General features: G+C 59.0%; 52 protein-coding genes and 1 pseudogene (1 of these 53 running past the window's edge). 26 read left to right on the top strand and 27 right to left on the bottom strand.

Annotated features, from left to right (window positions below):
* Positions 1–1,842 carry the 5' portion of a GGDEF domain-containing phosphodiesterase gene (locus M5B96_RS21720; RefSeq protein WP_248799072.1) on the bottom strand. 1,026 nt of this gene lie to the left of the window's left edge, so only the first 1,842 of its 2,868 coding nucleotides appear in the window; the start codon lies at positions 1,840–1,842; its stop codon lies off the left edge, out of view.
* Between the two features lie 282 nt (positions 1,843–2,124).
* On the opposite strand from M5B96_RS21720, the gene uvrD reads away from it, so the two are divergent.
* From uvrD to M5B96_RS21700, 4 genes are all read left to right on the top strand, one after another.
* Positions 2,125–4,308, top strand: coding sequence for a DNA helicase II (gene uvrD / locus M5B96_RS21715; protein ID WP_248799071.1), 2,184 nt, complete (start codon positions 2,125–2,127; stop codon positions 4,306–4,308).
* A gap of 103 nt (positions 4,309–4,411) precedes the next feature.
* Positions 4,412–4,852 (top strand): EamA family transporter, encoded by a 441-nt coding sequence (locus M5B96_RS21710; protein WP_248799070.1) that lies wholly within the window; start codon positions 4,412–4,414, stop codon positions 4,850–4,852.
* Positions 4,853–5,043: 191 nt separating this feature from the next.
* Positions 5,044–5,913 carry a Tim44 domain-containing protein gene (locus tag M5B96_RS21705; RefSeq protein WP_248799069.1) on the top strand — a complete coding sequence of 290 codons (870 nt, stop codon included), beginning with the start codon at positions 5,044–5,046 and terminating at the stop codon, positions 5,911–5,913.
* 136 nt (positions 5,914–6,049) lie between these two features.
* The gene (locus tag M5B96_RS21700; protein WP_017129371.1) at positions 6,050–6,457 is read left to right on the top strand and encodes an SMI1/KNR4 family protein; all 408 of its coding nucleotides are present in this window, start codon (positions 6,050–6,052) and stop codon (positions 6,455–6,457) included.
* Between the two features lie 129 nt (positions 6,458–6,586).
* On the opposite strand, the gene M5B96_RS21695 is transcribed toward M5B96_RS21700, so the two are convergent.
* Positions 6,587–8,350, bottom strand: coding sequence for a cation:proton antiporter (locus M5B96_RS21695; RefSeq protein WP_248799068.1), 1,764 nt, complete (start codon positions 8,348–8,350; stop codon positions 6,587–6,589).
* Between the two features lie 278 nt (positions 8,351–8,628).
* On the opposite strand from M5B96_RS21695, the gene M5B96_RS21690 reads away from it, so the two are divergent.
* Positions 8,629–9,114, top strand: a complete 486-nt coding sequence (locus M5B96_RS21690) for an acyl-CoA thioesterase (RefSeq protein ID WP_248799067.1) — start codon at positions 8,629–8,631, stop codon at positions 9,112–9,114.
* 98 nt (positions 9,115–9,212) lie between these two features.
* On the opposite strand, the gene pdxY is transcribed toward M5B96_RS21690, so the two are convergent.
* Entirely contained in the window at positions 9,213–10,085 is an 873-nt protein-coding gene (pdxY, locus tag M5B96_RS21685) for a pyridoxal kinase PdxY (RefSeq protein WP_248799066.1), read from the bottom strand.
* 114 nt (positions 10,086–10,199) lie between these two features.
* Here pdxY and M5B96_RS21680 point away from each other — a divergent pair, with 114 nt between their 5' ends.
* Positions 10,200–10,604, top strand: a complete 405-nt coding sequence (locus M5B96_RS21680; RefSeq protein ID WP_248799065.1) for a DUF3301 domain-containing protein — start codon at positions 10,200–10,202, stop codon at positions 10,602–10,604.
* 176 nt (positions 10,605–10,780) lie between these two features.
* Here M5B96_RS21680 and M5B96_RS21675 read toward each other — a convergent pair whose 3' ends face one another.
* Complete coding sequence (locus M5B96_RS21675) at positions 10,781–11,767, bottom strand: CobW family GTP-binding protein (RefSeq protein ID WP_248799182.1); 987 nt, start codon at positions 11,765–11,767, stop codon at positions 10,781–10,783.
* A gap of 34 nt (positions 11,768–11,801) precedes the next feature.
* Between M5B96_RS21675 and M5B96_RS21670 the strand changes: the two genes are divergently transcribed.
* Positions 11,802–12,152 (top strand): NADH:ubiquinone oxidoreductase, encoded by a 351-nt coding sequence (locus M5B96_RS21670; protein ID WP_248799181.1) that lies wholly within the window; start codon positions 11,802–11,804, stop codon positions 12,150–12,152.
* Positions 12,153–12,201: 49 nt separating this feature from the next.
* On the opposite strand, the gene M5B96_RS21665 is transcribed toward M5B96_RS21670, so the two are convergent.
* Both M5B96_RS21665 and zigA read right to left on the bottom strand, forming a co-directional pair.
* Positions 12,202–12,852, bottom strand: coding sequence for a DUF1826 domain-containing protein (locus tag M5B96_RS21665; protein WP_248799064.1), 651 nt, complete (start codon positions 12,850–12,852; stop codon positions 12,202–12,204).
* Positions 12,852–14,060 carry a zinc metallochaperone GTPase ZigA gene (zigA, locus tag M5B96_RS21660; protein ID WP_248799063.1) on the bottom strand — a complete coding sequence of 403 codons (1,209 nt, stop codon included), beginning with the start codon at positions 14,058–14,060 and terminating at the stop codon, positions 12,852–12,854. The genes M5B96_RS21665 and zigA overlap by 1 nt, the downstream gene beginning before the upstream one ends.
* Positions 14,061–14,261: 201 nt before the next feature.
* Between zigA and M5B96_RS21655 the strand changes: the two genes are divergently transcribed.
* A complete protein-coding gene (locus M5B96_RS21655; RefSeq protein WP_248799180.1) occupies positions 14,262–14,642 on the top strand; it encodes a glutamine synthetase in 381 nt (126 codons plus the stop codon).
* 92 nt (positions 14,643–14,734) lie between these two features.
* Here the strand turns inward: M5B96_RS21655 and M5B96_RS21650 are convergent, their stop codons facing one another.
* On the bottom strand, positions 14,735–15,976 hold the full coding sequence (locus M5B96_RS21650; RefSeq protein WP_248799062.1) for an N-acetylmuramoyl-L-alanine amidase: 1,242 nt from the start codon (positions 15,974–15,976) through the stop codon (positions 14,735–14,737).
* A gap of 127 nt (positions 15,977–16,103) precedes the next feature.
* Here M5B96_RS21650 and folE2 point away from each other — a divergent pair, with 127 nt between their 5' ends.
* From folE2 to M5B96_RS21615, 7 genes are read left to right on the top strand one after another with little or no spacing between them, the layout of a single operon-like run.
* Positions 16,104–17,000: a GTP cyclohydrolase FolE2 gene (gene folE2, locus M5B96_RS21645; RefSeq protein WP_248799061.1), complete on the top strand. Its 897-nt coding sequence runs from the start codon at positions 16,104–16,106 to the stop codon at positions 16,998–17,000.
* Positions 16,997–17,665 carry a metal ABC transporter ATP-binding protein gene (locus tag M5B96_RS21640; RefSeq protein WP_248799060.1) on the top strand — a complete coding sequence of 223 codons (669 nt, stop codon included), beginning with the start codon at positions 16,997–16,999 and terminating at the stop codon, positions 17,663–17,665. The genes folE2 and M5B96_RS21640 overlap by 4 nt, the downstream gene beginning before the upstream one ends.
* Positions 17,665–18,531, top strand: a complete 867-nt coding sequence (locus M5B96_RS21635) for a metal ABC transporter permease (protein ID WP_412548639.1) — start codon at positions 17,665–17,667, stop codon at positions 18,529–18,531. Before M5B96_RS21640 ends, M5B96_RS21635 begins: the two co-directional genes overlap by 1 nt.
* An 11-nt stretch (positions 18,532–18,542) precedes the next feature.
* Positions 18,543–19,430, top strand: a complete 888-nt coding sequence (locus M5B96_RS21630) for a metal ABC transporter substrate-binding protein (RefSeq protein WP_248799059.1) — start codon at positions 18,543–18,545, stop codon at positions 19,428–19,430.
* On the top strand, positions 19,427–19,861 hold the full coding sequence (gene hisI, locus M5B96_RS21625; protein ID WP_248799058.1) for a phosphoribosyl-AMP cyclohydrolase: 435 nt from the start codon (positions 19,427–19,429) through the stop codon (positions 19,859–19,861). The genes M5B96_RS21630 and hisI overlap by 4 nt, the downstream gene beginning before the upstream one ends.
* Complete coding sequence (locus M5B96_RS21620) at positions 19,858–20,418, top strand: carbonate dehydratase (RefSeq protein WP_248799057.1); 561 nt, start codon at positions 19,858–19,860, stop codon at positions 20,416–20,418. The genes hisI and M5B96_RS21620 overlap by 4 nt, the downstream gene beginning before the upstream one ends.
* Positions 20,419–20,420: 2 nt before the next feature.
* Positions 20,421–21,758 carry a dihydroorotase gene (locus M5B96_RS21615; RefSeq protein WP_248799056.1) on the top strand — a complete coding sequence of 446 codons (1,338 nt, stop codon included), beginning with the start codon at positions 20,421–20,423 and terminating at the stop codon, positions 21,756–21,758.
* A gap of 32 nt (positions 21,759–21,790) precedes the next feature.
* Here the strand turns inward: M5B96_RS21615 and M5B96_RS21610 are convergent, their stop codons facing one another.
* A complete protein-coding gene (locus M5B96_RS21610; protein WP_248799055.1) occupies positions 21,791–22,306 on the bottom strand; it encodes a DUF3617 domain-containing protein in 516 nt (171 codons plus the stop codon).
* 130 nt (positions 22,307–22,436) lie between these two features.
* On the opposite strand from M5B96_RS21610, the gene cls reads away from it, so the two are divergent.
* Entirely contained in the window at positions 22,437–23,876 is a 1,440-nt protein-coding gene (gene cls, locus M5B96_RS21605) for a cardiolipin synthase (RefSeq protein ID WP_248799054.1), read from the top strand.
* A 50-nt stretch (positions 23,877–23,926) separates the two neighbouring features.
* Here the strand turns inward: cls and cfaB are convergent, their stop codons facing one another.
* From cfaB to M5B96_RS21585, 4 genes are all read right to left on the bottom strand, one after another.
* Entirely contained in the window at positions 23,927–25,111 is a 1,185-nt protein-coding gene (cfaB, locus tag M5B96_RS21600) for a C17 cyclopropane fatty acid synthase CfaB (protein WP_248799053.1), read from the bottom strand.
* 128 nt (positions 25,112–25,239) lie between these two features.
* Positions 25,240–26,031 carry a DNA-binding domain-containing protein gene (locus tag M5B96_RS21595; RefSeq protein WP_248799052.1) on the bottom strand — a complete coding sequence of 264 codons (792 nt, stop codon included), beginning with the start codon at positions 26,029–26,031 and terminating at the stop codon, positions 25,240–25,242.
* A complete protein-coding gene (locus M5B96_RS21590) occupies positions 26,022–26,867 on the bottom strand; it encodes a DUF692 domain-containing protein (RefSeq protein ID WP_248799051.1) in 846 nt (281 codons plus the stop codon). The genes M5B96_RS21595 and M5B96_RS21590 overlap by 10 nt, the downstream gene beginning before the upstream one ends.
* 70 nt (positions 26,868–26,937) lie before the next feature.
* Positions 26,938–27,189: a hypothetical protein gene (locus M5B96_RS21585; RefSeq protein WP_177142990.1), complete on the bottom strand. Its 252-nt coding sequence runs from the start codon at positions 27,187–27,189 to the stop codon at positions 26,938–26,940.
* A 689-nt stretch (positions 27,190–27,878) separates the two neighbouring features.
* On the opposite strand from M5B96_RS21585, the gene M5B96_RS21580 reads away from it, so the two are divergent.
* Positions 27,879–28,217 (top strand): hypothetical protein, encoded by a 339-nt coding sequence (locus M5B96_RS21580; RefSeq protein ID WP_248799050.1) that lies wholly within the window; start codon positions 27,879–27,881, stop codon positions 28,215–28,217.
* A 128-nt stretch (positions 28,218–28,345) separates the two neighbouring features.
* Positions 28,346–29,746 carry a dihydrolipoyl dehydrogenase gene (gene lpdA, locus M5B96_RS21575; RefSeq protein WP_248799049.1) on the top strand — a complete coding sequence of 467 codons (1,401 nt, stop codon included), beginning with the start codon at positions 28,346–28,348 and terminating at the stop codon, positions 29,744–29,746.
* Between the two features lies 1 nt (position 29,747).
* On the opposite strand, the gene M5B96_RS21570 is transcribed toward lpdA, so the two are convergent.
* Positions 29,748–30,221, bottom strand: coding sequence for an Lrp/AsnC family transcriptional regulator (locus M5B96_RS21570; RefSeq protein ID WP_248799178.1), 474 nt, complete (start codon positions 30,219–30,221; stop codon positions 29,748–29,750).
* Positions 30,222–30,364: 143 nt separating this feature from the next.
* Between M5B96_RS21570 and M5B96_RS21565 the strand changes: the two genes are divergently transcribed.
* Both M5B96_RS21565 and M5B96_RS21560 read left to right on the top strand, forming a co-directional pair.
* Complete coding sequence (locus M5B96_RS21565) at positions 30,365–30,988, top strand: LysE family translocator (RefSeq protein WP_248799048.1); 624 nt, start codon at positions 30,365–30,367, stop codon at positions 30,986–30,988.
* Positions 30,989–31,082: 94 nt separating this feature from the next.
* Positions 31,083–32,585, top strand: coding sequence for an aldehyde dehydrogenase family protein (locus tag M5B96_RS21560; RefSeq protein WP_248799047.1), 1,503 nt, complete (start codon positions 31,083–31,085; stop codon positions 32,583–32,585).
* A gap of 6 nt (positions 32,586–32,591) precedes the next feature.
* On the opposite strand, the gene M5B96_RS21555 is transcribed toward M5B96_RS21560, so the two are convergent.
* From M5B96_RS21555 to M5B96_RS21510, 10 genes and pseudogenes are all read right to left on the bottom strand, one after another.
* On the bottom strand, positions 32,592–34,646 hold the full coding sequence (locus M5B96_RS21555; protein WP_248799046.1) for a pyridoxamine 5'-phosphate oxidase family protein: 2,055 nt from the start codon (positions 34,644–34,646) through the stop codon (positions 32,592–32,594).
* A gap of 56 nt (positions 34,647–34,702) precedes the next feature.
* Positions 34,703–35,332, bottom strand: coding sequence for a glutathione S-transferase family protein (locus M5B96_RS21550; RefSeq protein WP_248799045.1), 630 nt, complete (start codon positions 35,330–35,332; stop codon positions 34,703–34,705).
* Between the two features lie 129 nt (positions 35,333–35,461).
* Entirely contained in the window at positions 35,462–36,364 is a 903-nt protein-coding gene (locus tag M5B96_RS21545; RefSeq protein WP_248799044.1) for a LysR family transcriptional regulator, read from the bottom strand.
* A gap of 36 nt (positions 36,365–36,400) precedes the next feature.
* The gene (locus tag M5B96_RS21540) at positions 36,401–37,216 is read right to left on the bottom strand and encodes an alpha/beta fold hydrolase (protein WP_248799043.1); all 816 of its coding nucleotides are present in this window, start codon (positions 37,214–37,216) and stop codon (positions 36,401–36,403) included.
* Positions 37,217–37,669: 453 nt separating this feature from the next.
* Positions 37,670–38,575, bottom strand: a complete 906-nt coding sequence (locus M5B96_RS21535; RefSeq protein ID WP_248799041.1) for a C13 family peptidase — start codon at positions 38,573–38,575, stop codon at positions 37,670–37,672.
* Between the two features lie 320 nt (positions 38,576–38,895).
* The gene (locus M5B96_RS21530; RefSeq protein ID WP_248799040.1) at positions 38,896–39,825 is read right to left on the bottom strand and encodes a hypothetical protein; all 930 of its coding nucleotides are present in this window, start codon (positions 39,823–39,825) and stop codon (positions 38,896–38,898) included.
* Positions 39,826–41,676: 1,851 nt separating this feature from the next.
* On the bottom strand, positions 41,677–45,588 hold the full coding sequence (locus M5B96_RS21525) for a hypothetical protein (RefSeq protein WP_248799039.1): 3,912 nt from the start codon (positions 45,586–45,588) through the stop codon (positions 41,677–41,679).
* 116 nt (positions 45,589–45,704) lie between these two features.
* Positions 45,705–45,935 (bottom strand): annotated as a pseudogene (locus M5B96_RS21520) (SIR2 family NAD-dependent protein deacylase); the annotation flags it as partial.
* A 118-nt stretch (positions 45,936–46,053) separates the two neighbouring features.
* The gene (locus M5B96_RS21515; protein ID WP_248799038.1) at positions 46,054–47,193 is read right to left on the bottom strand and encodes a hypothetical protein; all 1,140 of its coding nucleotides are present in this window, start codon (positions 47,191–47,193) and stop codon (positions 46,054–46,056) included.
* A 384-nt stretch (positions 47,194–47,577) separates the two neighbouring features.
* Positions 47,578–48,093 carry a hypothetical protein gene (locus M5B96_RS21510; protein ID WP_248799037.1) on the bottom strand — a complete coding sequence of 172 codons (516 nt, stop codon included), beginning with the start codon at positions 48,091–48,093 and terminating at the stop codon, positions 47,578–47,580.
* Between the two features lie 264 nt (positions 48,094–48,357).
* On the opposite strand from M5B96_RS21510, the gene M5B96_RS21505 reads away from it, so the two are divergent.
* Genes M5B96_RS21505 through M5B96_RS21495 form a run of 3 tightly spaced genes read left to right on the top strand, consistent with a single transcriptional unit; the run spans position 48,358 to position 52,206 of the window.
* Complete coding sequence (locus M5B96_RS21505) at positions 48,358–49,263, top strand: hypothetical protein (protein WP_248799036.1); 906 nt, start codon at positions 48,358–48,360, stop codon at positions 49,261–49,263.
* A gap of 5 nt (positions 49,264–49,268) precedes the next feature.
* Entirely contained in the window at positions 49,269–51,278 is a 2,010-nt protein-coding gene (locus M5B96_RS21500; RefSeq protein WP_248799035.1) for a hypothetical protein, read from the top strand.
* A 7-nt stretch (positions 51,279–51,285) separates the two neighbouring features.
* Positions 51,286–52,206, top strand: coding sequence for a hypothetical protein (locus M5B96_RS21495; protein ID WP_248799034.1), 921 nt, complete (start codon positions 51,286–51,288; stop codon positions 52,204–52,206).
* 36 nt (positions 52,207–52,242) lie between these two features.
* Here M5B96_RS21495 and M5B96_RS21490 read toward each other — a convergent pair whose 3' ends face one another.
* Positions 52,243–53,232: an SIR2 family protein gene (locus tag M5B96_RS21490; RefSeq protein WP_248799033.1), complete on the bottom strand. Its 990-nt coding sequence runs from the start codon at positions 53,230–53,232 to the stop codon at positions 52,243–52,245.
* Between the two features lie 80 nt (positions 53,233–53,312).
* Positions 53,313–54,533 carry a hypothetical protein gene (locus M5B96_RS21485; RefSeq protein ID WP_248799032.1) on the bottom strand — a complete coding sequence of 407 codons (1,221 nt, stop codon included), beginning with the start codon at positions 54,531–54,533 and terminating at the stop codon, positions 53,313–53,315.
* Between the two features lie 66 nt (positions 54,534–54,599).
* Here M5B96_RS21485 and M5B96_RS21480 point away from each other — a divergent pair, with 66 nt between their 5' ends.
* The 3 genes from M5B96_RS21480 to M5B96_RS21470 all read left to right on the top strand — a co-directional run bounded on the left by M5B96_RS21480 (position 54,600) and on the right by M5B96_RS21470 (position 56,677).
* A complete protein-coding gene (locus M5B96_RS21480; protein WP_248799031.1) occupies positions 54,600–54,965 on the top strand; it encodes a helix-turn-helix transcriptional regulator in 366 nt (121 codons plus the stop codon).
* A 25-nt stretch (positions 54,966–54,990) separates the two neighbouring features.
* The gene (locus tag M5B96_RS21475) at positions 54,991–55,278 is read left to right on the top strand and encodes a hypothetical protein (protein ID WP_248799030.1); all 288 of its coding nucleotides are present in this window, start codon (positions 54,991–54,993) and stop codon (positions 55,276–55,278) included.
* Between the two features lie 1,093 nt (positions 55,279–56,371).
* The gene (locus M5B96_RS21470; RefSeq protein ID WP_248799029.1) at positions 56,372–56,677 is read left to right on the top strand and encodes a hypothetical protein; all 306 of its coding nucleotides are present in this window, start codon (positions 56,372–56,374) and stop codon (positions 56,675–56,677) included.
* A 178-nt stretch (positions 56,678–56,855) separates the two neighbouring features.
* Here the strand turns inward: M5B96_RS21470 and M5B96_RS21465 are convergent, their stop codons facing one another.
* Positions 56,856–57,140 carry a helix-turn-helix domain-containing protein gene (locus M5B96_RS21465; RefSeq protein ID WP_248799028.1) on the bottom strand — a complete coding sequence of 95 codons (285 nt, stop codon included), beginning with the start codon at positions 57,138–57,140 and terminating at the stop codon, positions 56,856–56,858.
* A gap of 22 nt (positions 57,141–57,162) precedes the next feature.
* Positions 57,163–57,470: hypothetical protein (locus tag M5B96_RS21460; protein ID WP_248799027.1), on the bottom strand; the 308-nt coding region annotated here is incomplete at its 5' end.

Raw genomic sequence — 57,470 nt, 5'->3', positions numbered from 1 at the left:
CAACACGGCGAACTCGTCCCCGGACAAACGGGCGATGGTGTTGGCTTCCGGCAAGGCGTTGACCAGGCGCCGGGCCATCTGCTGCAACAACTGGTCGGCGATTTCATGGCCAAGGCTGTCGTTGAGCAATTTGAAGCGGTCCAGGTTGATGTGCAGCAACGCCAGGCTGCGGCCGCCCTGGCGAGCCTGCTGATGGGCCTCATACAGGCGTTCGCGGAACAACGAACGGTTCGCCAGCCCGGTCAGTTCGTCATAGTGGGTCAGGTAGCGCATGCGCTCTTCGGATTCACGCCGGGCCGACAGATCGGCGAAGAAGCCCACGATATGACTGACATTGCCCCGCGTATCGCGCACCACATTCAGTTGCAGCCATTGCGGGTACAACTCGCCACTCTTGCGCGCCTCGACCAGTTCGCCCTGCCAGCTGCCGTGCTGCTCCAGCGCCTGGTGGATGGTTGCATAGTGGCGCCGGGCATCGCGGCTGCACGGCAGGTCGACCACATTGCGCCCGAGCATGTCCTCGGGCAGGTAACCGGTCACCCGGCTGAAAGCCTGGTTGATCGCCAGCAGGATGTAATTCGGGTCGAAAATCACGATGCCTTCGCTGGCCGCCTCGAACACCGTCGCGGCCAATTGGCGCTGGGCTTCCTGCTCCTTGTGCGCGCTGATATCACGCCGGGTGCCGACCATGCGCAACACGCGCCCGCCGGCGGTACGCTCGACCGCCCGCCCACGGTCCTCGATCCAGACCCAGTGGCCATCGCCATGCCGGACCCGGTACTCGATCAGATAATCCTCGGTACGCCCCTTCAGATGCTCCACCAGCGCGTGCTTGAGCACCGGCACATCGGCGGGGTGCAGGCGCGGCTTGAGATGGCCGAGTATCGAGGTCACGTATTCCGGGTCGAGGCCGAACAGCTCCTTGATCTGGGTGTGATGCACCTCGTCGGTCTGCAGGTTCCAGTCCCACAGCCCGAGTTCGCTGGCTTGCAACGCCAGGGCCAGGCGCGTTTCGCTTTTGCTCAGGGCCTGGTTCGCTGCGTCCAGCTCCAGGCTGCGCTGGGCAACCCGGCTTTCCAGGCCGACCTGGGCCTCGCGCAGTTCCTGTTCGGCGCGGCGGCGCTGCTCGATTTCCCGCGCCAGCTCATGGTTGAGTTGTTCACTACGGGTTTGCGTCTGTTGCAGGCTCTCGATCAGTGCCTGGTTCTGGAAGCGTCGTAACAGGCCGCGCCGGATCAGGCGATTGACCTGCAGGGCAACCACGCTCAGCGACACCAGCAGGATCAGCCCGAGCCAGCCCCAGCCTTGCTGTTGTTCACCGCCGCCCCAGAACAGATAGCCGATGGCCGGCAACAGGCAGGGCAAGGTAAAGGTCAGGAACGCCGGGATGCTCACGGCGTAGGCCACACTGGCGGACAGCGTGGCGGCACCGATCAGGCCGAAGACCCAGGCCTGTTCGAGGAAACTGTCGGTGGGCACCAGGGCGATGCCGGCGCAGGCCAGGGTCAGACCACTGACCGCCGAACCCAGCAGGAACATGCGCCGCCAGATCGGCTGGGCCTGACGACTGGGCATCGCCGAGTCGAACGCCGCCACCTGGATCACACGCAAGGCCACCAGTGCCATCAACCACACCACCCAGACGCTGACCAGCAGATAGCGCTGCGGGCTCCAGAGCAACCAGGCGCAGACCAGACCGTTCAACAACATGAATAACGTCGGCAGCAACGAACCCTGGTACAGCAGGCGCGTACGCTCGACCGCCAGCTCAGTGGCGAATTGTTTGCGGATAACCCGCCCAGCCTCCAACGAGGGGCTCAGCGCGTCAAAGCTCTGGGTCATGGGCAGTATTCTTATAATGGTTAAGCCATAAACGTGGCAGGAGCATACACAAGCATCCGGCCGGACCAAACTGCCCTGGGTCATAAAATGTAATGAATTGATCGGTGACGAGCCCCCCTGCCTAGGGCCAGAGCAAGGTACGACGCCGCCTGTAGCCGATGACTGACCGGTCGTCACAGCCGATCTTTTTATCTGCCGATGCCCACGCTCCTACAAGGGCCTGCGGCGCGCCGCTCAGCATTAGGGTTTGCCCGTCCAGGCCCGGCCCCCTAGAATGCGTCGATGCGCGATGATCTCTCCTTTTTGCTGAACTCCCTCAACGACGCCCAACGCCAGGCCGTAGCCGCTCCCGTTGGTCGTCAGTTGGTCCTGGCCGGTGCCGGCTCGGGTAAGACCCGGGTGCTGGTGCACCGTATCGCCTGGTTGATCCAGGTCGAAAACGCCTCGTCCCATTCGATCCTGTCGGTGACCTTCACCAACAAGGCCGCTGCCGAGATGCGCCATCGCATCGAGCAGTTGCTGGGCATCAGCCCGGCCGGCATGTGGGTCGGCACCTTCCACGGCCTGGCGCACCGCCTGTTGCGGGCACACTGGCAGGAAGCCGGCCTGAGCCAGACCTTCCAGATCCTCGACAGCGACGACCAGCAACGACTGGTCAAGCGGGTGATCCGCGACCTCGGCCTCGACGAACAGCGCTGGCCGGCACGCCAGGCCCAGTGGTTCATCAACGGCCAGAAGGACGAGGGCCTGCGCCCGCAGCATATCCAGGCCAGCGGCGACCTGTTCCTGGCGACCATGCGCAGCATCTATGAAGCCTACGAAGCCGCCTGCGCGCGCGCCGGGGTCATCGACTTCTCCGAGCTGCTGCTGCGCGCCCTGGACCTGTGGCGCGACCACCCGGGCCTGCTGGCGCACTACCAGAAGCGCTTCCGGCACATCCTGGTGGACGAATTCCAGGACACCAACGCCGTGCAGTACGCCTGGTTGCGCCTGCTGGCCAAGGGCGGCGACAGCCTGATGGTGGTCGGCGACGACGACCAGTCGATCTACGGCTGGCGCGGTGCAAAAATCGAGAACATCCACCAGTATTCCGCAGACTTCGCCGACGCCGTGACCATCCGCCTGGAGCAGAACTACCGCTCCACCGCCGGCATCCTCAAGGCCGCCAACGCCCTGATCGCCCACAATACCGGGCGTCTGGGCAAGGAATTGTGGACCGACGGCGGCGACGGCGAGGCAATCAACCTCTACGCCGCGTTCAACGAACACGACGAAGCGCGCTACGTGGTGGAAACCATCGAAAGCGCGCTGAAAACCGGCCTGGCCCGCAGCGATATCGCCATCCTCTACCGCTCCAACGCCCAGTCCCGGGTGCTGGAAGAGGCCTTGCTGCGCGAACGCATCCCGTACCGCATCTACGGTGGCCAGCGCTTCTTCGAACGGGCTGAAATCAAGAACGCCATGGCTTACCTGCGCCTGCTCGAAGGCCGTGGCAACGACGCGGCGCTGGAACGGGTGATCAACGTCCCGGCCCGTGGGATCGGCGAAAAAACCGTCGAGGCTATCCGCGAACACGCCCGCCACAGTGAGCTGTCGATGTGGGAGGCGCTGCGCCAACTGGTCGCCAACAAGGGCCTGACCGGACGCGCCGCCGGTGCGCTGGGGGGGTTTATCGAGCTGATCGAGGACCTGGCGGCGAAAACCCGGGAAATGCCACTGCACCTGATGACCCAGGTGGTTATCGAGCAGTCCGGGCTGATTGCCTACCACGAAGCGGAAAAAGGCGAGAAGGGCCAGGCCCGGGTGGAAAACCTTGAGGAACTGGTCAGCGCCGCGCGCAACTTCGAGGCCGCCGAAGAAGACGCCGAGCTCACGCCGCTGGCTGCCTTCCTCGGCCATGCGTCGCTGGAGGCCGGCGACACCCAGGCCGACGAGCATGAAGACAGCATTCAGTTGATGACCCTGCACAGCGCCAAGGGCCTGGAATTCCCCTACGTGTTCCTGGTGGGCATGGAAGAAGGCCTGTTCCCCCACAAGATGAGCCTGGAAGAACCCGGTCGCCTTGAGGAGGAACGCCGGCTGGCCTACGTCGGCATCACCCGGGCGATGCAGAACCTGGTGCTGACCTACGCCGAGACCCGCCGCTTGTACGGCAGCGAGACCTACAACAAGGTCTCGCGCTTCGTCCGCGAAGTGCCGAAGGGGCTGATCCAGGAAGTGCGCCTGTCCAACAGTGTCAGCCGACCGTTCGGCGGCGCCCAGGCACAAGTCAGCAGCAGCCTGTTCGGCGGCAGCGACATTCCGGACACCGGCTTCAGCCTCGGCCAGACCGTACGCCACAGCATCTTCGGCGACGGCGTGATCCTCAACTTCGAAGGCGCCGGCGCCCAGGCCCGGGTCCAGGTGAACTTCAGTGAAGGCAGCAAGTGGCTGATGCTCGGCTACGCCAAGCTGGAAGCGGTCTGATCGCGATGTTCATGCGTTTCCACGCCTGGCGTGGAAACGCCGTCCGCCAGCCTCGACACCACGCCATGTACTCCTAATCATTCAATCGAGGTCGCGACATACCATGGGCTCGAGCTTTTTTTCCTCGTGGACATTCTGGGCCCTGCTCTCGGCGACTTTCGCCGCCCTGACGGCGATCTTCGCCAAGATCGGCATCGACAACGTCAACTCGGACTTCGCCACCCTGCTGCGCACCATCGTGGTATTGGTCAGCCTGGCCTTGATTTTGTACGCAACGGGCCAATATCAGTCTTTGAGTACGATTTCCGCCAAGAGCTATCTGTTCCTGCTGTTGTCGGGCCTGGCTACCGGCGCGTCGTGGTTGTGCTACTTCCGCGCGCTGAAGGTCGGCCCGGCTTCGCTGGTGGCCCCGGTGGACAAACTCAGCGTGGTGTTCGTCGCCGTGATCAGCGTGCTGCTGCTGGGCGAGAAGCTCGACCTGCGCCAATGGGGCGGCATCGGCCTGATTACCGCCGGCGTAGTCATGCTGGCTCTCCGACGCTAATCAGGAACATTTCACTCAGCGTTTATCGACTCGTCTTACGAAACAAACGGTATCGGCGCATTGGCCTTTCATGAAACCTTCAGGTGGGGCATGGGAAGATCAGGCAAAAGCCGGAAACACTCTCGCGCTAGCCAGTAACATTTCACCTGTGCAGTATGGCGCGCGTGCACTCCACAAACGGGAATACCCTTATGCAACGTTTTCTCAGTATCGTCCTGGCGCTCTGCATCGGTCTGACGATGAGCCTCGACGCGAACGCCAAGCGCTTCGGCGGCGGCAAGAGCATGGGCTCTGCCCCGAGCCATCAAACCAGCCAGATGGCGCCTTCCGCCGGTGTCGGCGGTGCCGCCGCGACTGCCGGTGCCGCCGGTGCCGCGGGCGCTGCCGCCAAAGCCGGCGGTGCTTCGCGCTGGTTGGGCCCGCTGGCCGGCATCGCCGCCGGTGGCCTGCTCGCGTCCATGTTCATGGGCGGCGGCTTCCAGGGCATGCAGTTCTTCGACATCCTGATCATGGCGGTCATCGCTTTCGTGATCTTCCGCTTCATTGCCGCCCGTCGACGCAAGCAGCAGGAGCACATGGCCCCGGCCGGCGCGCCGTTCCAGCGTGAAGCATTCGAGCAACCGGCACAGCCGCAGAACGCGATCTTCGGTGGTTCCGCCCCCGTCGCCCCACGCCGCGTGATCAACGCACCGGCCTGGTTCAACGAGGAGCGCTTCCTGGAAGCCGCCCGCAGCCACTTCCAGGCGCTGCAGCAGCACTGGGATGCCAACGAGATGGACAAGATCGCCGAGTTCGTCACCCCGCAGATGCTGCAGTTCCTGAAACAGGAACGGGCGAACGAAGGCGACGGCTTCCAGTCCACCTACATCGAGAACCTGCACGTGCAGTTGGACGGCCTGGACGATCGCGCCGACAAGACCATCGCCACCCTGACCTTCAGCGGTGTGTCGAAAAACTCGCGTTTCGACCAGGGCGAAGCTTTCAGCGAAAGCTGGAACATGGAGCGCCCACAAGGCGACAACCAGCCTTGGCTGGTGGCCGGTATTCGCCAGAACGGCTGATCCACGGCTCGCTCTGAAAAAAGCTACAAAAACCCCGGACCTGTCCGGGGTTTTGCATTTCACAATTGTACTTTTTGCAAGCTACTGTATAAGACCCGTGATACGAACCGCGCCATAAAGCAAGAGGATTGAGGCCGTGGAAGAAGTCATTGAACAATTGCGTGAAGCCAACGAACCCGTGCCGGTGCCTTTGGAGTTGCCCGACGAGGATCAGTTGGTCGAAGTCGAAGAGGAGTTGTTCATCAACATCCCCTTCGTTTTCAAGGAATTCCTGCTGACCGTCAGTGATGTGGTGTATGGCAGCCTGGAGCCGGTGACAGTGACGGATCCGCAGTCGCACACCTACCTGCCCGATGTCGCCGCCAATGCCTGGGATTCCGGGGTGCCACGGGACCTGATCCCGATCTGCCAGGACGGTGACAACTACTACTGCGTCGAGGAAGACGGCACCGTGGTGCTGTGGTCCGGCGAAGAAGAGCTGATCACCGAGGAGTCCTGGGAGTCGGTATGGCACTGGGCGCGGGATGTCTGGCTGGAAAGCTGATCCGCCCATGTAGGAGCCGGCTTGCCGGCGATGGCAATCTCACAGGCGCCAAAGATCCATGGCCGTTTGGCCGCCTGTGGCGGATCGCGAGCAAGCCTGCTCCTACAGCGGCAAATCGGTGCCCGGGCCTCAGTGCCCCGCCGAATCGCCCTTCTGCTCCAGGGTCTCCAGCAAGGCGACCTGCATCCGCGTATGCACGCGCACAAACCATCGCCACAACAGCGCCGCTACCGCCGCCGCTACCACTGCGATCAGCACCAGTAGCTCGCTGGTCGGCAGAATGCTCGCCGACAGCGCCGACAGCAGCAGGAAAATCACCAGCAGCGACAGCAGCGGAATCACCTCCGCGATCACCCGCCGGACCCGCTGGGTGTGCCGCCCCGCCACCTCGGCCTTGACCCCCATCTCCGCCAGCAGCATCGACAGCGCCTTGAGCTTGCGGTACGCCGCGATCAGAAAAGGCAACGACAGCAACAGCGCCCCGCCCCAGATCAGACCTTTGTGCCAGCTCGGCTCATTGATCCAGTCGGCCAGATAATCGGCAATCGGCGCCGCGAAGAAGCCCCCGGCAAGGAAGATCGCCATCACCAGCGCCAGGTTGACCCCCACCTGCAACAGAATCCGCCGGATCATCGCCGCCAGCAGCGCGCCTTCGCCCTGGGGCTGGATGCTGCGTAGCCATTCGCCGTAGAGGCCGAACACCCGCGCCAGGCGCCGTGGCATCACCGCCGCCAGCTTCAGCGATAGAGGATCCGCCGCGCGGATCAGATAGGGCGTCAGCAGCGTGGTGATCACCGAGACCGCCACCGCCACCGGATAGAGGAAGTCACTGGTGACCTGCAGGGTCATCCCCAGTGCCGCGATAATGAAAGAGAACTCGCCGATCTGCGACAACCCCATCCCCACCCGCAATGACGTCCGCCCATCATTACCGGCAATAAACGCCCCCAGCCCGCAGGAGAGCATCTTGCCCAGCACCACCGCGACGCTGATCACGGCAATCGGCCAGGCGTAATCGAGGAGGATCGCCGGGTCGATCATCAAGCCGATGGCGACGAAGAAGATTGCGCTGAACAGGTCGCGAATCGGCTCGATCAGGCGCTCGATCTTCAGCAACTGACGGGACTCGGCCATGATCGCGCCGATCAGGAACGCCCCCAGGACCATGCTGTATTCCAGCTTGACCACCAGCAGGCAGAAGCCGAAACACAGGCCAAGCACAGTGATCAGCAGCATTTCGTTGCTTTCGAAGCGGGCGACGTAGGCCAACACGCGTGGCACCAGCAGGATGCCGACCACCAGGGCAACGATCATGAACAGCGACAGCTTGCCCACGGTGGAGAACACTTCACCCGAACTCACCGTACCGCTGACCGCGATGCTCGACAGCAAGGCAATGATGCCGATACCGAGGATGTCCTCGACGATCAGCACGCCGAAAATCAACTGGGCAAAGCGCTGGTTCTTCATCTTCAGGTCATTGAGCGCCTTGACGATGATGGTGGTCGAGGAAATCGCCAGGATCGCGCCGAGGAACAGCGAGTCCATGGTATTCCAATCGAACCAGCGGCCGATTTCGTAGCCGATCCAGATCATCAGCACGATTTCCAGGAACGCCGCGATAAACGCCGTGGCCCCGACCTTGAACAGCTTGCCCAGGCTGAACTCCAGGCCCAGGCAGAACATCAGGAAAATCACCCCCAGTTCGGCCAGGGTCTTGATGGTGTCTTCGTCGTGGATCAGGCCGAACGGCGGCGTGTGCGGCCCGATGATAAAGCCGGCGAGGATGTAGCCGAGTACCACCGGTTGCTCGAAGCGATGGAAGAGGATGGTCACTACACCGGCCACCAGCATGATCACGGCCAGGTCCTGGATAAAACTGATGGCATGCATGACGTGGCGCTCCTTGCTGTTCGAAAAGCGGCCATGGGACAGCCTTTTGAGCTGTCAGCAATCACCGCTCCTGCTGTGAGAATTTTCTATGGCATGGCTTTCTGAAGGTTAACACCGCGACTTCCGACAAAAAGCCGGTGCAATATGTAGAAACAGATCCCTTGAAGCGTGACGATGGCCCGATCGACGGCGTCCCGTTATCGAGTGTCTGTGAAAATGAAGGAAGCGCCCGTAGAGGCGCCTGAGCCAATCCCTGCCTACCCAACCGCGAGCGTGCTATGGAACCCGGAAATGCCCAGCTGTCGATGACTGTTTTGATGACCCCGGACATGGCCAACTTTTCTGGCAATGTCCACGGCGGCACCCTGCTCAAGTACCTGGATGAAGTGGCCTACGCCTGCGCCAGCCGTTATGCCGGCCGCTATGTGGTGACCCTGTCGGTGGACCAGGTGATTTTCCGCGAGCCGATCCATGTCGGCGAACTGGTGACCTTCCTGGCCTCGGTCAACTACACCGGCAACACCTCCATGGAAGTGGGCATCAAGGTGGTGACGGAGAATATTCGCGAGCGTTCGGTACGCCACACCAATAGCTGCTTCTTCACCATGGTCGCGGTCGACGACCAGCGCAAACCGGCCGCCGTGCCGCCGTTGCAGCCACATAGCAGCGAGGACAAGCGTCGCTATGTGCAGGCACAGCAGCGCCGGCAGATTCGCCAGGAGCTGGAGAAGCGTTACCAGGAAATCAAGGCCGACGGTCCTTGATCGAAGAGAAACCCAGGACCCGTAGAGCCAGCCCGGACTGAGCACGCTCACTCCGGGAACGGTACTTGAGTGTGGGAGCGCACTGACCGCTCGGCCGATCAGAGGCTGATCGACTCCGCCTCGAACCGTACCCGCGGATGCGCGATGCGGTCCTGGGCCCGCACCAGTTCCAGCTCGTAGCTGGCGCAGGCCTGGGTTTCCAGCAGCACCTCATGCACCGCCGAGGCAGCAAACTCGAACGCCGCCACCAGGCTGTCGCCCAGCAGCACCCGCGCCAGGAACAGCCCCGAGGTCAGGTCGCCGACGCCCACCGGCTGCTTCGGGAAGGCCAGCAAGGGTCGCCGCAGGTGCCAACTGCCCTCGGCGGTCACCAGGAGCATCTCGAAACTCTCCGCCGACTTGCCCGGATAAGCCAGGTGCTTGACCAGCACCGCCTTCGGTCCCCGCGCCAGCAGGCTGCGGGCCATGGCCAGGCAATCGAACAGGGATTGCGGCGAGCGTCCGCAGAAACTGTCGAGCTCAAGCTGGTTGGGGCAGAGAAAGTCAGCCATGACCGCCGCTTCTTCCAGCAGGAAATCACTGACCTCGGTCGGCACGCTGCAACCTTTCTCCGGGTGGCCCATCACCGGGTCGCAGAGGTACAGGGCATTGGGGTTGATCGCCTTGATCCGTGCCACACCGCCTAGGATCGCCCGGCCCTGGGCCGCGCTGCCGAGGTAGCCGGACAACACCGCATCGCAGTTGCCCAGTTCACCGATGGCGGCGATCCCCTCGACCAGTTCGGGAATCCGCTGCGGCGCCAGCACTTCGCCCGCCCACTGCCCGTATTGGGTGTGGTTGGAGAACTGCACGGTGTTCAGCGGCCAGACATTGACCCCGACGCGCTGCATGGGGAAAACCGCCGCACTGTTGCCGGCATGGCCGAAAACCACGTGGGATTGAATGGCGAGCAGATGGGGAGTGCGTTTCATTCCGTATTCCAGAAAGGCCAGTGGATTCAAGCCGCTGAGTATGCGACTAAACGGAGCCTGTACGACAGACCGGGGAGCCAGTTAAGCTGAGCTGACTTTGTTGGAGTGGCGTTCATGCTGACCCTCGGAAATATGTTCGTGCTGATGTTGCTGGCGACCGGTGCTGCCTGGCTCTGGCACAACCATGGCCTACGCGAGCGAGCGCTGGAGCGGGTCAAGCAGCACTGCGCCAAGCTCGACATCGAGTTGCTGGATGGCAACGTCGCCCTCAAACGCATCGGTTTTGTCCGCGACGCCCACGGCCGGCGCCGCCTGGCGCGGATCTACAACTTCGAGTTCACCGTCACCGGCGAGCAGCGCCACGCCGGGACCATCACCCAGTTCGGCGCCCACAGCGCCCATATCGAGCTGGCACCCTACCCGTTCGAAGCCAAGCCGCCCGTGCATAGCGCCGAAGTGATCGAATTGAGCCAATGGCGCCAGGATCATGGCAAGGACCACACCAATTCGCGGCGCTGAAAACGCCCTGGTGACCTTGTCGGCATTGGTTTGCCCTTGATTGCACGGCAAGATTGATTGCCGCCATCGCCGGCAAGCCGGCCCCCACAAAATACGGTTTCACCGCAATATATCATCAGGCCCGAAACCTTATGGGAGCCGGCTTGCCAGCGGTGGCAATGTCACATTCACCGTTGTCATCCCGACAAACGACACTGCGCAACTCCCGCCTTTAGCCACTCGATTTCCTGCTTTTCCCCGAAGATCAGCTCAATACGCGAATCCCGCCGCCATTCGCTGGGCTGCCACCGCACCACCGAGTTATCCACAGCATTGGCGGAAACCCAGCCGCCCGGGCTGTGGATAACCAATTTGGCCCGCAACCAATCCAGCCCGGACAACCAGCGCTGGAGTTTTTCCGTATCGAAGCGCTGGCTCGGGTGCCAGCGCCAGCCGATGCTCCAGTTGCCGTCCTGGGCGTGGTCCAGGCAGATCGGTTGCGCCGGATCGGTCCAGATCGCGGGCAATGGGGCATTGACCGGCGTGCCTGCGGAGGGCGCGATATCACTATAGGTGTGAGCCTGCTCGCGATGAGCATTATCCAGGGCGAGCAACTCAGCCAACGGCAACACCCCCTGCTCCGTCCAGCGCACGGGCCCTGCAGGCAGCCGGGCCAGCACCCGTTGCCGTTCAACCTCGTCCAACCCTTCAGACTTGTTCAACAGCCGCAGCCCCGCCAACCCAAGCGCTTCCTGCTGCGAATCCGGCAACGGCTTGCCCGCCGCCAGGGCCTGGGCATCCAGCACCAGCACGCAAGGCTGCAACGCCAGGACTCCCAACCAGGGCGGCTCGGCCAGTTGCTTGAGAATCTGCACCGGATGCCCCAGCCCGGAGGGCTCGATCAGCAACCGATCCGGCCGCGCCTTGCGCAACAGTCGCGTCAACCCGACCTGGAACGGCGCGCCGTTGACGCAACAGACACAACCGCCGGCCACTTCCCCCAGTGCGATACCATCGTCGCCCAAGGTCAGCAGCGCGGCGTCCAGGCCGATCTGGCCGAATTCGTTGATCAGCACCGCCCAACGCTCGCCCTCGGGCTTTTGCGCCAGCAGTTGCCGAATCAGAGTGGTCTTGCCCGCGCCCAGTGGGCCGGCGATGACATGGGTGGGAATGTTCTGCAACATAGAGGGCCGATGATCTGAAAGAGATGAAAGCATGATGCGCCTGATCTGCCTGGCGTTGCTGTTCGGCTCTGGCCAGGTGCTGGCACAGGCCTGCATGGTGCATAGCCATGGGCAGCGGCTGGACGTCAAAGTCTGCCAGGAAAACATCAATATCCCGGCCAAGCTGTTCAGCGACGGCTTCTGCCAGCCGAACCTGCCGGGGCAGAAAGTCGAGGTCGAGTACGTCGAGCAGTGCCCGGGCGGTTCGTTCGGCGTGTGCGGCAACGCGCAAGTGGCCAATATGCCTTATCGGCAGAGTATCCACTATTACGGCGTGGCGACGGACGCGGCGTATCTCAAGCCGTTTTGTGAAAGTCAAAGCGGCGGACAGTGGCAAACCCCATAACCACGGCTATCACTGGTCCCAATGCTCCCACACTTCAGAGAGTACCGGATCAGGCCAGCCAATCCAGGGTCAGGATCAACCGCCGTTCGCCCTCAGACAGCGGCGGCGAACGGTGCACCAGGCCAAAGCCTTCGTTTCCATGCCAACGCTCACCCTTGAGCAGCGCCACCGCACCGCTGTCCACCTGCTGGATCAACTCAGGCTCATCCGGCTCCGCCGCCGCATTGCCCAACAGCCGACGATCGATCGCCCCTTCCGCCAGCCACTGGCTACCCACTCCCGCGTAGGTGCTGATCAAGCGCACCGGCACATGATCAACGTGAAAACGCGGGCACATGGCCTTGTCCAGCACCCGCAAACGCAAGCCGATCCGCCGCGCACCGAGCAGGCAGGCATAGGCACTGACCAACCAGGACAGGTCGCTCAGAAAACCTTCATAACCCTCCAGGTCACCAAAACCCGAGGCCAGGCCGTGCAGATTCGGCAGCGCCTCGTCATCCGCCATCTCCAGGCTCAGGGATTCGGCCAATGGCTCGTCCAATGACAACAACAAGGTCGCGAAATCGGCAATATGCCCCGGCAACCGACGCTGCCAGACCGCCAGGTTGACGCCCTCGTCGAGAATCTCGCCCAGCACCGTCGGCGCTTCGCCCTGCACCTGTCGAATCGTCGGCAAAGCCTTCCAGCGTGGCGCCAGCATCAGGCGGCCTCCTCTTCATGCCAGGCACCGAACGGGTCGGGCAACGCGCTCCAACCCTCGACCCCCAGGGCCATTTCCTCATCGCTCAACAGGCAGCTATCCAATCGCGCGGCCAGCTGCGCGAAGTCGATGTTCTGCCCGATAAACACCAGTTCCTGGCGGCAATCGCCGGTTTCCGGCGTCCAGTGCTGCATGATCGCCGTGACGCTTTCCTGATCCTGCGGCCACTGCGGTTTCGGCACAAAACGCCACCAGCGTCCGGCGAAACCATGGCGCATCAAGCCTCCGGCCTGGGACCAACTGCCGGCCTCCTGGTACTTGCTCGCCAGCCAGAAGAAGCCCTTGGAACGCAGCAGCTTGCCGTTCACCCAGGGCCGGTTGATGAAATCGAAAAAACGCTCGGGATGAAACGGCCGCCGTGCCCGGTACGCCGTCGAGGCGATCCCGTATTCCTCGGTTTCCGGCACGTGCTCGCCGCGTAGCTCCTGCAACCAGCCCGGCGCCTGGGCCGCGCGCTCGAAGTCGAAACGACCGGTGTTGAGGATCTTCGCCAGGGGGATCTCGCCCATCACCATGGGAATGATTTCCGCCTGGGAGTTCAGGCGCTGCAGAATCGCCATCAACTCCAGGCGTTCGCTGCTGCTGATCAGGTCGATCTTGCTGATCAGGATCACATCGGCAAACTCGATCTGCTCGATCAGCAGGTCGGTGATCGAGCGCTCATCCTCCTCGCCCAGGGTTTCGCCACGGGAGGCGAGGCTTTCGGCCGCTTGGTAGTCGAGCAGGAAGTTCATGCCATCGACCACCGTGACCATGGTATCGAGCCGGGCGACATCCGCCAGGCTCTGGCCGCTTTCATCGCGGAAGGTAAAGGTCTCGGCCACCGGCAGCGGCTCGGAGATGCCGGTGGATTCGATCAGCAGGTAATCGAAACGACCGTCACGGGCCAGCTTTCCGACTTCCTCCAGCAAGTCTTCGCGCAAGGTGCAGCAGATGCAGCCATTGCTCATCTCGACGAGCTTTTCCTCGGCGCGGTTGAGGCTGACGTCGCGCTGGACTTCGCTACCGTCGATATTGATTTCGCTCATGTCGTTGACGATCACGGCCACCCGCAGGTTTTCGCGATTACGCAGCACGTAATTGAGCAGGGTACTTTTACCGGCACCGAGAAAGCCGGACAGCACGGTCACGGGTAGACGTTGGGTCATGGGGTTTTCCTCATCAGGTCGGCCGGGTCAAAGCGCCCGTTTATGGCGTTCGCGCAGCTCTTCAGGTTCTTTGGCTTCGATGCACATCGGGTCCGCGATTTATTTAATGTTATATTATAACAGTACAAATAATCCAATCCCCGCTTGCTCGCCACGACGAAGGGCGCAATGCTGGCGTTGATCCCGTTGCCGAGAATGCCGATGCGTACTGCCCTGAACTATCTGCTGCCGATCCTGTTGCTGGTGGCGGCGAACGCCCAGGCCCAAGTGCCGGCCACGTCCCAGACGAGCTGTACCCGCAGCGCCAACCTGCTGGCGTGCAAAGATGCGCTGGGCAACGCCTATGGCGTCGCCACCGAGGGCAAGACGATTTACCTGCAGGGGTTTGAAGTGATCGGCAAGCGCTACTGGGCGCAGACCAGCAGTCGCTATGGGCAGTTGACGTTTTTCACCGGGATAGCTTCGGATGGTGAAGCCTGGGTCGGTTACAGCCGACGGGTGGGCTGGACCACCCAGAACCGTTTTTCCAGTTCAGGCGGGTTGAGCAAGAAGTTTGTCTGCGACCGGATGGTGGGGTGCTAAGCCCCTGTGGTGAGGGGCAATAGTTAAGCCGAACGCGGTTTTCTGGCGAGCGGGTTTGTCGGAACGCCACAAGGGGGAATCCTGCCGCCCCCTTAAACCTGCCCTTCCTGCACCTGCTGTTGCTGCCAAGCGATATAGCTGTCCGCCGGCGGGTTCTTCTCGAAGTAACGCTTCAAACCCTCGAACAACCCATCGGCAACCGCCTGCTGGTGCCGCGCCGTGACCAGCCGCTGGCTATCGCGGGCATTGGAGATAAAGCCTGTCTCTACCAGGATCGACGGCACATCCGGCGACTTCAGCACCGCGAACCCCGCCTGTTCCACGCGCTTCTGATGCAAGGTGGTGATGCCTTCCAGGCTGCCCAGCACGCTATGCCCCAGTTGCAGGCTGGAGGCGATGGTGGCGTTCATCGACATATCGAGAATCACCCCGGCCAACATCGGGTCCTTGTCCTTGAGGTTGAGCAGGCTCTGCGCCCCCAGCAGGTCGGCACCGTTTTCGCGCTGGGCCATGAACCGCGCCGTGGTCGACGTCGCGCCACCTTCCGACAGGGCGAACACCGACGCCCCCGAAGCGGTAATACGCGGCGCGGCATCGGCATGCACCGAGATAAACATGTCGGCGTTGTTCTTGCGGGAGAACTCCACCCGCTTGCGCAGGGGCACGAAGAAGTCGTCGTTGCGCACCAGGCGTACATCGAAGCCCTTCTCACGCTTCAGGCGCTTGGCCAACAGTCGGCCAATGGACAGCACCACGTCTTTTTCGCGTTCGCCCTTCGAACCCAGCGCCCCCGGGTCCTTGCCGCCATGGCCAGGGTCGACCACCACCATGATGTCGCGCTTGCGATGGGCTTTACCGCTCACCTCTTCATGCCGCACAGGCGGCGGCGCGACGACCGCCGGTGCCGCCGCCAGGGCCGAAGGCGTCATGGTGGCGCTGCCTTTGCTGGTCAGGTCGAGCACCAGGCGATGCCCCTGCGCGCCCTCGGGCGGCAACAGGAAGCTGTTGAGCTGAACCGGGCCGGCCAGGTCGAGGACGATGCGCGTATCGCCCTGGCCAAAATGTCCGGAACGGATCGAGCGGATCACCGTGTTGCCCAGCGCCAACTGGCGGAAATCCCCGGTGAGCTTGGCACCGCTCAGGTCGATGATCAGCCGCTCGGGCGCAGTCAGGGAAAAGGTCTTGTATTGAATCGGACCACTGAGGTCCAGCACCAGCCGCAGCTTGTTGCCATCGCGCCACAGCCGCGCATTCCGGATCTGCGCCGCCGACAAGCCGAACGGCAGCACGACCGAACCAGCCAATAAAAAGTTGAGCAACTGACGTCTATGCATAACAGGTACCGCAGATAAGGGAGCGTCCGTACTCGTTGTCGCTGTGTAAAGCCCCAGCAAAAAAGGCATCGTCGACTGATTAGTTATAATATAACATGTCATTTTACCCTCGACGATGGACCTGCTCATGAATGCGTTGACGCTGCCGGATATCGCCGCGCAGTCATCCCGGCAAGCCTTGCCCCTCGAGTGGGTGGGCATGTGCGGCATTGCCCTGCCAGTCTCGATTGACGGCCACCGTCTCGGTGCCAAAGCCGATGCTGGCGTCAGCCTCGACGATGGCGAAGCGCGGGGTATTCATATGTCACGTCTGTACCTGGCCCTGGAACGACTGGAGCAGGACGACCTGACACCCACGCTGATACGAGGAGTATTGCAGCAATTTCTCGACAGCCACGACGGACTTTCCCGCAACGCCTACCTACGCATCCATAGCGATCTGCTGCTCAAACGCCCGGCGTTGGTCAGTCCGCTGGCCGGTTGGAAAACCTACCCGGTCAGTGTTTTAGCCGAACTGAAAAACGGAGTGTTCCACGTGGAACTAAAAATCGACGTGGTCTACTCCTCAACCTGTCCGTGCTCGGCAGCCCTCGCCCGGCAGTTGATCCAACAGCAATTCATCACCGATTTCGCCGACAAGCCCCTGGACCGGAGTGACATCCTCAACTGGCTTGGCGGTCCGCAAGGCGTCGTCGCCACACCTCACAGCCAGCGCAGCATTGCACAATTGCAGATTCGCCTGGATGAAAAAACGTGTCACTTTCCCTTCGAGGCCTTGATCAACGAAGCCGAGGCTGCCCTCGGCACCGCCGTGCAGACCGCAGTGAAACGCGCGGACGAACAGGCCTTCGCCCTCGCCAATGGCCAGAACCTGATGTTCTGCGAAGACGCCGCACGCCGTCTCAACCTGGCGCTCAAACGTTCCAACGCGGTCAGCGCATTCCACTTGCGGGTGGTCCACGCCGAAAGCCTGCACGCCCATGACGCGGTGGCCGAGAGCCGTTGGAACTGGAGGCCGGCATGATCCGTTGCCAAGGCCTGCGCTGGGGCGCCCCGGGCCAGCCCCTGACTCCCGCCGTGGATTTCGAACTCCCCGCCGGCAGCCTGACCGCCGTGATCGGGGCCAACGGCACCGGCAAGAGCAGCTTGTTGAAGGTCATCGCCGGGCTGCAAAAACCGATGTCCGGTAAAGTCATCCTGGATGTTCCACGGCGCGGCAGCCTGTCGTTCCTGCCGCAGCAACAGCATCTGGACCGCCAGTTCCCCATCAGCCTGCAAGAGTTGGTGGCCGCAGGATTCTGGGGCGTCAAGCAAACCCCGCAGCAACGCAGCGAACGCCTGCAAGCCGTGCTGGAAGACTGGTGCCTGGCCGGCCTCGAACAGCGCCCGTTGATGGCCTTGTCCGGTGGTGAGTTGCAGCGCGCCTTGCTGGCGCGAATGAGCCTGGCCGAAGCACCGATCCTGCTGCTCGACGAGCCTCATGCCGCCCTCGACGAGGATGGCCAGGCCCTGCTGTGGAAACACATCCACACCTGGCACGCCGCGGGTCGCACCCTGCTGGTGGTCTGCCATGACCTCGCCGCCGTGCGCGAACACATTCCCAGCGCCTTGCGGATCAAGAACAGCGGCTGCGTCCTGGCGCCCAGCAAAGAGCTGATCGTGCAACAAACCATTACGCAGGTGGCCTGATGTTGATGTTCACCAGCCACCTGTGGCAACCGTTCCAGGATTTCGTCTTTATGCGCCGGGCATTGATCGGCGGCCTGGTCCTGGCCTGTAGCACCGCGCCACTCGGGGTGTTCCTGATCCTGCGGCGCATGAGCCTGATCGGTGACGCGGTGGCCCACGGCATATTGCCGGGCGCCGCCCTGGGCTTCTGGATCGCCGGCCTGAGCCTGCCGGCCCTGACCCTCGGCGGCCTCGGTGCTGGCATGGGTATGGCCGGGCTCTCGGCCTGGATCACCCGCCGCACCGGCCTGCGCGAAGACGCCAGCCTGGCGGCGATCTACCCGATCTCCCTGGCCAGCGGCGTGCTGATCCTCGGTATCGCCGGCAAGCGCCTGGACCTGCTGCACCTGCTGTTCGGCTCGGCCCTGGCGGTGGACGGCCCGACCCTGACCGGCATGCTCTGGGTCTGCGGCATCAGCCTGGGGTTGATGGCGCTGATCTATCGCCCGCTGCTGCTGGACACCCTCGACCCGCTGTTCCTGCAAACCGTCAGCCGCCTCGGCCCCCTCGCCCACGGGGTGTTCCTGACCCTGGTGGTGTTGAACCTGGTGATCGGCTTCCAGGCCATCGGCGCGCTGATGGTGGTCGGCCTGATGATGCTGCCAGCAATCGCCTCGCGCTTCTGGAGCCGCAACCTGCCGCTGCTGATGCTGATCGCCGCGCTGATCGGCTGCATCTCGGTCACCTTCGGATTGTTGCTGTCGTTCTACTACTCGCTGCCCAGTGGCCCGGCCATTGTGCTGGTGGCCGGCGGCTTCTACCTGCTGTCCGTGATCTTCGGTCCGGTGCACGGCTTGCTGCGCCGCCCGCCCTTGCCATCCCAATGAGGTGTCACCCGATGCGTGCTTTACTCGTGCTGTTCAGCTCCATGCTGGCCTTGTCGCTGAACCTGTCCACCGTCCAGGCGGCCGACAAACTCCCGGTAGTCGCCAGTTTCAGTATTCTCCGGGACATCACCCAGCAGATCGGTGGCGATCATATCGCCGTGATCGGCATGGTCGGCCCGGACGCCGATGCCCACACCTACGAACCGACGCCGGATGACGCCAAGGCCCTGCTCAACGCCAAGCTGATCGTCAAGAACGGCCTGGGCTTCGAACCCTGGCTCGACCGCCTGGTGACCAGCACCGAGACCAAGGCACCCGTGGTCACCGCCAGCAAGGGCGTGATCTCCCACACCATGGTCGACGACGGCGAAACCATTCCCGACCCGCACGCCTGGCACAACCTGGCCAACGCCAAACTCTATGTGAACAACATCACCCAGGCGCTGATCAAGGTCGATCCGGCGAACAAGGCCGACTACACCCGCAACAGCCAGGCCTACCTGAAGGAGATCTACCGTCTGCTGGCCGAAGCCAAGGTCAAGCTCGGCAACCTGCCGGCCGGCAACCGTCGCATCGTCACCTCCCATGACGCCTTCGGTTACCTGGGCCAGGCCTACGGTATCCAGTTCATGGCGCCACAGGGCCTGTCCACCGAACGCGAGCCGTCCGCCGCCGAAGTCGCCACGCTGATCACCCAGATCCGCAAGGACAAGGTCAAGGCCGTGTTCATGGAAAACATCAAGGACGCCCGCCTACTGCAACAGATTGCCGACGAAAGCGGCGCGCAGATCGGCGGCACCCTGTACTCCGACGCCCTCGCCGCCGAAGGCCCGGCCAGCACCTTTACCGGCCTGTTCGAATACAACATGAACACCCTGCACGCGGCGCTGAGCAAATGACCTTGCGGCGCCCCTTGTCGATGCTCGATCTGGAGAGCGCCGCCCTCGGTAGCCGCTGGCCTCTCGCGGCGGTGCTCGATGCACTGCCGTGGAACAAGGACGGACTGATAGCCGCGATCACCCAGCAACACAATAGCGGCGAAGTGCTGATGCTGGCCTGGATGAACCGCCAGGCCCTCGGCGAAACCCTGGAGAGCGGCCAGGTCTGCTACTGGTCACGCTCGCGCGGGCGCCTGTGGCGCAAGGGCGAGACTTCCGGACACCGCCAGTACCTGGTCGAGGCACGCCTGGATTGCGATGGCGACGCCGTGCTGCTGCGGGTCGAGCAGCACGGCCCGGCCTGCCACACCGGGCGCCCCACCTGTTTCTACAACGCCATTCATGACGGCGAGGTACACATCATCAGCGCCCCTCAGGAGAACGTTTCATGATCCGCAAGAATCCTTCCGGAGACCTGCCCTTGATCGCCGAGTCCGCCTATGTGGACAAGACCGCGATCATCTGCGGCAAGGTGGTCATCGGCGAAAACGTCTTTGTCGGCCCCTATGCGGTGATCCGCGCCGACGAAGTCAACGCACAAGGCGAGATGGACCCCATAGTCATCGGCGCCAACTCGAATATCCAGGACGGCGTGGTGATCCACTCCAAATCCGGCGCGGCGGTGACCATCGGCGAGTTCACGTCAATCGCCCACCGTTCCATCGTCCACGGTCCCTGCACCGTCGGCGACCGGGTGTTCATCGGCTTCAACAGCGTGCTGTTCAACTGCGCGGTGGGTGACGGTAGCGTGGTCCGGCACAACTCGGTGGTGGACGGCCGCGACCTGCCGCCGGACTTCTACGTGCCCTCCACCACCCGCATCGGCCCGAGCACCGACCTGGCGCAATTCCCTCCGGTAAGTGTCAGCGCCTCGGAGTTTTCCGAAGACGTGGCGCGGACCAACGTTGACCTGGTGCGCGGCTACAAGGCCCTGCAAAACGAGTTCTGAACATGAGCAGCCTGCTGATCCGCAATGCCCGCGTGGTGAACGAGGGCCGAGAGTTCGACGCCGATATCCGGGTCATCAATGGCCGGATCGAGACCCTAGCCACGCAGATCCACAACGCCAGCGCCGACCTGGAAATCGACGCCGCGGGTCAATGGCTGCTGCCAGGGATGATCGACGACCAGGTGCATTTCCGCGATCCCGGCGCACCGACCAAGGGTAGTTTCCACTCCGAGTCACGGGCGGCGGTGGTGGGCGGCATCACCAGCTACATGGACATGCCCAACACCCAGCCCGCGACCCTGACCCTCGACACCCTGGCCGACAAGCAGCGCCGGGCGGCACGACACTCGGTGGCCAACTACGGCTTTCACTTCGGTGTCAGCAACGACAACCTCGACACCGTCGCCGCCCTCGATCCGACCCGCGTGGCCGGGGTCAAGGTGTTCATGGGCGCGTCCACCGGCAACATGCTGGTGGACGATCCGCGGGTGCTGGAGCAGCTGTTCGCCGAAGTGCCGACGATTCTCCTTGCGCACTGCGAACACACACCGACCATCAAGGCCCGGGAAGAAAACCTGCGGGAACTGCTCGGCGGCTCTGTTCCGCCCGATGCACACCCATTGATCCGCAACGCCGAGGCCTGCTATCGCTCCTCGTCAATGGCGGTGGAGCTGGCCCGGCGCCATGGCACACGCCTGCATGTCCTGCACCTGACCACCGAACGGGAACTGGCGCTGTTCGAGAACAAGCCCCTGGGTGAAAAACATATCAGCGCCGAAGTGTGCCTGCATCACCTGCTGTTCGACGACCGCGACTACCCGCGCCTGGGCAACCTGATCAAATGCAATCCGGCGATCAAGCACCAGTCGGATCGCGATGCCCTGCGCGAAGCCTTGCTCGGCAACCGCCTGGATGTAATCGGCAGCGATCACGCACCGCACACTTGGGAAGAAAAACAGCGGCCCTACAGTGAGGCGCCCTCCGGACTGCCGCTGGTCCAACATGCGTTGCCGGCACTGATGGAGCTGGTGGCCGGGCGGGTGCTGCCGTTGACCACCCTGGTGGAAAAGACCAGCCACCGGGTCGCCGACCTGTTCGCCATTCCCGACCGCGGCTACCTGCGCGAAGGCTACTGGGCCGACCTGGTGCTGATGAATCGCGAGCCGCTGCCGCGACCGGTGAGCACCGAGCCGATCCTCTCGCAATGCGGCTGGACGCCCTTCGTCGAGCGACGTTTCCGCCATTGGGTCAGCACCACGGTGGTCTCCGGCCAGGTGGCCTGGCATGCCGGAAGAATCCACGACGCCTGCCAGGGCCGGCCCCTGCACTTTCTCCGCTAATCAGTACCACCGCCCGATCGACGCCCCCCTCATCAGGTGCGCGGTTTCACCGGCCCGCAATCCTGTCCCATCCACACCGCCCGGGTTTCCATGCTGCCGTTCTGCTGAATGCCGGTGGCATTGAAGGTACCGCTGACCTTGGTGCTGAATTCGCGGTCACTGACAAAGTGCGCCACGCCGGCACCCTGGGCCTTCGGACAGCTGAAACGGAATTTCCAATCCGGCCCGTTGCGCTCGGTGACCTGCTGCTGGCAACCCGATTGCGGATCGGTCAGCGGAATCGACTCGGAGGCCACCTGTTGCGGTGTCAGGCACACCCGCACGCCCTCGCCGCCCAGATTGATCCCCTGCTTCTCCAGCGCCGCGCGCTGCTCCGGGGTGGTGTTCTGCTTCAGCACGCCCATGAGCATGCCGACATCCAGCTGTTGGTTCTCGACCTGCACATTGCTGGAGGTCAGCTCCCACAAACCCGGTTGCAGCACCTGCGCCTGGGCAACGGGAATCATTGAGCCAAGGACAAGGGCCAGGCCCGGCAGACGAAGGTTCATCAAGTAGCTCCTAGAGAATGGTTCGTCTTAGACGTCAAAATCATGCGGGGGTTGCGTCAAGAATTAAATAGCGACAATAACAGTGGAACATGGTCTGTTAGAGATCGATAACGCCTGAGCAGGATCGCCCATGGATTATTTTGGCCCACACCTTTTCGCCTATCTGATTGCCCTGATTCATTCCCTTGGTCTGATCGCCGCCATCCACGCCGTGTTGACCGTGCGCACCGCCCAAGGCGCGATTGCCTGGGCCCTGTCGCTGATGTTCATCCCGTACCTGACACTGATTCCCTATCTGGTCTTCGGCCGCAGTACCTTCGACGCCTACATTAAGGCCCGGCGCCAGGCCAACGTGGAAATGCGCAAGGCCATCGCCGACCTGAACTGGCGCCCCTGGGTCGAGGAGGCCCTGGCCGCCCGTAGCTCCCAGGCCTATGCCTCGTTGCGGGCCATGCCGAAACTGGGGCGCATGCCCTGCCTGGCGAATAATCAGGTACAGCTGCTGATCAACGGTGAAGCCACCTTCGAGGCGATCTTCCAGGCCATCGACCAGGCCCGGGAAGCGGTGCTGCTGCAGTTTTTCATCATCCACGACGACCAGCTTGGCCGACGGCTGCAGGAAAAACTCCTGGAAAAGGCCGCCGAAGGCGTGGCGGTCTATGTGTTATACGACCGGATCGGCAGCCATGCCCTGCCCCACACCTACGCCGATACCTTGCGCGAGGGCGGCGTGCAGATCCGCGCGTTCGCCACCCGCAGCGGCTGGCTGAACCGCTTCCAGGTGAACTTCCGCAATCATCGCAAGGTGGTGGTGGTCGACGGCCTGGTGGGCTTCGTCGGCGGGCATAACGTCGGCGACGAGTACCTCGGCGCCACGCCGCCCCTGTCGCCCTGGCGCGACACCCATGTACAGGTGCGCGGCCCGGTGGTCGCCTGCTTGCAGGAATCATTCGCCGAAGACTGGTTCTGGGCCTCGCGCAAATTGCCACCGCTGATCCTGCCGGAGTCCTACCCGGACGACGGCGTACTCTGCCAGTTGCTCGCCAGCGGCCCGGCCGACCCGGTGGAAACCTGTTCACTGTTCTTCGTCGAAGCCATTCATGCGGCCCGGGAACGGGTCTGGATCACCAGCCCCTACTTCATCCCCGACGAAGCGGTGTTCGCCGCCTTGCGCCTGGCGGTGCTGCGCGGCGTGGATGTGCGCCTGCTGCTGCCGTCACGCCCGGACCACCGCATCGTCTACGCCGCCTCCAGCCTGTACGCCTTCGAAGCGGTGCGTGCCGGTGTACGGGTGTTCCGCTACCGTCCCGGCTTCCTGCATCAGAAGGTGGTGCTGGTGGACAACGAAATCAGCGCCATCGGCAGCGCGAACCTGGACAACCGCTCGTTCCGGCTGAATTTCGAAGTGATGTTGCTGACCGTGGACGAAGCTTTCGCCCGGAAAGTCGAACAGATGCTCGAGCAGGACTTTGCCCTGGCCCGTGAAGTGGCCAAGGACGAAAGCCGCAAAACCCACCGCCTGCAACAGCTCGGCATGCGGGTCGCACGGTTGATCTCGCCCATCCTCTAGAGATGAACCTCAACGCAGGCACTGCCTGAGGCAGTGCCTGCGCGAGGGAGTCAGCGATAAAGATCGTCGCGGGTCCAGGGCAGGTTGTGGCTGCCATCGGCGAAAGCTTTCACCGCCAGGATCTGGTGCAGGTTGATCCAGCCTTTTTCGAAAGCGTAGGCACAACCGGCCAGGTACAGCCGCCAGATCCGCAGGGCCCGTTCCGGCACTTCGCGGCCCGCCGCCTCCAGGTTGTTTTCCAGGCGCAGGCTCCACTGCTCCAGGGTTCGCGCGTAATGCAGGCGCAGGCTCTCGACATCGACCACTTCCAGCCCGGCCTCGCTGATTTCAGCGGTGATCATCGACAGGTGCGGCAACTCGCCATTGGGGAACACATAACGATCGATAAAGTCGCCGGCACCACGTCCCACCGGACGTCCGTCGGTGTGCTTGGCGGTAATCCCATGGTTCATCACCAGGCCGCCTTCGCGCACGGCGCCGAACAGGATCTCGCAGTACTGCTTGAGGTTGGCGTGGCCGACATGTTCGAACATGCCAACGCTGACCACCTTGTCAAAACGACCGTCCTGGGGCAGGTCACGGTAATCGAGCAGTTGCAGGTCGACCTTGTCCTGCAGGCCCTCGGCGGCCACCCGCTCCTTCGCCAGCGCCAGCTGTTCCTTGCTCAGGGTGATACCGAACACCTTGACCCCGAACTCCCGCGCCGCATAGCGCGCCAGCCCGCCCCAACCGCAGCCGACATCCAGCAGGTACTCGCCGGGCTGCAGGCGCAGTTTGCGGCACAGGTGGCGAAACTTGGCTTGCTGGGCTTCTTCGAGGGTCGCGTCGGCGCTTTCGAAGTAGGCGCAGGAATAGACCATCTCGCGGTCCAGCCAGAGCTGGTAGAAGGCATTGGAGAGGTCGTAATGATAGGAGATGGAAGCGGCATCGGTGGCCTTGTCGTGGGCCAGGCGCGGCGGCGGGTTATCCCCCTCATCCTCCAGCAATGCCTGGCTCAACTCATCGCAGACCCGCACGACTTCGCTGATCGGTCCTTCGAGCTCCAGCTTGCCTTCGACGAAGGCACTGCCCAGCAGGTCCAGCGTGGGATGGGTGAATTGCGCGACCAGTTGTGGGTCCTTCACAACGATGGTGACACTGGGCGTTGGCCCGAGATTGATTTCGTGGCCATCCCAGAGTCTCAGGCGAAGCGGTAGCTGAAGATTCTGTAAGGCCGGTGGAAGTTGCGCGAGCATGAGTTATCCCCCTTGTTTCAGACGTCTGAATTAAGGGTAGCGCATTCACGGAAACTGTCAGCCTATTGAGATAATAGACTCGAACTATGGGTTTTGCCCGACAGCGCTGCTGGCGGAAAAGTGCGGTTTCAGGGAGTCCGGACCCGGGAAACCAGGCCGTCGTTCACCCATTGCTTGAGCCAGCCGGCCGCTTGCAAGGGCGCCCCCTCTCCCAGACTGAGCGCCAGCTCGGCGCACAGTTCGGCGAAACTCCAACCGGCCTGCAGCATACCGTCCAGGGCCTGGGCTTCGGCCGGTTCAAGGCTGCGGTAGTGGCAAACCAGGCCGGCACGCCAGACCAGGCAGACCTGGGGCCGTTCCAGTTCGAGACTGACGGGGAATTCCGTTTCGGCCTTCAGCGCCCGCCACATCGCCAGGCTGTTGAACCGGCCTTCGAGCCGCTGGACACTGGGCAGCCGCGCCAACCGTAGCGTCGGCCAGGCCTCGGCGGGCAAGGTGGCCATGGCCTCCAGGGTCAGGGGCTCGCCCGGCAAGGCATCGAAAGCCAGGGTAAAGGCCCACTCCAGGCGAATCAGCTCCGCCAGGGGCTCACTCTGCTCCGGCACCAGATGGCGCAGGACAAACGCCTCAAAGCCGGCGCCGAGCCAGCGCAGGCTGTAATGGGACGAGGGGCATTCACGTAGATAGGCGGCAGTCAGCGCGTCGAACTCATCGTCACCCAGCCAGTTCCAGACCGTGGGAAAGTCGCCGCGCAGGGCTTCCTGCAAACGCGCACGGTAGGCATTGTGGTAGATGGCCAGACCGGTTTCGACATCCAGGCTCGGCCCACCGATCAGGCTGGCGCCCAATGCTGCTTCGGCGCTGGTGTCCTCCCCCAGCAGGTAACGCTCAAAGGCCAGCTGCCAGTCCTTCAGGCGCATAGCGACCTCCGCGCCAGGGCAACGCGAGCCAACTCGCGGGCCTTGTCCAGTTCGTCCACCAGCTCAACCAGCGGCGGGAAGTGATCGTCGCGCTCCAGCAGGGTCGCCACCGGGCCCAGGTGTTCGAGGGTCCGCTGATAGAGCTCCCAGACCGGATCGCAGACCGGATGATCATGGGTGTCGATCACGTAGTCGCCATAATCGGCATGCCCGGCCAGATGCAATTGCCGGATCTTGCGCGCGGGCAGGCCCTGGATGAAGGTCCAGGGATCAAAACCGTGATTGCGCCCACTGACATAGACGTTATTCACGTCCAGTAACAATTCGCAGTCGCTCAGGCGGCTCAGGGCTTCGAGAAACTCCCACTCGGAAAACTCATCGGAGGCGGCGCGCACGTAACTGGAGACGTTCTCCAGCACCAGTGGCTGTTGCAGCACGTCCTGCACCTGGCGGACCCGGGCCGCGACGTAGTACAGGCTTTCTTCGGTGTAAGGCAGCGGCAGCAGGTCATGCAACTGATGAGCGTTGCCGCGGCTCCAGCACAAATGGTCGGAAATCCACGCGGGATTGACCCGCCCGGCCAGTTGCTTGAGTTGTTTGAGGTAGTGCATATCCAGTTCATGCGGGCCGCCGATGGACAGTGACACGCCATGCATCACCAGCGGATAACGCTCGGCGATGGCATCCAGGTAATACAGCGCCTTGCCACCCTGGACCAGGTAATTCTCGGAAACGATCTCGAACCAGTCCACCGTGGGTGACTGCTCGAGGACTTCCTGGTGATAGTGACTGCGCAAACCCAGGCCATAACCCAGGCAGGGACGGGAAGCGGACATACTGGACTCCTCGCTGAAGTGTCCGCAGCGGCATGGAAGGCCGGCCGCTGCGGGAGCACTCGGTTGCGGCTTACTCGCCGACTTTGCCACCGGCTTTGTCACAGGCCGACTTGGTCATGGCCTTGAAGCCCTGGCCCTTGCAGGAACCCATGCCTTTGCAGGCATGATCCTTGGTCTTGCAGTCGTTCTGGCCTTTGCAGGCGTTGACGCCATAGCAGTGAACCTGGGCATCGGCAGCAGACGCCTGGGTCACGACACCGGCAAACATGGTAGCGGCGGCGAGAGCGAGTGCGGCACCGGCAGCGGCGGTTTTGATCGACATGGTTCTTATCCTCGAAAATGCATCAGGGGTATCGGTCCGAACGGAATGTTCAGTCTCGACATGGCACTAGAGAGCGGTCGATGCCGGCTGTTACAGCCCCTTGCAGATTTTTTTGAAAATCGTCCTCAGCCCCCTCCTCCCCCTCATCGACCGGCTGCTCTTGTCAGGGATGGCCCGCTGAAGTATCGCGTTACTACATAACAGAAGTTCCCTGACAATGAATAATCAAGGCATCGCCTGAACGCTGTAACCCGTATATGAATTAACCCAACAATGCGGAAAGTACTGACATTGATTTATCTGATATCCGACTGTTCGAAACACTCAGAAAAATTACCGCCGGTTAACTGCCGGCTCAAGTAACAAAATTCAACATCTGCGTGACTTGATTGGTGTCCAGCCAATGACTAACATCCACTGACTTCAAATTGCCCCTGCTGGTTCATTAAAAACTTCATAAGTTCCAGTATTGAAAAGCGTCTGACAACGGTTCCGCACCGCGCCTAACCGCTTGAATAGACGGCTCGATACCCTGAAAACCTTATTTATCCTCGCGCGCTTTCAAATGGCGCGGGGCCAGATAACTTATAACTATATGCCTCACCCTTGAACACTTGACCCCTTTGTGCGCGCCGCCGACTAATAACATGCCCAACACTCGGCGCACACACTTGAGCGACGGAGCCGCCATGAGCCATACCTTGAGTGAATATCATTATTTTCAACGCCCATCGGGGACTGGCCCCAATGCGGAAACTTCCAGTTGCCTGACCATCAACCAATCGGGCTCGCCCTTGGGCCTGGGTAATCTACTGGACTTGATCAGTCACGAAATCAGCCGGGAAAACAATCAACAGATTCACCGACTCACCTTCAAAAGCGGCCAGACACTTTGGATAAAGGCCGACTCGCAGTTGATCACCGTCCGAGGACGGCGGATCAATTTCCACGCCGACCCGGCGTATCCCTACACCACCTTCCTGGAAGATCCGGCTCGATCCGGCTGCAGTAAAACAACCTCCAGCTGACGCCGTGCCTTCAAGCGCCCATCAATCCGTGATGCCTTGACCAAGGTTGCGCACAAGGACAATATTATGATCATAATATTCCATCCTTGTCCTTCTTCCTCAACGGGATGTCTCCCAGGAGCAGAGTCATGAGCAGTTACGACGTCATCATCATCGGGGCTGGGCCCGGGGGCTACAACGCTGCCATTCGCGCCGGCCAGTTGGGCTTGAAGGTGGCCTGTGTGGAGGGTCGCGCAACCCTCGGCGGGACCTGCCTGAACGTCGGCTGCATGCCGTCCAAGGCCCTGCTCCACGCTTCCGAACTCTATGAGGCGGCGCTGGGCAGCGAGTTCGCCAACCTTGGGATCGAGGTCAGGCCCAGCCTCAACCTCGCACAGATGATGAAACAGAAAGACCAGAGCGTGACCGGACTGACCCAGGGTATCGAATACCTGTTTCGCAAGAACAAGGTCGAGTGGGTCAAAGGTTGGGGGCGGATCGCCGGCCCCGGCAAGGTCCTGGTGAGCGCCGCCGACGGCAGCGAAACCACCTTGCAGGCCAAGGACATAGTGATCGCCACCGGCTCTGAGCCGACCCCGCTACCGGGCGTCGATATCGACAACCGGCGCATCCTCGACTCCACCGGCGCACTGTCGTTGCCGGAGGTGCCCAAGCATCTGGTGGTGATCGGCGCCGGGGTCATCGGCCTGGAACTGGGCTCGGTGTGGCGTCGGCTAGGCAGCCAGGTCACGGTGGTGGAATACCTGGACCGGATCTGCCCCGGCGTCGACCTGGAAGCCGGCAAGGCGTTGCAACGCTCGTTGAGCAAGCAAGGCATGCGTTTCCTGCTGGGTTCCAAGGTCACCGGCGCCACCCACTCCGAGACCGGCGTACAGTTGCGCGTGGAACCGGCGGCCGGCGGCGAAGCGCAGTTGATCGATGCCGATTACGTGTTGGTGGCCATCGGGCGTCGACCCTTCACCCAAGGGCTAGGCCTGGAAAGCGTAGGCCTTGCAACCGACAAGCGCGGCATGCTGACCAACCTGGGCCATCGCACCGAGGCCGCGGGGGTCTGGGTGATCGGCGATGTCACCAGCGGCCCGATGCTCGCCCACAAGGCCGAAGACGAGGCCATGGCCTGTATCGAGCAGATCGTCGGCAAGGCCGGCGAGGTCAACTACGCGCTGATCCCCAGTGTGATCTACACCCGGCCGGAACTGGCCAGTGTCGGCAAGACCGAAGAACAGCTCAAGGCCGAAGGCCGCGCCTACAAGGTCGGGAAATTCCCCTTCAGCGCCAACAGCCGGGCGAAGATCAACCACGAGACCGAGGGTTTCGCCAAGGTCCTGGCCGACGCACACAGCGACGAAGTGCTTGGCGTGCATCTGGTGGGCCCGAGTGTCAGCGAGATGATCGGCGAATACTGCGTGGCCATGGAGTTTTCCGCCTCGGCGGAAGACATCGCCCTCACCTGCCACCCGCATCCGACCCGTTCCGAAGCGTTACGCCAGGCAGCGATGAACGTCGAAGGCCTGGCCACCCAGATCTGAGTCAGCCGGGCAGGTGATCCAACGGCAGCGGTCCGGGCGCCTTTACCGCCTGGATCGCGAAGTTGCTGCGGATATCACGTACACCTGGCAGGCGCAGCAGCTGGCCATTGAGGAAGCGTTCATAAGCCCGCAGGTCGGGCACCACCACTTGCAACAGGAAGTCCGATTCGCCGGACACCAGGAACGCCGAGATCACCTGGGGCAAAGCCATGACCGCCAGGCGAAACGCCTCGGCTTCGGCCTCATGGTGGCGCTCGACCTTGACCCCGACAAACACCGTCAAGCCCAGCCCGACTTCATCGCGGTCCAGGTTCACCTGGTAGCCGCGAATCACCCCCGCCTCCTCGAGCATGCGCACCCGCCGCAGGCACGGTGACGCCGAGAGGCCGATCTCGGCGGCCAGCTCGACATTGCTCAGGCGTCCGTCCCGTTGCAAAGCCGCGAGGATTTTACGGTCGTAGGCATCGAGTTTTATTTTTGGCATATCCGACTACTCGTTTCGTCTCAAGTGGCAGAAAGTACCAAGTCTAAGCCTTTCACAGGTTGAATACGCAAGCACCTGCCCTGCCCTTACGACATAGAATTTTCTCCGGTTATCCTCCTTGGAGAAACAGCACGATGCTCCTCTACCTGTTCGCACTGGCGATGGTTTATCTGCTTCCCGGCCCCGACATGATCCTGCTGCTGCAAACCGGCGCTCGCCATGGCCGCAGCCAGGCCCTGACCACCGCCCTCGGCCTGGGTATCGCCCGCGCCTGCCATGTGGCGCTGGCGGCCCTGGGCCTGGCGGCACTGTTCAAGGCCGCGCCGTGGACCTTCGACATCGTGCGCCTGGCAGGCGCCGCCTACCTGCTCTGGATCGGCGTGCGCATGCTGCGACCCGGGGCGCTGGCGTTGTTGAGCGCGGATCACGAGGGCGCCCAACGCACCTTGGGCTGGCGCGCCGCCCTGCAACAAGGGTTGCTCACCAATCTGCTGAACCCCAAGGCGTTGTTGTTCTGCTCGGTGCTGCTGCCGCAATTCATCGATGCCCATGCCGGCCCGGTGGCCGCGCAGTTCCTCGGACTCGGCGTAACCCTGGTGGCGGTCGGGCTGCTATTCGATAGCTGTTACGCCCTGGCCGGTGCCTGGATCGGCCAATGGCTCGATAAGAGCCCACGGGCGCAACGCCTGCAGCAATGGCTGTTCGGCGGCCTGTTGATCGGTTTTGCCGTCCGATTGGCGTTTATCCAGCAAGCCTGAGGCCGTTGTGCAAAAGAAACGCCGTTAGCAGGTGAGCCGACGGCGTTTTTCTTATACATTTTGCCTCCTACTTCAACGGACAAGTGTTCCAACCATGACCAGCACGCTCGATCGTCTTATCGCCGGCACGCCGATTCTCTACGCGGGTAACCGGGTTTCCCCGGTGCCGCCGGAATTGGCCGAGCGTTTCCAGCCGGGCGATCATCTGCTGGTGGACCAGGCCAGCGGCGAACTGCTGCTGATTCCGCACGCCGTGCAACAGATCGCGACCCAGGCCATCGACACCGCAAAAAGCGCGTTCACGGCCCTGGCCCAGGTCTCCGACCAAGCCATCAGCCAGTTCTTCGACCTGTTCGCCCAGTACCTGGAAGCACCGGCTTCCTGGGCACTGATCGAGGCCGCGAACCAGGCCGATATCGCCCAAGCCAAGGCCCGTGGGCGCTCCACCACCCGCCTGCTGGCAAGCGAGGCCATGCGTCGCGACATGATTGCCGGGCTACGGGCTTGGCGTGATGCGCCGCTGATTCGCGGTCGGGTCCGTGAGTCCGTGGAACATGAAGGTTGGAAGGTTGAGCAAGTCGTCGCGCCCCTGGGCGTGGTGGCATTTGTCTTTGAAGGTCGGCCGAATGTGTTTGCCGATGCTGCCGGCGTTCTGCGTACGGGTAATACCGCCGTGCTGCGGATCGGCAGCGATGCCCTCGGCACGGCCCAGGCAATTGTTCGACATGCACTCAATCCGGCGCTGCACGAAGCCGGTTTGCCGGCGGGTGCGGTGTCCCTGGTGGAAAGCAGCGATCGGGCAGCAGGCTGGGCGATGTTCGCCGACCGCCGCCTGTCCCTGGCGGTGGCCCGGGGTTCGGGCCATGCCGTAAAGCAGCTTGGCGGAATCGCCCAGCAGGCCGGCACTGTGGTCAGTCTGCACGGCACCGGCGGCGCCTGGCTGGTGGCCCATCAGGACGCGGACGCCAAGCGCTTTGCCGAAGTGGTGCGCAACTCCCTGGATCGCAAGGTCTGCAACACGCTTAATGTCTGTGTGATTCATCGCCAGCGCGCGGCCGAGCTGGTGCCTTTTTTCCTTGAGGCGCTGAAGGCCGCTGGCGAGGCTCGCGGCCAACGCTGCAAGCTGCATATCGTCAGCGGTGATGAAAGCGTGCTGCCAGCCGAGTGGTTGCAAGCGCGGGTGCAGGTCCAGCGTGCCGAAGGGTATGAGGAAGAAGCACAAACCGAGTCGTTGCCGGAAGACCAGCTGGGCCGCGAATGGGAGTGGGAAGAGACGCCGGAAGTCAGCCTGAAAATCGTCGATGACCTGGATCAGGCAGTTGCCCTGTTCAACCGTTACAGCCCGCAGTTCACCGTGTCGCTGATCAGCACCGACCGTGGCGCCCATGACTACTTCTACAACAGCATCAATGCGCCCTTTGTCGGCGATGGTTTCACCCGTTGGGTCGATGGCCAATACGCGCTGAACAAGCCGGAACTGGGGCTTTCGAACTGGGAGAACGGGCGCTTGTTTGCCCGTGGGGCGATCCTCTCCGGGGATGGAGTGTTTACCTTGCGCAGTCGGATGAGCCAGATCGATACCAGCCTTCGGCGCTGAAAGCCGTTACAGATCCAACACCAACGGCTCCGTGCTCTGCGCCGGAATCGCGCAACAAATCAGTACCCGCCCCTCGCCCGGCAACTCCGCGGGCGGCTGTGGATAATGTACCTGCCCGCTGATCAAGCGCGTGCTACAGGTTCCACAAGATCCGCCCCGGCAACTGAACTCCGGCTGCAAGCCGCGGCTTTCCGCCAAGACCAGCAGGCTCTCACCTTCCGGCTGCCAGCGTGCCTCCTTGCCCGAACGATAGAACACCACCGGCACCGACTGCGTAGCCGCCGGCGGCTGCTCGATTTGCGGTACACCCGGATCCTGGCGACGGTGCAACGTCGACGGGCCAAAAGTCTCCGCATGAATACGCTCATCGCGAATATCCATATCCCGCAATTGATCGTACAGCCCCTGGGTAAAGCCACCCGGACCGCACAGGACAAAATCCACCAAGTCATAGTCATCGACCATCAACACGGCCTTCAGTACCTCGACATCGAGGCGACCCTGCAGATGGTAATCCTCACCCGGCATCGCCTCGGGCTCCGGTTGGCTCAACAGTCGCACCACCTGGACCGTATCACCCGCACGCTCCATCAACTCATCCAGCTCGGCCCGAAACGGCAGCTCCGCCAATGACCGGGCGCTGTGGAACAAAACCGTGGGCCGCATGCGCCGGGTGCGCTTGCCCTGATACACCACCTCCCGCAACATCGACAGCAAGGGCGTAATCCCCACCCCCGCCGCGAGTAATACCAACGGGCGCTGCTCATGGGCCACCACGGTGAAATGCCCCTGCGGCGCACGCGCCTCAAGCACATCACCGACCTTGAGTTGATCGTGTATATAGGATGACACCCGGCCGTCGCGCTTGACGCTGATCCGACAGAACGCGTCCGACGGCGCGCCCGACAGGCTGTAGGTGCGAATCTGCGTCTGCCCGTCCAGATCGAAACGCAGCGGCAGATGCTGTCCGGCCTGAAACATCGGCAACCCTGCCCCGTCCGCCGGTTCCAGATACAGCGAACGGATGTTGCGACTTTCCTCGACAATCCGGCTGATCCGCAAAGATCGCCAGGCATTGCCCAACGCCTCGGCTTGCAAGCGGGCAGCAGCCTGGTCCCAGTTGCCGGTCATCAGGCTGTTGGGTGAAAAACCCTCGAACCTCCAACGCAAAGTCGAAGCCGCTGGACGGCGCACGCAATGTTCCACGTGGAACGTCCACAAACGTTCGGCGCCCTGGAAGGCTTTCACCAGCGGTCCGTCCAGGATGACCTCGGTGCGTCCGCTAAGCTGCAGCAGGTCACCGCTATTGAAATCGATAAACAACAGGCCGGCGTGAGGATTGATCAGCAGATTACCCAAGGTATTGAAGTGCAGGTTTCCGGCGAAATCAGGGATCGTCAGGCAGTCGCCCTCGACCCGGACAAAGCCGCTTTGCCCACCGCGATGGGAGACATCCACGGAGCGGACGCCGTCGATATCCACATAGCTGGCGACAAAGAATGTATCGGCGGCATGAATCATTGCCGCAGCCTCGGCGTCCAGGCCTGGCGAGCGATAGACCACCTGCCTGGCCGGATCTGGCGCCGGCACCCGTTCGAACTGGCGCAACTGGATGTACTGCGGACAGTTGCCGAAAGCATGTTCCACAGCCACGCTCAGGACTTGTCCAGTCAACGCCGCAACCCGCCCATTGATACGATTGCGTCGCCGGGTATGCAGTTCCACCCCCAGCAAACCGATCGCCGCACCAGTGCGCAGGGCTGAATAGGTGGGATCCGCAACCTGTGGAAAACTCGCCACTTGCAGCAGCCTGGGTTGGGGAGAAGAGGCAAAGCCAGGCTCACCTTCAAACAGACTCGCCCAGGGATTGCCCTGATCGTCCACGGTTCCGAACAGCAGGAACGGCAACTGGCGATAGAAGTCACGATGCTGGTCCGGCATATAGTCGCGGATCACCCTCGGACCGAGCTCGGCCATCCGTTCGGCGACACCGACCCGGGCCTGCATCTGCAACTCGCCGACATGCCAGGGTGATGGGCTGGATGGGCTGTGTGTGTTCATCGCGGCTTCTCCACGGAAACCCTCCCGGCCGAAGTGGGCGGGAGGTTTCATCAACCTCAGGCGGTCTGCAATCCGGCGACGGTGCGCGGCATCGGCACAAAGCCCGGCAAGGCTTCGATCCGCGCCAGCCAGGCGCGTACATTGGGGTAGTCCGCCAGCGAGACATTGCCTTCCGGCGCATGGGCGATATAGCTGTAGCCGGCGACATCGGCAATGGTCGGGGTATCACCCGCCAGATAAGACGACTGGCTCAGTTCCTGCTCGACGACCTTGAGCAAGGCATGGGAACGGCTGATCGCTTCCTCAGCGTCAAAGGGTGCACCGAATACCGTGATCAGCCGGGCCCGGGCCGGACCGAAGGCAATCGGCCCCGCCGCCACCGACAGCCAGCGTTGCACCCGGGCGGCGCCAAGCGGATCGGTGGGCAACCAGCGGCCTTGCCCGTACTTGAGCGCCAGATACACCAGAATCGCCGCCGAATCGGCGAGGACCAGCCCTTGATCGTCAATCACCGGCACTTGGCCAAAGGTGTTCAGCGCCAGGTATTCCGGGGTTTTATGGGCACCACTGGGCAGGTCCACATGAATCAGTTCCACCGGCAGCCCGAGCAGGGACAACATCAGTTCGGCACGATGGGCATGGCCGGAGCGGGAAAAGTTGTAGAGCTTGATAGGGGTCTGGGACATGGCGGGACTCCACGGGGGTAGAAGCGCAACCCGGGACGGTTCGCGCTGATGGATGGATCTTGCTCCTTCAGCGAAAACAACAGAATCGCCAGAAACGGCAATCCATTCTTTCAAAAACTGAAATGCTCATCAGCCTCTCAGGTTCGGGTGCTCGCGCAAGGCCGCGACCATGAAGTCGACAAAACTACGCACCCGCACGGATACCTTGCGGCCCCCTTGATACACCACGTGGATCGGTAGCGGCGGAAACTCGAAATCTTCCAGCACGATTTCCAGCTCACCGGCCGCCAGCTTGTCCGCCACTTGATAGGACAATACCCGGGTCAGACCAAGACCCAGGCAGGCGGCGTGGATCGCCGCCCGATTCGCCGTCAGTGCCAATCGCGGTTCCAGGCGGATGCTCAAGGGTTTGTCACCATCGAGGAATTGCCAGCTCCTGACCTGCGAAGCCGAGGCGGCCATGACGATCTGCGCCTGGCGCAACTCGTCCGGGTGCTGGGGACGGCCCTGTTGCTCCAGATAGGCCGGTGAAGCGCAGACCACCCGGCGGACCTGCCCTACCCTGACGGCGTGGTAACCACTGTCGGGCAACTCGCCGATCCGCACCGCGACATCGATCCCGTCCTCGACCATGGGTACCACGCGGTCCAGCAGCAGCGCGTTGATATCCACCGCCGGATACTGCTCCAGATAACGCACCATCACCGGCGTGACGTACAACTCACCGAACAGCACCGGCGCGGTCATGGTCAGTTGGCCGCTGGGGCGGGCGTGACTGTCGGCGGCCGAGGCTTCGGCTTCCTCCATCGCGGCGAGGATCCGCCGGCAATCTTCCAGATAACGTTGCCCGGGTTCGGTCAGGTGCACATTGCGCGTGGTACGCACGAGCAACTGGGCGCCGATGCGCTTTTCCAGCGCCGCCACCGCCCGGGTGACGCTCGGTGCAGAGAGACTCAGACGCCGCGCCGCCGCCGCGAAACCCTGCTCCTGGGCGACGGCGACGAACACCTGCATTTCCTGGAATCTGTCCATGGGTTGGCTACTCGCTCCTCCGGAGGATCGCGGTGACTATGCCGGCAGCTCGGACAGGAATGCCAACAGAGCATCGTTCACGAACGTCGGGTTTTCAATGCTGGAAATATGCCCAGCCTCCGCTATCCCGATGTACTGGCAACCGATCAACTCGGCCATCTCCCGGGCCTCGCTCGGTGGCCGTGGTTTGTCCTGCTCGCCGCACATCACCAGGGTGCGATTGGCATCCAACGCCGCCAACGCGGCCAGGCGATCGTCACGCCCGAAGATCAGCCGTCCCAGCGGGACGACGCTGTCGCGCAGGCGCTCACCCGACCAGGTCGACAGGGATGTGCGAAACGCCTGATAGTACGGCAGTTGCGGATCGATACCCGGCCTGAAGAAAATCGGCACTATTGCATCAAGCAAAGGTGCTGGAACACTGCCGACGTCCTCGATCATCTTCAGCATCGAAAAGTAATATTGCTGGGTCGGCGCCGGCTCCGCACCAGCATAGGTGTCCATCAACACCAGGCCGCGAACGCGCTCGGGCGCAGCCAGGGCCAGGCGCGCGCCCCACATACCGCCGACCGACAAGCCGACCAGGGTGAAACGCTGGATCCCCAACTGATCGAGCAAGGCCAGTACCTGCTTGGCCAGATCGTCGAGGCTGCGGGTGTTCTCCGGCAACGGCCCTGACTGCCCATGGCCCCAGAGCTCCGGCACGATAACCCGATAGTGCTGCGACAGCGTCGCGATCTGCGGGGCCCACATGCCGCTGTCCCAGAGGTAGCTGGAGCCCAGTACAACCACCTCGCCCACGCCCTGGTCGAGGAAGTGCAGCGGTTGTCCATCAATCGTCACAAACGGCATTGAACTCCCCTCGCTAATGGATGAAACAACGAGTGCCAAGGCCCCTTGCACTCGGAATCAATAGATCGGACAGCGTTGCCTGCACGCGTTCAAATGTCCAGAGACATATCGCAGGGACAAAAAAGCCGCCTTGAAAGGCGGCTTTTTAACCGTGAATTTAGAGAATTAAATCTGTCGCAATAGGTGCCCGAATTCCGGGGCCAGCAGCCTTACTCGGAGAAAGCGCAAAACTGTCGCAGATCGCCCAAAAGCTGCTTCAGACATTTGCGCTAGAGAATTAAAACTGTCGCAGCCAGCAACTGCGTAGCTTGCATGGTGATTGCAGTCTGGCTTGAGGAAAAACTGACTTTCGCCTCTGGCCGCAATCGACCCCAGTGGGCCAAATCTACCGCCGCTGGGGTTATTGCTCCTTATCTCTGCGAACTTCACTGACATGCCAACGTTCGACACGCATTACTCACCCGCAGCAAAGGCAGTTGCTTTCGGTGCATGACCGTGAAAAAACTCAAATGCTTCAGCCTTCGCCTTGGCTAACGAATCTGCGAAACGCTGCGCGTTCTCCGGAATCGAATCAATCATGAAAAACCTTGGAAACATTCTATCTAGAAAGACCATAGCCATTGTCTCCCCAATTTTTTCGATTGCGATCTGCTGCTCAGCAGAGACCACCTTCCCCTCCTGGTTTAACTCCTCGATGATCTTGTCGGTTCGCTCCCTTAGGCGGCTGGGGGTGCAGTCTCTCAGAAGATAACCTTTCGCAAGCTTAAAGAACCAGTCTTCGGCTGACGTAGTGACAAATCCACCTTGATCCAAGCGATGACTATACAAGGATTCTAATGCCGCCCGTGTGTCCAGCGTTGTCAACAGCTCCCGATAAAACCCGCGGAAGCTGCCAAGTAGCTCGGGACCGTTGGCTTTGTGTGTAGGGCCAATCAGGGCGAAGCAAGGTGCTGACGCCATCGGGTTGATACTTCCTACGAAATGGCCACCGAAGCACGCCGAAATACAAACAACCAAGTTTAAGAACATAGCATTATTCAGCGATGCGAGTGCATCAGCCAGATCATTCCAACTCAGGGACGAGCCATCCGGAAATGCCAGTCCGGTCTTATCGCTCCATCCGTGCATCTCAATATGCAGAATGGGGAAATCGCCATCGTTCTGGACTGCTAGGGTGAGCTCGCGAATTTTCGCGAGAAAGTCATTGGATCCTTCAACCTGCATTAGCTCGGCGGGGGGGGCATCTGGATTGTCCTCCCTGAGGCCATTGATGTATTGAGAAAGGACAGTGCCAGACTCGAATTCGTCCGGCTCGAGCGATTCTATGATTACCACTTTACTAAAGTTGAAGGTAGACATTATGTTTCCTACTGCTAGACGTGATTGTGTAGGTGCCGGTTGAACGCTCGTGAGTTGTTACGCTTCTTGAAATGAAATGGTCAGGCTTCTGCAACTTGCTTGCACTCAGTATGGCCTCGAAGGTGGGCCACGAGATGCAGGAAACTACCGCTGCTAGCAGTAAGCGGCTGTACCCGAAGGAAGGCTAGAGCCGTTTGGACTCTCTTGTCATAGAATGAAGATTGAGATGAGAGTACGTACTGGCGATTGAATGATCACTGTACCGTCAAAGTTCATGGAGCTAAAATCCCCGCTTGCAATTCCTTATTAACGAGCGAGAGTTACTTGCGAGCTGCCACCGTGGGCTCTGCAATATACTTCATCAATGAAAATGGGAAAACATCATAATACCGAGAGACAACATCAAAAGAAATCATAGAAGACTCTTTGACTCGACCATCATTTAGACTTAGATAAATCATGTTATCAGTCACAGTTTTGAAGACTGACGTATCAGCCAATGACCATGACTTCATTTGCGCAACTTGAGATTCAAAAATCGCAAACTCTTGAGGATCAGACAAGTCGCTAATATCATGCTCATATTTTTCACACAATTCCGAGAGAATCACTTTAAAAAAATCGAGCAAATACGAGTATAAAAGATGGGTGTACAATGCAAAATAGTTATCTGCAAAGTTTATACAGTTTCGCTGCGGATACGTATAATATGGACTCTGCGGAGTAAGATCCACAAGATCCAAATTATATGCCTGAAAGAATATTCTTGGATCGCCGCGATCATCCACATCGTGAAATGGCATTACGTTGATACCACCATGCACGATTCTATTTCGAATGTTATTGATTTTCTTATACCATTCAAGATTCAAACTTGGACTGACACCCACATATTTTAAAAATTTCGCCTCAAGATAATCATATCGATCATTTATTTTTCCGCGAACGGGCATTAGCTCTTTAGAGATTTCATAGGAAATATCCCAGATAGTGCTAATCTTATAATAACAATACTCGATAATCTGCGTACTAACAACTCTTGTCTGGTCATACTTTTTTAAAAGGTCACTGTCGGACTGAAACTTATTCAACAGGCAAGTTGAATAAAATAGCTTCCTAAAGTTAGTCTCGATATTTTTCAAAAGAAAAGTTAGCTTGGGCTTTTCTAGCTTCTCCTCATGATATGTATTTAAATACAAAACCAACTCATACAGTGGATCCGGCACCCTTAAACTGTCAAATAAAATCACAAGGAATTCCTTTTTATCACGATATTATGTCAAGCCTACAGTGTTAAATGCTAGTAACCCTGTAAATGAGCCAAGAACAAATAGAGTGCAGCCACCACCAAAGCTTATTCAGTTACCGACACGGTAGGGATCGCATGTGTTGACATACAACTTCCCAATGACCGAACCGGAAACGGTTATACTGGCGCACCAGAACAACTTTCCCATAATCACTCATGATGAAAACGTCCATCCGTCTTCAGCGAGGCGGTGGCTGCCGGGCGATGTTAGCAGTGCTGAGAGCTGCTGAGAAGCTTGCAAGGGGGTGGCGACGTGGTATCTGATACAGGGCGAGAGCAAACCGGCACGCTCAATACGCAGACTGCACTCATCAACGCTCAGATTGCGAATTTAGCCGCCTAACAGAGCGCTTCCACCCAAGGGATACAGCAGGAAGCCGGCAGTATCACCACCCAAGCGGTGGTCATGCAGCCACACGCAGTCCTCGCCGACAGGGCGGTCGAGAACGTCGAAGCGATAAATCACAGGCGAAAAAAAGCCGCCCTTCAAGGCGGCTTTTTTACAGTGAATTTAGAGAATTAAAACTGTCGCAGCCAGAAAAGACGCGGCTTACACATACATTCAAAAGCACCGGCGGCTGGTCAGCTGTAGGTTCACAAAATAGATGATTCGGAAGCCCCAGCAAACACAGGCGAAAAATCATCTTTTTTGTGAGGACGCCGGTTGGGACTCACAAAAAAGATGAGAAAAGCCTACTGGATTCACAAAATAGATGCGTCACCGCTCACCAGCGGCAGCACTCCGGGCCCCGCCGTTCATCAACGAGGATTGTGCATATAAAGGAAGGGATCGTAAAATACGACCGTGGAGCGCGCATGCCGGTGATGCCGTAAAGGTGAGTGCCCATGCCGCCAAGCTTTCGAGCTTGGTTCCGCCAAAACCTTTGGTGGCGGAATAGGGTCGCTGAGACCCAAGAGGCCCGGCCTATTCCTGAGTCTTGGGCTTTCACAAAGCCCAAACTTTAAACCCTTCTTTTATATAGATCCCATCGGCCTGAAGCGGCACCTATTGTTGCCACCGACGCGGAATTGACCCAGTTGCCGGGTCAGTGGAATTTCGGTAACTGGGTCATCCCGCGTTGATGATAACTCCTGCCAGCTTGGCCGATGAATTCGCTGTCAGGGCCAGCTCTGAACGGGGGCAGAGGAATGATCGGGGGTGAATCTAGGTGATCCAAGAGGTGACAGCATGATTGACCTAGTGATAATGGATTGACTACTATTCATCTGCGCCTAGGCGTGAATCACAGGGTGGTTACAGGGATCTTCGGATCGCACCCCGCTTCTGATGAAAGTCAGATGGCCCAGTGCCAAGTAACAGCGTCCTGCCCCGTCGAACGCATGCAATCGACGGCTGAGAATCCCGCCTAGAGCGGGATTCGCCGTTTCTGGCCCTTCACTTTTGCGGCTTCGGCCGATTCCGTACTTCCTTGGGGCATTGGCCCTTGGGCTTTCTTTGCGTATCTAATGTTGACGTCAATGCCGAATTGACCCTCGTGCTGACGCAAGACTGATCCACCCCAAATCGGCACAAATCCAGCAAAGGCAATGGTTCGCGAGGAACAGGCTGGGTCACTGACAGCTCGGCGACTGGGGGGGATGCGGCGTCGGCGCCAACAGCCTGAGCTCAGATTCGTGGTGGTGCGCTGTATACGGTTGCCCGCCGCATCCAGCACATAGCGCCTCCACAATGTCGACGCCACTCGATGCCATGAAGGCGGGCATGAGAATGAAATCGGGCTGTCAACCGTTGACCAGAATGGGAACAGGTCAAGCGTGCTGCCTAGTGCAGCTACCCAGCGTCCGAACCCCCCTTCGCAGCTTTTACCACCGCATGGATTTTTCCTTCGTGTTGCTTCGCCGAGTGAATCACGCCTCTAGTTTCTAGAGCACTGATAAGTCGCCAGTTGACGTCAGAAGCCGGCACTTCAAGATCTGTAGCTCCTGCAGAAATGGCACCAAAGCCATCATCTCCAAGTAGAGCCAGAGGCCCATCAATGACAGATTGATCATCGAGGAGCAGGATTTGAGTGATGGCTCCGGCTCGCAATTCAGCGTCCAGCAACGCTACGGACGCTATCGATTGGAGCAAAGGCCCTGCCGATTTGGGGAACAAAATAGCGGCTTGGTTAGCTGCACGGCACACTTGGCCCAACTCCTCGACAGCACCTTCAGTAGACTTCACATTATCTAGTGGGGCGCTCGACCACATATCTATCCGATCTTGGAGCGATGGAGCTCCACTTTTGCTCAACTGCACTAGAACGCTTACAGGGATATCAGCGAAGGCAACCTGTAGGCGGGCAGTGGACCACTGCGTCTGAAGAAAAACGGCTTCGAGGGCGTCAGCATGCGCTTTGACAGCAAGATAAATTTCTGGAGAGAAGCCCAGGATTGACGAGCGCACTAACATTTTCCAACGACTCAGCGGAAGCGTTGGAGACAGAATGGTGTGATCGTTGATGATAGTTTTTTTGAGCAAAGTCTCTGCGAGGCTATCGTCAATATCTACCAGGTCGAGCAGAAAACGTTGAAGATCATTGTTCAACTTACCCTCGACTTGCCATAGCGCGACGTTGAGTCGTGCAGCATTCGTCTTCAGGAATTGGGCAAAGCCATCTACCAGCAGCTGTGTAGTCTCATCCTCAGACTTCATCAGTCCGCTCTCAAAGGCTGTCCAAACAGCCTCAGCCTTGTCATTGATGCGATCAGTCCGAAGCGCTACCGCCCAGAGAACCTCAGGCACATCACCCAACTGTTCAAAAGAGCAGTGAGTACGTTCGAGCAGCTCTAACATGAGGGGAGTGTGGCCCTCAATTGCTGCAAATAATGTGATCAAAGACGCCGCGGACTCATCCAGCAACCCCGGTTGTTCCAAGAGCACGCGAACAAAATCACTAGGTGATTCGAGCAGCGCTTTATTCAAGCCATCAATGGCGATAGTGCTTAGATTCCGATAGGTTATATTTCGGGGAGCGGCGGCGCCCGCAACCATTGCAGCAAATGGTCCCTGCCCCGTGCCTCGATCGATCATCGACAACATGTGGAGATTGACCTCGAAGAAGCCGAGCTTGATCAGACTTTCAACATTTTCATGCGACATCGTATCCCCGATACACTTGAAACGCACCGGACGCAGCCTCAACCAATGCCATCCTCCTTCCCCACTAGTCAACCCCGGCATCAAGCGTGAGACATCTTCAAGCTCTGCAATTGCCTCATATATGTCTGCGTACTCATGGGAGGCAAGCTTGCCTAACTGCGCTTCGCTCAGACAATCCAAGATTGCACAGACCAAGGATTGTCTGGCCTCGATCGCCTGAAAGGTCTGGGCATTATCGAGAAGCTCACGAAAAACTTCGGGCTGCAGATTGTATATGGCTTCGATGAATTGCAAGGATCCTGGCCTGGACAACAGTATATGCACCGCCTGGGCCAGCCTTTCGAGGTGGTGAGTAACCCCCTCACGGAAGATGAACGCGAGCTTGTCACTGCCCTCGTCCTTAGCCAAGGTACTATGCGAGGTTTGACACAGATGCCCGATCAATTCAGCCACTATACCCTTGCCGTCATCCAGGCTATCGATGTCAAGCTTCTGGATCACCTTGGCAGGATCTGCGACACGAGCGCTCACCTCTGGTGTGAATCCATTACTTAGCGCAACGACAAATTTTTTGTCATCCACGCTAAGGGAGCCTTCGTAGAAATATCCAAAATAGTCTGAATAGTCCGTGTCCAGGTACCCCGACCGCATCAGGTAAGCGACTATGCCTAACCCTTCAAGCCTATCTCGGATGACATCCGAAAAACCGCTTTTCGCGGCGCCCCTGAAGGTCATGCGGCTCAGTTGGTTAATTTCCTGCTGCTTTCTCTGAATATCAGCGTCAATCTCCGAAAAAGAGTTCTGGAGAAGAGATCTTCGTTTTTCGTAAGACACCTCATTGAGAATTGCATCGAGCGGCTTACCTGGATGCTGGAAGCCCGGGACACGGCCGTACGAATCACTAATACCCATTTGCAGTGATGCACCGGTGCTGACAAGACCATCGAATGTACTGTCAGTCACGAACTGTTTCAGTGTAAAGCCGGAACCTTGTGTGGTCAGAACATGAGTCGCCATTTCACGGCCTAGGGCGTTCATGAGGGCAAACCAAACGTATGATCTGAGTTCTATTAAGCTCGTGGCAACCTCATTTACTTTGCCCGCCCTCAGTGCCCGTAACTTTTTCAGGCTTTCCTGGGCTTCGCTTACCTGGTCACGCCGCCAAGCATCAAAGCTTTCCAGGACGCCATAGATCAATCCTCGGCGCTTCACCAGCTCGGCGTATGCGTCAGGGTACAGGTTCCTGATGGCGACAATGGCGAATAGCTTATTGGGGTTTAGCTCTGCAAGGTTTCCCACAAGGATAGTTGAGAACATGTCGTATTCATTAACGATGTTCTTGACGAGCCGCATGTCGTCAATCACATAACACACGGTCTCGATCAATTTTTCAGCAAGGCCAACCTTGAGCCCTCTCTTGTGCAGCAACTCCGCCATTTTTTCTCTCGAGTTCTCAGAGTTGATGACGGGGATTACAGGGATGATCAGGTCAAAAAATTTGGTCTTCTCGCCGACCGCAAACATCTCGTCTCGAAGCGCATAGATGAAATACACCGGGCGACGGATCTGTGGCGAATGCTCGATGATAAAATTGATCTCACGCAGACGGGTGAAGACACCATGGAGTCCGAACCTGTCCAGATCCTCAATCACCACAACGTTGATTTCGCTTCGCTCAAAGCAGTAGATGATTTCATCCAGATTTTTATGCAGGACCGAGCCATGTTGTGTGGCTTCAAGCTTCCCCCCTTTCAGGGTGAGTCCGTCAATGCTGAACAACGAAGCAAGCTTGAGTGCGTGATACAGCAGATATGCCCCCCCCAAGACAAGCACTGCGACCGCTATGGAGCCCGAGAATGGAAGGTCAATGAATAGTTGAGTCAAGGTGGAGGGGTCGACCTTAATGGGCTTTTCAGCAGCAGAGAGATATTCCCGGATTGCTGCCAGGATCAGTGCAAGTCCGATCCCCCATCTAATCAAAAGGCTACGATTGGATACCTGAATAATTCGCTTGAGCCTTGATTTAGGGACGTCCCTGGCCGGTACCGAGTACAACAATTGCTGAACGATCGTTTCCTCGATTCGAGCGACAAGATCCAGCTCTGTTTTGGAGTCCAATTTTTCTGACTCTCCCCCGGCCGGGGCAGTCGCGCCTGCACCATTCTGGGTCTCCGGCTTGGTAGATGAGTCCGCCTCGATTTTCTCGCTAGCGGCAACCTCAGCCTCTTTTGCCTCCTTTCCGAAGGTGGCCAATGAGACAAACGCATAACTGAACTCGGGATGGCGGTGCACAAACGTACGTATCAGGCTGCTTTTACCAGCACCGTACTCACCAGTGATGGCAATGTTTCGGATCTGGTCGTGCTTGAGTGCGTGCAGCAACTCGCGCTCGTATCGTCCGACGCCATCAGGCTCCAGCAGCACAGGTGTGAGGGGTTCAAATACGCTATCGGCACTGGGTGGTTTCAGGTACAGCTTGGCAGCCTTCAGAGCCTCCCTGAAAGCCTGCTTATAACGCCTGTATTTCCCCCGGATCGACCAAGCAATCCCCCTGATTCGCTCCTGCTTCTCTTTAGTAGAGATAATCAGCCGATTGCGCATCCGGTCTCCTCGGGGGTAGTGATCGTCGGATCTCCAGATAAGCTGCAGGACAGCGCTGAAATGGATCCGCCTAGAATTGAAGATGATACCTCATCGCCATCACGTGATCTCTGCCAGGCTTGGCGAACCTGGTTTCGTCGCCATAGGTACCAGCCCCATACGAGAGCAGGGTTCTCGCGGAAGGCGTCCGCCGTTTCCAGGCGTCGAGGGTCGTACTTCGACCAGAACCCAGTTAGCTTGTCGCGGAACGTCGGTATTCCGCTGTCTGCGGAGATGCCGGCGCCCGTGAAGAAAACGATCTTCTTGGATACGCGTAAAGCCTCCACAGCCCTTTTCATTTGGTTCATGAATCAATCCTCAGCAGCGCAACGGACCTTCCCTCTAGCGGCCAAGGATGATTTTTTCGTGATGGCCGCTGACCCGCAGGGCCCAATTGACCCATTCACTTCGGATTTTTGGGGCCTCTCAAATGTCTCCAGCCGATGGCAAGCGCAGCATGAGTGAATGACTCAGAGCATCGCGCAATCCCGTCGGGATGCTCGCTGGACCGTGCCGTGAAATTGGACTCACCATCTGCCCATCAAACGCATTGCGGATTGTGTCGATGACATCGTCTGGTACCTTCGTCATGTCGTATTGAACTATGGGGGTCGTGCCAGGGAACAATGTATGTATTGCCATGAGCTGTGCCAGCTCGGCCAGCTTATGCTCATGCGTCGCTACAAATGCAACTTCGACATGACCACCATTCACTGGTGGCTTCAACAGCAGCTCTGGCATCCTCAACAGCAATAAATCCCACGCCGTAGCGGAAATATTTCTGGCCGCCTTTTTACGTGAGCTGTTCTCCTTGATACCAAGCAGAGAGCCTGCTTGACCGCTGAAATAATGCAACGCAAACTGACTTTCCCGCGCAAGAGAGAAATGCAGCGTGGTGCTGATGAACTGCTGATAAGCAATGTACTGTTCAGCCGGCGAAGCCCCTCTCATTTCGAATTCGCGCAACAGGACCATTTTCAGCAGCGCAATCTCTGTGGCTTCAACGGTCTCCAGAGCCTCGCGCTGGCTGTGGCTAGCGATAAATGAATGCACATGCTGCTCAGCGATGTCGTCAAGGGAATCCACGGCTTCCTTCGCAAGATAATGCTCAATGGCGGCAGGAAGCAGGCGTACGGTACCCGTCGCTAGAAAATAATCGGTGTCCATCGCTAAGAAATTGTACAGCAGCCGTAATCTCCTAGTGGCGTGGAGCAAAAAATTAGCATGCGTTGACTTTGCGTACTGCTCCGTTAAAAAGAAGCCGGCGCTAATATCCCATCCTTCGCGTGAGACGAACTCAGTAAAGCCTCGCATGCCATCGCTGACCTCCCCGCCGGACATCAATTCTGCGATGCCGTCGAGCAAGTTCGAGTCGACCACGACCTTGGCACAGGCTGGATAAGCCAGCTCGCCTTCTTCCCAGTACTGCTGATTGATCAGATACGGCTGTTTACCACCAAATTGATCAATCAGCATGACGGGCTTATTGATCCCAAAGGTCTTCGTACCGCGCAGCCAGGGCGATTCGATTGGAGAGTCCTTCACCAACCATTTGAATGCCGTCATGTTGCTCCTTCATTTCCCGGTTTTTTTGAACAACTGCTTACGAATCAGCCGTATTCTGCCAGCGGTTTTAATGCGCGGGCCCGTTGGGTGGCGCGCTCGACCAAATCAGAAGATTCCACATTCCAAAGACGATGGAAGGGAAATTCAATCCCAGTCCTCTGACCTAAAGGTCTGCGCGGCATCGGAGCATCCTCTCAGCTGTAGTGGTCAACTAATCCCGGACACGATGTTAAGTTCTTTCTCGGCAGGCCCCGATATTCAGCTTCGCCGGAAAGCCCCAACGACGCAAGTCTGCAACCACAAGCCGGGCATAGGGGCAGCAAGACATTGGGCATAGGTCAGGTACGATTCAGAACCGGCGCTATCGTGAGAAAAAGTGGCGAGTCAGGTCGTAAGATGTCGACAATGCGATCTTTCCACTCCAAACCCGTCAATCGCTAATCCGCACTGGTACTCCACGTACTCGACTTCAGCCTCAGATTCACCATCTGGGCCGCCATGGATCGTATAAACATGACGCCTGACTAGGGGATCACCGCATTCGGGACACACCAAGTCGCTTTCACGAATCAAGTCAGACAGGGTAGTCAGCTTGTCCTGGATGCCTCGAAGCTCCCCTTCCTTCAGCTCGATTTCCTTGCGATGTGTGTCACCGTCATTTTTGAGACGGGCAATTTCATCCTGGGTAACCTTGATCCGATCGTTAAGGGCAGACACCAACACGTCAGGTGTCTGAGCCTTCAACGCGGCGATCTGGTCATCTTTATCAGTCAGGCGCTCTTTGAGCAGTTGAATAACCCCGTCCTTTTGTTGCACCAGTAGGCGATAGATCGCGAACAGGGCGCCGATGAAGCCGACGAGTGAGGCGAGTTGCGTGTAAAAAATTATTTCGTTGGTCATCGCTAGGTTCCTTGGCTTCGTTTGCCTTGGGCTGCAACTGTGTCCGCGCTGGTCATAATTTGACTTAGACCGCCGATCTTGACTAGCCGTAGCCACCTGACCACTGAATCAGTAGGTCGTAAAGATACCAGCAAGCGAAAGGTGCTTGCTTCAGTCTTCGAGAGCCAGCAATCTTGGCAAATGGCTAGCATTGAGGCTACCCAAGTCGCTCTGGAGGGATTGGCCTCCCCGTGAGCTCAGAGCCATATAAGCAAAGGACGCTCCATGCCCTTCCATGTGCCAGATAAGCATTACTCCCTTTACAGCGATGTTGAGCGTCGCTTTCGAGGAATGCTTCAGCGAGGGGTGATCACCGGGACCGAGGAAAGCACCCTCGATCGCTGGCTTGATAACTTCCAGTCCGAAGAAGAGCTGTATTTCGCCGCGCGCGTCCTGGAGCGGCTGATTTTCCGATCCCAGGGCATGATCGAAAGCTCAATCGATCAGATGCTGCACTGTGTACTTCCCGCCTACCTTCGCCAACGGGACCTCTATCCTCACCCAAGCATCGAGGCTTTCCTCGAGGCGTTAGGCGAGTCGATCCCTTCCTACCCTCTGCGGTTCGTAGGTGTCGACGGAAATCGAGCATTCGACACCGGAAAGAGCGGGGTGGTCATCATCCGGCACTACAAACGGCACGCCGGCATCAACAAAGCCATCACCTGCCGGCCGGACAGTCTGAGTCCGCCACCCGAAGGGGTACGCTGCCTGGTGTTTGTCGATGACATGCTGGGCACAGGCAAGCAGTTCAAAGACTTTGTGAGCGATAACAAGTTGGCGGAAATCCAGGGCGTACACATGGTGTATTGCCCGTTGGTTGCCTTCGAAAAGGGCATAGAGAAGCTGCAAATATTTCCTTGGCTTACCGTTCTTCCTATCGAAGTGTTGGACAAGCGACATCAGTTCTTCAGTGCGTCCGCGAAGTCGCCTAAGCTTTGGGCGGTCGATGAAATCAACACTGCGGCGGACGCGAAGGCATTTTACAACACGTTAGCCGCAGACAAGGGAATTCCAGGATCAACGAGGCATGGCCTAGATCTCGTGCTTGGATTTGAGCACTCCACTCCCAACAACTCGTTGTCCCTTCTCTGGGCTGAATCAGAGAACTGGACCCCATTGTTCAAGAGATGACCTCTATGCCAGCAATAGCAGACGCGTTCCTGAAAAACCGAGCTGACAACCTGCCGCCAGACGTTTTCCAAGAGTTCATCGTTCCCCCGTTCTTTCAGCACATCAGCATCTTTAGGGACAGCAAATCAGTGCGCGTCCTCGGAGGTCGTGGTTGCGGCAAAACCATGTTCCTGCGGTTCTTCTGTCATGGCTCGACCTTCAGTGCTCACCGCGAAAACATCAGTGATGATGAGTTGTCGAACCTCGGCTTGTATTTCCGCCCCGATACCGGCTTCTGTTCCTTGATGACCCCGGAGTGGCTTCAGAAACAGAGGGATGGTTTTGCATTTTCCCACTACCTCACACTGAGTCTTGTGGCCGAGATATGCCAGGCCATCAAAAATATCGACGCGGCCCAGAACCTTGCCAATGGCTCGCTGAGCTTGGGCAGTGCACGGCTAGGTACAACGCTGGTCCGGCAACTGGACCTGCCCGAACCGACCATTCAAGCCTTGCATCTGCTTATTGAAGAGCGCATGGCCGATTTCGATCTCTGGGTTCGCAACCCAGATCAATGTGAGGTGCCGCGGTTTGTACATTTCTCGACCATTCTTACTGCGCTCGCAGACGACCTCGCAAACCATTCTCCACGCTTGAGGTCGATCGCGTTTCGCGTCTTTGTTGACGAATTCGAGAACCTGCTTCCTCGGCACCGTGAAATTATCTGTGATGCGATCAAGCACCCCAGTCAGAGGATCGCAGTACACATTGCCCATAAGCGCGAGGCGGTCACCGATCTGAAGACAAGTGGTCAGGAGCGAATTGCTGAGATTCACGACATCCGCACAATCGATCTCGAGTCCTGGCTGGTCAAAGATAACGACTTCGAAGTCTTGGCTGCGGAGCTCTTTCTCTTCCGGATCTATCAGGTAGATGGGGTGGTTTCGTGTCCTGCGTTCAAGCCGGAGTTACTTCATGATCCAGTGCATTTGCCATACCGGCTAACCACTGAATACAGGCAGGATGTAGTCAACTGTGTGAAGCAGATCCTGCCCGAGCTCAATGCCCCTGAAATTGCCCGGCTAGCCCTGGCTGACCAGCCTCTTCGCCGACGCATCTCAGAGATGATCAAGAAAGGGCTCGAATTCCAAGGGCTAGACGGTACTGTCAAAGCCGAGGACCTCATCAGCGAAGAAGTACCTGAAGCCAGTATCGTGCTTGGTGCCATCCTTAATCGCAAAACCCAATCCGGTAAAGATGCTCTGGGCCTATTCAAACAAGTGCTTGAGAAGGGCCGGTCAAACACAGATGTGTTTTACAAGGCTGGCGGCTGGGTAGACAACAACCTCTATGGCTGTCTGTTCCATATCTATGCCGGGCTGCCGAGAAGGCCAAATATCCTCTACTCAGGCTTTTCTCGCTTCTGTAAAATCGCAGCGCCTAACCTGCGCTTTTTCCAAGAGCTCTGCCACAGCACACTGCTTTTGGCCTACCAGCGTCAGTCGGCTGACGACATCGGCGAGCCGCTGTGCGTTGACCAGAACAATCAGGCGCTCGCGGCGAAGCAGGTCTCGGATGCCATGTTCGGAGACATCATGCAACTGGGACCTCATGGTTACCGGTTGCTCGACTTTGCTCGTCGACTGGGTGGGCTATTCGAAGCCTTCAACAGGCGTCGCAGCCAGAGCGAGCCAGAAATCAATCACTTCTCTATCAACGAATCGGACGCGACGCGGCTTTCTGAGGCAGCTCAAACGATTCTTCGAGAAGCGAAGATCTGGTCAGTGCTCTGGGAAACCAAGGACACGAAGAACAAGGCCGATGTCGACGCGGCTCAATACGAGCTGGTACTGAACGCAATCTATGCACCGCATTTCAAGATCAGCTACAGGAAACGGCGCAAGATAACCCTCAGCGCAGCACAGCTCGACATCATCCTCACTCAATCGGATTCACAGTTTGAGTCGTTGGTAAAGCAGCTCGTCGACTCACAGGACGACGACACCACCGCCAAGATCACTGGCTCCCTGTTCTGAGGTTATCGTGCGCTTTATCAGACAAGACCTTATCGACGAACAAGGGCTCGACGCCCTAGACAAGATGGAAATTGCGTTCACGGGTATTGAGGACCTGGATGACCGGACCGAATACTCCATTGCGCGCTCGAAGCAGTTGGCGCGTCGAAACGTACAACTGCGATATGACCCTGAAAACTATGTGCTGCATGCTGGCAACAAGCAGTACCGGGCCAACGATGCCGAACTGGAAGACTTCTCCCGGGACTTCAAGGCTGCGTCAGTAGTTGTAGATGCTACCTCCCTGGACTTCTCAGAGATCGCGCTTCTGCTCTACGCCTACACCTTCTCCCAAAAACGACCGAAGATCGGCTTCCTGTACGTCGAGCCTGAAGAGTATGTTCGCCGCAATCTCGAAGACCCTGCGGTCAATGGTGCTGCTTTCGATCTGAGCATTGGCTTCTCAAGACAGCCGATCCCGCCATTCGTGAGTATGCTCGGCACCAATGACGCTGTGCATCTGGTGGCTTTTCTTGGGTTCGAAGGTGGCAGGCTTACTCAGAAGCTCAATGACGATGACGGCCAGTTTGTAAGGAAGGTGACCATTATTTTCGGGATTCCCCCCTTTCAGGCGACTTGGGATCTTGAGGCCTTCATGGCGAACAGCCGACTGCTGGAGACGTCTGCAGCGACCGTGAAATATTGCGGTGCCAACAACCCCAAGGCAGCCTACGATCTCCTCATGAATGCCTATTCGTCATTGACTTCGAAAAGTGAATGCAACCGCCTGGCCATCTGTCCATTTGGGACCAAACCGATGGCCATCGGAGCTGCTTTGTACTGCGCTGCGCAACGCAAGGCTCGCGTTCTGTTCGACCATCCCAAACGCAAGCCAGGCCGAACCAAGGGCGTACACTGTATGCACTGGTACGAAGTGGACATGGGCTGAGAGCGGTACCGAAGCTCTCAAGGCGCTTCAAGTTTCCTAAGGAGAGATAGGAAACTTGAAGCTTCCCTGCTTCCCTTTCGGCCGTTGTCTACGCGCAGAAGCTGAATAGTCATATTCCTCAACGGGAGGCTCAGGAATGGGCATCAGCTCTGGGTATGTCTTAATCCGATGTTCGATTTCATCGGCAATACGCAGATAGCACTCCACGTAGCTGTCTGCGACGACTGGGACGACCTCCACGTTGAGGGAGCGTAGCAGGGAGGTTACGGGGGTATCTGCGCCGGAATCGAGCGCCGCATGGTAGTAGAAGACTTTACCGGTCTGGTTGGTGCGCCGGCGCTTGTGGAGCAGCAGCCACCACAGGTCGATTTCGGTGAAGTCCATACCAAGGCCGACGATGTGTAGATGGTCTCTCAAAAAATGGTCGACCCAGGAGTAGATCGAAGCATTCGTGGTGAAGTCCAGATTACCGTTTTTGACCGGGGAGGACATTCGGTACCCGAGCTTCTTGATATCAACCCCTTCGGTGACGTAATTGCGGATCTTCTGCAAGCTACCAGCATACTGGTCATACCCCAAGACCATTGAGCTTGGTCTCGCTGCGTCTCCATGGACATGCCAAACCTGCTTGTCGCCGGCCAAGTATCTGCGAAACAGGCTGTATCGAGATTCAGGATAGAGGAATGCTGGCCCGTAAAGCGGCCCCACGAAGGTCTCCTCGATCGTAAAGTCGTAATTGGTGGTGAGGATGACCTGGAATGGGTTGCAGATCCTCCTGTGCGCCTCGATGGGAGTTATCTGCTCGAGAAGCTTGGCGAACGCCACCTTGACGGCGTGTTCTGTATTCCTGAAAACGCCCGCTGACCGAGCGCACAGTTCTTCGATGAACATCGAAAGGGGCTTAGAGCCTAGGTGTTGAATCAGTTCATCAGCATCAAACTGGCTGGCGAGTTCGCGCAGGATTTGTGTCCAGTCCTTCTGGAGGGCCGCCCGGTTAACACCATTCCCTAGCAACAGGCTATGCATGGATCCTCGCTCCCTGGTAGTTGCTGTACAGGATAAATCAGCCGGCCCGGTTGCAGTGTTTCTTCTACTTCTACTGTTGCTCAAACTGGGACGGGCATATCGAGTAGCGTAGTGACTGTCAGATGTTTCGCACACGCTCCCCGGGCAGCTGCACGACGCCAACTTGAGCACTCGGGGCTGGTGATCCAGCGCACAACGCGTTCCTGATGTTCCACTGGAGCTCTGACCCGGAACACTGAGTCCGAGTAGGGGCTCTCACCGCTGATAACCACGGCCTTGCGCTCAATACATCGTGTACCGACCCGCGGCAGCAGGATATCCCCGGCAACAGCCTGCTGATATCCCTGGAGGGAAAAGTTTTCGAAGGAAATCTCCATACCTGACTTGGGGAAGTCCGAGGTGTGAAAATGCTGCACGCCGAGTTGGGTAAATTGGTTTCGAGTTCGGCTGCCACGCACGATGGACACATTGAGATCCTTCATCGTGACGCATCCTCGGGCGCGCCTCAGCGCCGAATCCATCTCACCAAACTCGTGGTGGCCTGAGTCCATGCTTTCAATCGCTTGCTCAGGACTGATCTTTCGCTGCGATATCAGTTCGAAGCTGTCATCGAGCAGCCCCAGCGAAACCCGGCGAACGCGTTTGCTTCCGAAACGGATCACCAGAACGTAGGCCTGAACTTCAACCTGCCATCCGAACGCAAACCGAGGGAGTTCGTAGCATTCGATCTCACAAGCTGTTTCAACCAGCATCTTGCGAAAGGGGAGGCTTTGAATACCGCACGGAATGTCCGCTCCCACGATGAAGGCTGCGGAGCCTGCGGATTTCAGCCTGCTCAGCGACTCCATGACGAAGTAGAGATCAATCGGTGCCCATGCCTGCTGAATGTCTAGGTCGGGACAGAAATTCAGAAGACGCTTCCGCGCCCGGGCAGGCAGATCCTGAACACCATAGGGAGGGTTGCCAATCACGTGATCGAACTCGCTGTCTCCCAGGGCCTTGCCAAGAGCAGATACTGAAAGCACATCGTGCTTAAGGTAGCGCACGCCGCTCAGTTGCGGGCTGGAGTCAATCATCGCCTGTTCGAGCTCCACACCAACATAGCTCGCAGGCTTCACCGCGCTATGTACGGCTTGAGCCAGGCGACCTGATCCCGATCCGAGTTCCAGCCAATCACCGCCACGAGCCCCCAGCAGGCGCACCACCGCATCAGCCATTGGCTGGGGTGTCAGGATTTGACTTAGACGGGCACGCGCGCCCATCACCGCCCTATAGCGCTTCACTGATTCAGTCGTTCGCATCTCTCTTCCACCTCCTAGTGATTGAGAGCTTGTTGCCATGGCTCGTACTTGATATCGTACCGTTCTATGCCAAGAATCGCAACATTACCGACCATTAAAGTGATTGCAGCACGCAGTCAGCTGCGGCGTTATATCACAGAGCTGGGAATCTCGGATAATGAGTATTCCAGGCGCTGCGGCGTGCCCCAATATACCCTCTCAAAGTTTCTGAACGGGCACATCAAGACGTTGACCCCTGCCGTTGAGAAGGCGCTTTGTTATGCGAATATTGGCATAATTCACGATGTAACCGATTTGACTCAACACCCTGCGATTCGCAAGGCCCTCGGGCATGCCTGGGATGGAACTGCTCAAGGCGCTGAGACCTTGGCGCTGATGATTGAGGCAATGGCGCCGCTCATTCGGGCTTCGCAAAACAGCACGCGGCAGTAGCCATACATCACTGGATGTGTGCGGCATGGGTGACGAGGAAATTGATCTGCTGGCGGAAGAGCCTATCGAGGCCGTAGCCGGACTCATGACCTCTATTCAAAAATGCAGAAGGGCTGTTGCGGACGGCCTTTCGAATGCAATCACGGACGTAGCAATTCAGCAGGTGCTCGGGGAAAACCTGGATGCTGTCGACGAATTGGCCACCCATTGCTTCCTAGAGGAAGTCTATGTCGACTCGCACGAAGTCACTGGCATTACTTCCGAAGCTGTTCATGTCAAAGCAAGCGGCGCCATCGGAGTTACTCTGCAGTGAGGCTTCTACCGCGGCGTTGTAACTCCAGGCACGCCTCGTATATCCATCGACTCCGTGGCGAGCCAGATGGAATCGATGCGGATCGGAGAGTACACCGAGCCCTCTTCGAACCGCTCATGTAAGCCTATTTTTCTCACTGTTAACTAATGTGGTTAACAGTGAGAAAAATAGGCTTACACGCGGCCGCATCGCAGGGGATCTGTGTCGACGGAATGCCGTGGGTCAGCAGGTCTAAGCTCTCGACCATGTGAGAGAATCAGGCGAAGCTCGAAACCCGATATGAACAAAGGAGATCAAAATTGGCTGATCTAGATCCATTTTGCTACGGAACGCAAAACTCACTGCCATTTTTCAATCGTGTCATGTCAGTAGCTAGGACCCTGCCCATCCTGGGAAACGCGCAAGCCAGTGAAATCAGGTACATGTTTCACTTCAGTGTAAACAATGGGATCAGCGCTTTCTCGGCTCGACCTCTACTCTATATGCTGGGCTGACGTCTTAAGCGCAGAGCTCGGAATAATCAAAGCCATTACCAACGCCCCCAACCCCGCTAATTACTCATCGCTGTATATGCTGCGCATTGGCCTAGATTCGACTCAAGAGCTTTGCGAAAGTCCCTTGGTAGGTGATTGGGTAATCGGCAAGCCCGGGCAATGCGTGGAATATGGGCTAGCACAGCCCGTCTCATCCAATAACTTTGGTCGAGTACAGCTGACCTTGGACATCTTTAGTAGGTCTGAATAACGCTATCACGAGACATTTCTCGACACACACGGAATAACTCGGCACCGGGGTATGCGGGAATATTGGGGTTGCTCTAGGCCCCCGTGGCACTGACCACGGCTTTGGCATCCCAATGACCCTGCTCCGAGCGTACGCATAGGCGGGGATGTTTTGCATCGGTACTGACACCTGCCCCCCCCGTACAGATCCGTACGTGCGAAACTACCGCCTGCCTCGGGTATTTGAGCTGAAATACGCAATAGAGCACTGCGTCAGATAGGCTCGCCCCTTACGTGTCGACCGATGGCCAGTCTGGGCAGGCCAAAGCCTCTATGCTGAATACGGAAGGTAAAAGCGAGGCTTGAGCACCATGAAGATCACCGGTCGTGTCGAAATGGAAGCTGTGACCGACGTGCGTTGCGACGTATGCGATGGCTCAACCCGTCTGGATAACGGCAACCTGCAGTATGGGATGCTCCAAGCGCACTGGGGGTACGGAGCGTTGCATGACGGGGGGCATTATGAGGTGCACCTCTGCGAAAATTGCTTCTTTGCTACCCTCGCGTACCTCAAGCAGGAGCGACGCACGGTGAATATGTTTGAGGATGACCATCGACAGCCCGACGACGATTTTGGATTGGTCGCCAAGGGTGATTTTTTTCGTGATGGCTCCTGACCCAGTGCCTACTTCATCGATCCCATAACTTCGGATTCTTCGGCTTGGGTGACCTCGACAGCGACTCCATGTACTGGTGAAAAGCATGAGTCCGGCGGCTCATTTCTGCATCAGCGCTTACACACTAGGTTGAATGGGTACCAGCACCGGCTAGAGACAGGCCTCTCGGATGGGGGGATCAGTTGGCTAATGTGGGGTCGAGTTCACCGCGGACACGATGAAAGAGCTCTTCGACGCTGAGCTCTTGGTCTTGAAGGAGGTAACAGCTGGTGAGAATCGTCAGTGGGTGGACACCGAGCACCGAAGCCAGCTCTTCGATTTTTTCAAGCGTGGGGCTTTTGAGGCCTCGTTCCAGGGTGCTGAGGTAGGTTCGGCTGCTGACTTGCGAAAAGTCTTCCTGCGTCAACTCTTTGTTTTTCCTGATCCTTTTCAGCGCCGCCCCAAAGGCTTGTTTCAGTTCCATTTTGCTTCGCTCGCAAAAGGAACTATGGAGCGTCAGCGAACACTTTAGGACTACAATCTATAGTGTTCATTTTTTGGGTCATTTGAAATACGCTTACCCAGAACCGCCATTCAAGGCAATCCTCAAAAAAGCAGAACTGGATGGCTAAAGAGCTGTACTCGTTCGGTAAGGTGAAGTGAAGAATGATGAGAAAGGGAATTGCAGCTCTGATGGTCTGTGCGCTATCTGGCTGCGCGTCGCTGATGTATCCATACGCTAATCTCTCGCCTGAGAAAGCAGGCGAGGAAATTATCAAGGCCGAATCGCCCCAGACCCGGGTCGACGTTTGAC

This window comes from Pseudomonas sp. MWU13-2105 (assembly GCF_023242315.1).
Classification (GTDB): Bacteria; Pseudomonadota; Gammaproteobacteria; order Pseudomonadales; family Pseudomonadaceae; genus Aquipseudomonas.
The sequence above is the reverse complement of the archived record's forward strand: the minus strand, read 5'-3'. Positions and strand labels throughout refer to the sequence as shown.

Excerpts from the sequence above, each read along its gene's own strand:
- M5B96_RS21710 (WP_248799070.1), top strand. The coding sequence starts at position 4,412 with ATGGGCTCGAGCTTTTTTTCCTCGTGGACATTCTGGGCCCTGCTCTCG.
- uvrD (WP_248799071.1), top strand. The coding sequence starts at position 2,125 with ATGCGCGATGATCTCTCCTTTTTGCTGAACTCCCTCAACGACGCCCAA.
- M5B96_RS21670 (WP_248799181.1), top strand. The coding sequence starts at position 11,802 with ATGCGCCTGATCTGCCTGGCGTTGCTGTTCGGCTCTGGCCAGGTGCTG.
- M5B96_RS21475 (WP_248799030.1), top strand. The coding sequence starts at position 54,991 with ATGGGTGACGAGGAAATTGATCTGCTGGCGGAAGAGCCTATCGAGGCC.
- M5B96_RS21590 (WP_248799051.1), bottom strand. The coding sequence starts at position 26,867 with ATGTCCGCTTCCCGTCCCTGCCTGGGTTATGGCCTGGGTTTGCGCAGT.
- cls (WP_248799054.1), top strand. The coding sequence starts at position 22,437 with ATGGATTATTTTGGCCCACACCTTTTCGCCTATCTGATTGCCCTGATT.
- M5B96_RS21490 (WP_248799033.1), bottom strand. The coding sequence starts at position 53,232 with ATGCATAGCCTGTTGCTAGGGAATGGTGTTAACCGGGCGGCCCTCCAG.
- zigA (WP_248799063.1), bottom strand. The coding sequence starts at position 14,060 with ATGACCCAACGTCTACCCGTGACCGTGCTGTCCGGCTTTCTCGGTGCC.
- M5B96_RS21690 (WP_248799067.1), top strand. The coding sequence starts at position 8,629 with ATGGAACCCGGAAATGCCCAGCTGTCGATGACTGTTTTGATGACCCCG.
- hisI (WP_248799058.1), top strand. The coding sequence starts at position 19,427 with ATGACCTTGCGGCGCCCCTTGTCGATGCTCGATCTGGAGAGCGCCGCC.
- M5B96_RS21705 (WP_248799069.1), top strand. The coding sequence starts at position 5,044 with ATGCAACGTTTTCTCAGTATCGTCCTGGCGCTCTGCATCGGTCTGACG.
- M5B96_RS21565 (WP_248799048.1), top strand. The coding sequence starts at position 30,365 with ATGCTCCTCTACCTGTTCGCACTGGCGATGGTTTATCTGCTTCCCGGC.
- pdxY (WP_248799066.1), bottom strand. The coding sequence starts at position 10,085 with ATGAAACGCACTCCCCATCTGCTCGCCATTCAATCCCACGTGGTTTTC.
- M5B96_RS21465 (WP_248799028.1), bottom strand. The coding sequence starts at position 57,140 with ATGGAACTGAAACAAGCCTTTGGGGCGGCGCTGAAAAGGATCAGGAAA.
- M5B96_RS21485 (WP_248799032.1), bottom strand. The coding sequence starts at position 54,533 with ATGCGAACGACTGAATCAGTGAAGCGCTATAGGGCGGTGATGGGCGCG.
- M5B96_RS21550 (WP_248799045.1), bottom strand. The coding sequence starts at position 35,332 with ATGTCCCAGACCCCTATCAAGCTCTACAACTTTTCCCGCTCCGGCCAT.
- M5B96_RS21635 (WP_412548639.1), top strand. The coding sequence starts at position 17,665 with ATGTTGATGTTCACCAGCCACCTGTGGCAACCGTTCCAGGATTTCGTC.
- M5B96_RS21665 (WP_248799064.1), bottom strand. The coding sequence starts at position 12,852 with ATGCTGGCGCCACGCTGGAAGGCTTTGCCGACGATTCGACAGGTGCAG.
- M5B96_RS21615 (WP_248799056.1), top strand. The coding sequence starts at position 20,421 with ATGAGCAGCCTGCTGATCCGCAATGCCCGCGTGGTGAACGAGGGCCGA.
- M5B96_RS21630 (WP_248799059.1), top strand. The coding sequence starts at position 18,543 with ATGCGTGCTTTACTCGTGCTGTTCAGCTCCATGCTGGCCTTGTCGCTG.
- folE2 (WP_248799061.1), top strand. The coding sequence starts at position 16,104 with ATGAATGCGTTGACGCTGCCGGATATCGCCGCGCAGTCATCCCGGCAA.
- lpdA (WP_248799049.1), top strand. The coding sequence starts at position 28,346 with ATGAGCAGTTACGACGTCATCATCATCGGGGCTGGGCCCGGGGGCTAC.
- M5B96_RS21610 (WP_248799055.1), bottom strand. The coding sequence starts at position 22,306 with ATGAACCTTCGTCTGCCGGGCCTGGCCCTTGTCCTTGGCTCAATGATT.
- M5B96_RS21505 (WP_248799036.1), top strand. The coding sequence starts at position 48,358 with ATGCCCTTCCATGTGCCAGATAAGCATTACTCCCTTTACAGCGATGTT.
- M5B96_RS21655 (WP_248799180.1), top strand. The coding sequence starts at position 14,262 with ATGCGTACTGCCCTGAACTATCTGCTGCCGATCCTGTTGCTGGTGGCG.
- M5B96_RS21470 (WP_248799029.1), top strand. The coding sequence starts at position 56,372 with ATGAAGATCACCGGTCGTGTCGAAATGGAAGCTGTGACCGACGTGCGT.
- M5B96_RS21500 (WP_248799035.1), top strand. The coding sequence starts at position 49,269 with ATGCCAGCAATAGCAGACGCGTTCCTGAAAAACCGAGCTGACAACCTG.
- M5B96_RS21515 (WP_248799038.1), bottom strand. The coding sequence starts at position 47,193 with ATGACGGCATTCAAATGGTTGGTGAAGGACTCTCCAATCGAATCGCCC.
- M5B96_RS21620 (WP_248799057.1), top strand. The coding sequence starts at position 19,858 with ATGATCCGCAAGAATCCTTCCGGAGACCTGCCCTTGATCGCCGAGTCC.
- M5B96_RS21650 (WP_248799062.1), bottom strand. The coding sequence starts at position 15,976 with ATGCATAGACGTCAGTTGCTCAACTTTTTATTGGCTGGTTCGGTCGTG.
- M5B96_RS21535 (WP_248799041.1), bottom strand. The coding sequence starts at position 38,575 with ATGTCTACCTTCAACTTTAGTAAAGTGGTAATCATAGAATCGCTCGAG.
- cfaB (WP_248799053.1), bottom strand. The coding sequence starts at position 25,111 with ATGCTCGCGCAACTTCCACCGGCCTTACAGAATCTTCAGCTACCGCTT.
- M5B96_RS21540 (WP_248799043.1), bottom strand. The coding sequence starts at position 37,216 with ATGCCGTTTGTGACGATTGATGGACAACCGCTGCACTTCCTCGACCAG.
- M5B96_RS21585 (WP_177142990.1), bottom strand. The coding sequence starts at position 27,189 with ATGTCGATCAAAACCGCCGCTGCCGGTGCCGCACTCGCTCTCGCCGCC.
- M5B96_RS21510 (WP_248799037.1), bottom strand. The coding sequence starts at position 48,093 with ATGACCAACGAAATAATTTTTTACACGCAACTCGCCTCACTCGTCGGC.
- M5B96_RS21560 (WP_248799047.1), top strand. The coding sequence starts at position 31,083 with ATGACCAGCACGCTCGATCGTCTTATCGCCGGCACGCCGATTCTCTAC.
- M5B96_RS21680 (WP_248799065.1), top strand. The coding sequence starts at position 10,200 with ATGCTGACCCTCGGAAATATGTTCGTGCTGATGTTGCTGGCGACCGGT.
- M5B96_RS21525 (WP_248799039.1), bottom strand. The coding sequence starts at position 45,588 with ATGCGCAATCGGCTGATTATCTCTACTAAAGAGAAGCAGGAGCGAATC.
- M5B96_RS21580 (WP_248799050.1), top strand. The coding sequence starts at position 27,879 with ATGAGCCATACCTTGAGTGAATATCATTATTTTCAACGCCCATCGGGG.
- M5B96_RS21545 (WP_248799044.1), bottom strand. The coding sequence starts at position 36,364 with ATGGACAGATTCCAGGAAATGCAGGTGTTCGTCGCCGTCGCCCAGGAG.
- M5B96_RS21640 (WP_248799060.1), top strand. The coding sequence starts at position 16,997 with ATGATCCGTTGCCAAGGCCTGCGCTGGGGCGCCCCGGGCCAGCCCCTG.
- M5B96_RS21675 (WP_248799182.1), bottom strand. The coding sequence starts at position 11,767 with ATGTTGCAGAACATTCCCACCCATGTCATCGCCGGCCCACTGGGCGCG.
- M5B96_RS21595 (WP_248799052.1), bottom strand. The coding sequence starts at position 26,031 with ATGCGCCTGAAGGACTGGCAGCTGGCCTTTGAGCGTTACCTGCTGGGG.
- M5B96_RS21555 (WP_248799046.1), bottom strand. The coding sequence starts at position 34,646 with ATGAACACACACAGCCCATCCAGCCCATCACCCTGGCATGTCGGCGAG.
- M5B96_RS21695 (WP_248799068.1), bottom strand. The coding sequence starts at position 8,350 with ATGCATGCCATCAGTTTTATCCAGGACCTGGCCGTGATCATGCTGGTG.
- M5B96_RS21480 (WP_248799031.1), top strand. The coding sequence starts at position 54,600 with ATGCCAAGAATCGCAACATTACCGACCATTAAAGTGATTGCAGCACGC.